The following is a 53,335-nucleotide window of genomic DNA, read 5'->3' on the forward strand; positions in this document are numbered from 1 at the left end:
AACCCTTATCCTGACTTGATTTCAGTTTTTTCCTTGTCAGTAAGGGTGTCAACAAGGAATATTACAGATTGTTAACCGAGTCTTGAAAGCCTTGTGCTACAAAGGTTTGAAATGTTAAGAAAGATGTGACTAAAGGACAGCTTATTAAGGGGGGACTAAGGGGGGATCGGCACCCCCCTTATCAAGGGGGGCAGGGGGGATCAAACCTAAAATCCATTTTTAATTTAATTATAACCAGCTACTTAAGTGGGAAGCGGGGCGCAGGTTTTCAAAGCTCGATCGGGAGTTAATCGTATTATTAAAAGTTGATTTGGGATGAATCCTATGTTAGACTGGCAAGCAAAACGAAAAAAGAGGTCATTGAAAATGAAACACCGACAGCCATGCCAAATTCTGGCGATGTTATTCTTAACTGGTGCTGCCACTTTTAGTTTACCAGAACCTAGCAAGTCCGCAGGAAAGGGACTGTTCTTCTGCGGCCAACTTCAGGGAAAGTGGAATACCTTTGTCAAACGCCCTAAAAGAAACATAGCGATAATTGAATGGACTTCCAACGACTTTGCCGATTCAGGATGGGACAACAGGAAACGCTGCATCACGGTTTCTGATCGCTTCAATCAATATGCTCCTCTGCTGACCAATGTTAAAACTTCAAATGTCAATGGCTATCCCGTTATCTGTGTTCCGAAAGTTAAGGGCGGAAGTTGCGCTAAAAACGAGGTTTTATTCACTCTAAAAGCAGGAGTAAACCCTGAAGAAGTTGCCCAAAAACTATTTAATATGAATCGCTATGGCAATCCTTCAAAATTTAGATTTACTGACCAGCCTTTTTCCTATGATTCAGAAGGAGAACTTAATATTAATGTCGAGACTTTTATTAACAATCTTGAAGAAATAATCGAAGCTTCAGAAAATGAGCCTCGCTAGGAGTAAGTTTGGCAGTGAACCAATCCCAATGTCAACTTTTACTAATAATGTTCCTCATCAGTAGTCCAGCCTTAAGGCTAGTGACTGATGCAGATAATGGCTACTTTGCTCCTCACATTATTCGGTCGGGATGCCCATCTTCTCGACCAATTTTGATCGATTCTTTATATAATACGATTAAAGTTATCACCGTAAAAATATTATATGAATCAGAATTTATCGGTTCTGGAGTAATAATTTACTCCCAAAACAACAATTATAAAGTGATTACTAACGCCCATGTTCTCAAGGATAATCACTTTTCCTACAGTATTCAAACTTTTGACGGAAAAATTCATATTTCAGAAGTGGTAAAAACTGCAAATTTTGCTCGGAATGACCTAGCTCTACTACAATTTAAATCCCCCTGCTTTTATGTGGCTTCTCGCCTAGGTTCCTCCGCTAACCTAAAGAGAGGGGAATATGTGTTAGCGGCGGGTTTCCCTTTTTATTTGCAACCACAATTTGCCTATCCAGCCAATGAGTCAATACAAAAAAAAGAAACAAAAGAAAGCACTCAGAGCCTAAACGACGAGTTTGATTTTACACCGGGTAAAATAGTTGCATTCTTAGAAAAACCGCTAGAAGGAGGATATCAAATCGGATATAATGGCGACTTTGAAAAGGGAATGAGCGGAGGTCCATTACTCAATCAAAAGGGAGAATTAGTCGGCATCAGCGGCAGACATCCCGTTTTGTGGGAAAACTCCGATAATTATGAAGATGGTTCTCAACCATCGCCGGATTTGCAGACTCTAATCAATAACTCAAGTTGGGCAATACCCAGCGAACAAATTATTAAAGTAATATCTGATAAATAGATGAAAATATTAGCTACAATAAACTGGCTTATAGTTGGATTAATAGCGGTTTCGTTAACTCAGCAAGGCTTATTAGCTCTCTCCCAAAGAGAAGTTGAGGAAATCGCCAAACAAACTACAGTCAAAATAATTGGTCATAAACCAGGTACTGGAGCAATTGTTCAGAAACAAAAAGATACATCTAAAGGACGGCAAGGGTATTTATATACTGTCCTGACTAACTGCCATGTACTTCTTCTTGATTCAAATGATCGAAAATTCTGCAATCAAGAAAATAAGCTAACCAGCCAAGGGATGCTCAACTCTACTGGTTATCGCGTTGAAACTTCTGACAGACAACAATATATAAGTGAAATTTCCTCGGTAAAAATTCATCCGAATGCTGATTTAGCAATTCTCAAGTTTTTTAGTACAATAGAATACGAAACTGTCAGAATAGGTAATGCAGAACAGCTATCTGGCTCAAGTAAAGTTTATGTATTTGGCTGGGCAGTTCCTAGCAAAACTAGCCGAGACCGACGTGCGCGATTTTTGGGTCCAGGTAATATACTTGGTATTGACAGAAAAGCCGCAGGGGGATATCAAATTGCCCATAAACTCGAACTTGTACAGGGAATGAGTGGCGGTCCACTATTACACGAAAACGGCTGTTTGGTGGGAATTAATGGGGGAGGTGACAGAGACCCTAACACACAAGTTATAGAATTTTTATCCGTTCCTATTAATCTTTATGCAAGCTGGCAAAATATCCAAGTAGTGGACGACTGTCGAGCCACTCCGCTGCCCGATAATAATCGCTTTCAGACACTTCGCAGTCTTCTCGAACAGGGAAATTGGCAGCGGGCCGAAGCCGAAACGAAAAAACTAATGCTTCGAGGTACAGATCAAACCTATTTTAACGGAAACATCATCAACAATCTGTCCTGTTCTGACCTGAAGATTATTAATCGACTTTGGGTGCAATATTCCAGTGGACATTTTGGCTTTAGCGTTCAGGGAGAAATCTGGAAAGGCGTAAAAAATGACTATAAGCAATTTGAAGAGAGGGTAGGGTGGCGGCGTGGCTATGAAGGACCATTGACCAATCCCCCCAACTACAGTCTTGAAGCCAAAAAAGGTCACTTGCCATCCTATAAACTTCTTGCCGCTTCCGACTTCGGAACATTCCTTAACCGATTGGAAAAATGCGATGCTTTAAGTTTCACAGACTCAGGTATTATAGAAAATATAATCTCAAGCGAATCTGAACCCTAATTATGATGAATAACGGTTTCATTTCACCTCTGAAATTTCTCAGCCTAAGTTTCTGCCTAACTTGTCTGCCGTCAAATACCCAAGCGATAAATATTTACCCGCCAATTATCACCAGCAACCAACAACAACAGAATAAGCAAACGGAATCGCCAGAAGTTGGTTTGGAAATAATAGGAAGTCCCTCTCTCAACAGATTGGTGATTCCCATGTACCGATACACCGGTGAATGCCCAGGGTTTTCTAAAGGTATAGTAAAAGCAAGCTTTACCTCCACCGCCTTCCCTCCGAGTCGGGACAGAAGGGTTATTGTTAGAAATGTTAGCCGGGGAGTGGCGAGCGATCCTTTTCCCTTCACTGACCGAGATTATAGCCGGGGCAGAGGCTCCCAAATTACCGAGATAACCATCGGTTCAGGACACGATGGACAATTTCTAATCGTCAGACAGGGAGAAAACGATTTCGATTATACGATTAAGGAAAAAAACACAATAGTTGACCAGGGAACCTTCACAGCATACGTCGAAACAACAACCATTGTTGAAGAAAAGAATAAAGTACCAACAACAAAGCGTGTTTGCCCTGGTAATCGTATCGATGATCCCTTGGGAATCATCAATCTCTTGGGAAGCATAATCTGTGACAAGGAGGAAGTAACAGTCTATGAATGTCCATCTTATCCCGATGTTACAAGATAGGGTTCGCTCAATATAGGTAAAAGCCCTACTAAAAAAGGCTTTTATTTGATATGATATGACTCAAAACCTTTGCGATTTACCTAGGAATGAAAATCGCAAAGGTACTTTCGTTGGAATTAATAGGGTTAGTGGAGGATAAACTGCCCTCAGAAAATGCACTGAGGGATAGCATCCTTTTTGTCCGCATCAGGGAAATACTATGTTATAATTACTTCTTAATTTGTTTGAAAAAAAATTGAGGTAAAATAGCTATGAAACTTACTGTCATCTTTTCAATAATCGTTATATCTTCTGTGAGTTTAGTAAGTTCTATCGGTGCTGAAAATCTCGATCATGTAAAGAAATTTAAGCAAACAAAACAATGCCCCGGATGCGATTTAAGCGGTGCAGATTTGAGTGGATTAAATCTAAGACAGGCTAACCTACAAGGTGCTGATTTAAGTGGTGCTAGTCTTGGTGGTTCTGATTTAACCAAAGCCAATTTAAGTGGCGCAATTTTGACGGGAGCTAACTTGGATAGCACCAAATTAATAGGAGCCAATTTATCAAATGCTAGACTTAATAGTGCTTATATGGGCTATGCAAAATTAATGGATGCTAATTTAAAAAGAGCAAGCCTGATAAATGCTGACATAGGCCGGTCTAATTTTACAGGGGCGGATGTGACAGACGCTAATTTTAATGGTGTGAGATGTGATACGTATACAGGGTTGGATGGAAGCGCAAGTGCAGCATGGTGTAAATAAATAAAAATGAACCACTCTACGCTGCTACACGATCAAGTGGAGTAGTTCATTTAAGGGTTAATGATTTGGCATGACCTTAACTTGTTTTCAGAAGCTTGTGATGAAAAACTCCAGACTTAAGGAAGCCGTTTGAAGTGTTCAACAAGCTCTGAAGTATTTTCAGCAGTTTTTAGTGAGGCCACAAATCCCTCTAAAACAATGCGAAAGCTAATCAGGAGTGATAGGAATAAAAGTGGAGACAAGAGAAAAGCCAGTAAACCTTGACCCGGACCTGCTTGAAATCCACCTATCAAAAATCCTAAAGAAAATAGGAAGATAAAAATTCCCCCTACTCCGTAAATTAAACCAATAATTCTAATTCCAATAAATTTGGAAAAGGAAAGGTCGAATAATAAACTGAAAAAATTACTCGGCATTTAACTTGCTCCTCTCTTAATAAACGGCAATTTTTTGAAGTATGAGTAACTATCTGTGGAAACTTTCGGCATATCAGCCTGTTTTGGTGCGATCGCAGAATTTTTCGTATATCACACCCAGAAGCTTGAAGTAGATTTATGACAATAGGCTGAAATAAAAGAAACTTTCTGGAAGTCTAGCGACGATTCTTTGATCTGACTGCATTTTTTGACAAAAGTTTACAATTATTCAACGTACTTAATTGTCGGGTACTTCTGTAAAGATTATCATTCATACTGCACTTGTCGCGTTTTGTTTCCATCTAAATCAACAAGAATCTAAGGGTAATATCAAGACTTATCGAACTGTTTAGTTAGTACATAGCCCAAAACAAGCTATGAGCCGGTGATAATTTTTGGAGATGTCTAATAACTAGCAGCAACAATCATCATATCCCCAAGGAGAACCTTCACCATAATTTCTATTATCCTCACTCAAACATTTAAAAACTCTAACATTTCCATCTTGAAGAAGACCGACTTCTGGTCCCCAATAATATGCTAGCCAAAACTTAATCAATACAACATCCGAACAAGAAAATATGATGTCTTGACTAATTGATTCCATAAATTTGGGGGAATTGCCAACATTGTTTAATCCTGGTTCACCGACTGTTATTTGTATTATCTTATTTCTGGTTGCTTTCCAAGGATTGTTTCGTCCATTATATTGAATCCACGTGGATTCATTTGATGAATTTAGAGTCTCTATACTAAATTCAGATGGTGCTTTCCCACCATTAACAGTTAGTTGCCAACTCCATGCCTTAGCTTTCTTCAATTTAGCTTGCGTTCTATCTAAAGAAGCTTGACACTTAGCAGAAACGGGCAATCTATTAGCCAAAGAAGGACTTGTAAAGATAGTCACATCCGTTAGAGCCAAACAGCTAAGAAAAGCGATAAGTTGCGAGTAAATTTTCATTGAATGCTTTCTCCTAATTAATATCAAAAAAGAGATAGGTTACTTAAGATACTCTAAAAATAGAGTTTTTTTGCTGGTATCAACGGTCTGATTAAGTCGAGGTACTACCAATTTAGCAAGTTTGGGATTATGGTGAGCAAATAATAGGATCATTTGTTTGTCCTTAAGCAATTCAACGAGAGATTGGTCGTCCTGTGCTGCGGATTGCGTTTTGTCAATACCTTGCCAACGGGAGGCAACCTGAATAAAATCGTACACCCTTTTTCCCTTACCAAGTCCTTTTGCTTCCCCAAACCAAGGAATCAATCCACCGTAACGTTCCCAATCCTCAAGGCGTTCTTCGAGACCGCAGCTCCTTCCAGTGGTAAACTCCCAAATATCAACTACCCAGCCCAAACCAACAACCCCTGTAGTTGTACATAATGCGAGTTTAGCTTTGATGGTTTCGCCAGACTGGTAAATTTCGGACTTAACCATTTTAATTTCTTGGTTTATTGAGAAAAGCCAGTTATTGGCGACTTTTGCAAAAGAATGGTTGGGATAATTCTGTCGTAAAGTCTGGAGAAATGACTTAGATTCAGGATAAGAAATTGTGTTGTAGTAAGCCTGTGAACAATTTATGTAAACTACAGGCATCAAGGCTGACAATTTCGCAATATTAGGAATATCTTGAAATGTTGAAGCCTGAGAACAAATGTTCGAGTTTTTGACCAGCGCTATCTGGACATTTCGAGATAAAGGATGCCTCGGTGCAACAGCAAGGAAACGGCGACGTTGGGCTAGTGCTTGTGGAGATTGACCTTGTTTATCGTAGAATTTTGCACAAGAATCATGAAAGTAAGGTAAATTTACCTGAATATTAGGTATTGCTCCACCATTTATTAATTTGTCCAAGCCGTCACAAGATTCGCTCCCAGCCAATTTGGCCACACCGTAGGTTGAAAATAACCCAGTGATTGAGCGACTCATTGCTTGCGTCAACTCATCTTTATCATGTTGCTCATTAAAAAGATACCGGCTAAACAAGGCTTTTGATAAATTTTTCTGTTGCTCTGCCTGTTTTGCTTGCTGATTGGCGGTCATAAACGAAGAACAAGTTGCCATCTTTCGTTGAGCGAGGTCTGTCAGACCATCAAAGTTATTGAAAGGAAACGAGGCTGTTTCCTCTAACCGAGTAAAATAAGCTGTTGCCTCTGGACAATTAACGGATTGATAAGCCATTTGTGCCTTTTCAAAAGATTCATGGCGATAGGCTAAGGTTTCTTGAGCTTTGTTGATGGCAAAAGTCGAAGCGATGACAGTAATCGCAACAACGCTACCACCAACGAGAAGAGTCTGTGTTGAACTACCCATTTTATCTCCTAAGCTACTGTTGTGCAAGACTTTATGGCTAGATTAAGGAATCTAATAAAACTTTAATATCTGCTGCTCTAAGTATTTGCCAACCAAGGTTGGAGATTTTAGAGAGAAAAGTTATGTTATATTTGATTCTGTGACGGCTTTTCTGACTTCAGTAGCGAAAATGTATAGCAGAATATGGTTCGTTAATGCTTAAAGCCTTGTTAAAAGACCTAAGTGTGTTTTTGACCATATATTCAGGAGAGCCTTTGCGATAAATTCTTAATTAGCTTATTAATCAAATGGAGATGCAAAAATGTGATCTTTGTCGAGGGGGGTTTTGTACTCTTTGTCCCCAGACTAAAAAAGATTGGGATTTAGATAGATTATTTGAGGATCTGAAATGTGTACTTATTCTTCAAGATGAGTATGAATCTATTGATAAGGTTCCTAAGGAAGCATGGAAGTCCGCTCAAAGAGGAAATAAAACACTAAAACCAAAGGAAAAATGTTGGTTATGTTTACTATTACAAGGCTATGATGTAAAACAGATAGAAAGCTATTTACATTTAACTAATATTAAAGGAGACCTGTCTAAAAGTATTTACAAATGGACAAGTTTTCTGGCTTCTGGCAAACAAATAGGTGATTGGGCGCGAGTTCCTATCTACCTTGAGCATCATGTTAACTCAGCCTACACTTGGAATTATAGAAAAAATACTTATCCCTCAGTTAAAAATGAAGAGATAGGGATTAATATTAAGCTGAGTAAGACAGATAAAAATTCAATCAATCATTCCATAATAGTTGAAGCATTCAGGCTTCTTAAAGTTGATATTAAGGAGGAAAATATACAAATAATAGGGTAAGATAATAATATCTTAGTTAAATTTATTGGGATTATTTTCTCAAGACTAAGTAATAAATAATTTCTGAAAATCATTAAATTCACAAATATTCAATAGGTAAAATTGAGGAGGAAATCATGACTGATCAGACTGACACACAAAATCAAAATACTATAATTCAACTGAAGGGTAATTATCAAATATTTGATCGGTTATGCGAATTATTTGAGTCTGGAGAATTAGAAAAAACACTCGGTATTTCTATTTTAGAATTAGAAGCCTTTAGTCTAAAAAAAATTATAGTGTTAGAAGAAGCTAAATCAAACGCTAAAATTTTAGATATATCTAAAAATACAATAACGATTCAAGAATCTGCTGTTAGAGAAACATCAACCACTATTGAATCTATAAAAAGTGAGATAGTTTCCCTATTGAGTTTCTGGCAAAATTGTCTTGAGAATCAAGGATTTAAAACGGCAACACTTGGGAAATCAATTAGTCGAAAAAAAGTAATTGAATTAGACCAACATCTACTCGAATTAATTTTAACGATTGACGAAATTAATAACAAAGAAATTCGCATCTATTTGAAAGTTAGACCTCAAAATGGTAAAGGTTATTTGCCTGAAAACCTAATTGTTTCTGTTTTCGATGAAGAAGGAGAATTTTTTCCCCCTCAAAGAACTAATGATCAAACTAATATTCTTGATCTTACGATAGGACATAGTTTTGTTTGTAAAAGCAATGATTCTTTTAAAATTAGTTTTACTCTCAATGAAATTACGATAGTAGAAAGCTTTCCAGGATAGAAAAGAGATTGCTATGTCAAAAAAAATTTATTTTAAAATTGGTTCCTGTCTTCAATTGCCAAACCGAATGGCAGTTCTACCCGTCACTTTGACTATCTCTGACTCTAAAGGACGTTTGGAAGAAAGAAGCTCCTATCTTTCAATTATGCCAGAGCAACTTAGTCAGACATTTAATATCTGGAAAAATTACATCATTCCAGACTCTCCCCGACGACCTAAAATAAAATCTCTTTCTGAGCAACTATTAAGTACCGATGGTAATATTAGTTTACAGAAACTGGCTGAAAATTTAAAAACAGAAATGAATCAATGGTTAACAGATACTCAAAGTTGGATTAACGAAAGGGGTGAAGTTGACTCAAAAATTCAAAATACCTTAGAAAAATACGCAAATTCACAAGAAGAAATTCAACTTTTTATACAAACTGAAGATCGAATATTAAGAGGATTTCCTTGGCAAGAATGGGAATTTTTGTATCCTTTATTTCGTCTGCACAAAAATACAGAGTTATCTGTGAGCGCAACGGATTTCGCACGTCCCGAACAAAAACAAACCATTAACCGCTTAGATACAAGAGTTCGGATTTTAGCTATTTTCGCAGATAACGAATTAGATGAAAATAATGAATATAAGCAAGAAAAAGAATCTCTTGATCGATTAAAAAAATATGGTGCTTTTATTCAGACACTTTACCAGCCGAATTACTCAAAATTAATTGAAGCACTAGAAGAACCAGCCGGTTGGCATATCTTCTTTTTTGCGGGTCATAGTCATAGTAATCCAGACGGTAGAATTGGCTGGCTACAAATTAGTTGGCTAGATGATAATCAAAAACTTCAAACAAAAGAAATTGAGATTAATGAATTAACCAAATGGATGCAAAAATTGATTAATGACAAACTACAACTGGCAATTTTTAACTCCTGTGACGGTTTAGGATTAGCCAATCAATTAACTTCTCTGAATCTTCCTTACTGTATCGTAATGCGGGAAAGAGTTGATTCTTTCTTTGCAGGTACATTACTTAATCATTTGCTAAAGGCTTTTGTTGAAAAGGAAAAATCTATATTTGCATCCATGCGTTATGCTCGTGAACAACTCTTATTGGAATATGATAAGGGAGCTAAACCATCAGGAAAAAGTTGGCTACCCGTTATTGTCGCTAATCCAGAAGCCTTTGATTTAACTTGGGATAGTTTGTTTATAGAACGTCGCTTTAGTTCCAAAATTGAATTAATTTTATTAGTTATTTTAATGGTTATAGTAGTTGGATTACCATTAAGTATTTTAGGAGAATTTGGCAGTCTTAATACTTTGCAGTTTTATGCACAGCTTTATCCTCATATCATTGTTTATCCCTCATTATTTTTGCCTTTGTCACTATTCTCTCTTTATAGAGCTTTTAGCTTAATACTAAAAAAAACAGGCATAATTTTGATAATTACTACTCTTATTGCATTTGCATCTGTAATCGCTATTTTTACGGAATTAAATTCTGATCCTTTATTCTTATTTGAAATTAAACCCGATAGCAGTATTATTCTTGAAATACAGGAATTAAATGCAATTCTAATCAGTAAAAATATTAATAAGTATCAACTTCCTCCTCAATGGTTAAATGAAATTAATTTAAAAGAGAAAGTTAATCTTGATAAACAATATATCGAAGCTTTTATTAAGAGAATTATTCAGCCTCCTGAAAAAAATAATCAAGCTAATGGAATTTTTTTGAGTATTGCCCATAGTCATCAACTTTGGTCAAAGCATTACTCTATAAGTCGCTTTTTTTATTTATTCAATTACTGGGCAATTTTTTTCTGTGCTTTTGAATTGACAGCTTTTTTGTCGGAAAATATTTTTAATGACAACTCTGTATTTAACATTGATAAGTATCTCAAATATATTTTGTTGTGTGATATCGGATTGCTTCTCTGGATACCTTTTGATAATTATTATACTAAACAAGTTAAAAATTTATTATTTCAAACAGATAACTTAGAAACCAATCTCAGAATTTTTGTTTATTTATTTATTGCTTTTCTTCTATTAATGACTATTGTTTTTATAATCAAAAATCCTAGAATTAAAATATGGAATCATCAAGCAAGTTTAGCTTTTCTTTTTATTTCCATTTTCGTTTTCTCAATTTCAATAAATCAATTTATTTTGTCAAAAATAAACCAATCCTTCGGTATTGCTAGTAAAAGTCTCTTTGTTACTTGGACAGGTGGGTTTTTCTTTTTGATGCTCGTCATATATCCTATTATCATTTTCTTGATTGAAGGGAAACAATTAGAAAAAAAACTTGTAGGCTTTAAAAAACTTATTAATTTCTTACGCTCATGAAACTCTTATCATCATCACAAATAACAACTTCTGTAGTGATCTCTTTTCTCTATATCCTACCTGTTGTTTTAATTCTAACAAAGGTTATTCCCTTTAGCGATCGCTTTTTAGTATTAACCATCACAGGAGTTTTGATTATCGGTCTAGCGATGCTCAACGAGATTGCTCTAGCAGATTTAGGGTTTAATCATCAAAATTTATTACCAGCGATTAAAGATATTTTACCCGTAACCATAATATCTTCCGTTTTAATGATTATCTTTTATCTTAATCATGGAATGCGAATTGATAACACTGATATTACTTGGTATTTCTATGTATTTTACATTTCACTTTCATCTCCACTACAAGAATTTTTATACCGTTCCTACCTTTTTAATCGACTTGCTCAAATTCAACTTAATCAAGGTTCTATCATTATCATTACTGCTATTCTTTATAGTTTTGCTCATAGCATTTATCAAGACCTACCAACAGTCTTATTAAGTTTAATTATCGGTTTATATTGGGCATATCACTATAATCGCTTTAAGAATTTTTATAGTATTACCCTTAGCCATACAATTCTTGGTATTATCGCAATTCTTACAGGCAGTGTATAACCGAATTACTCATGCAATATAAAAACACTAGCCAGACTATATGTTAAAAGATTGACCATAAATTTCCCTCATCTATTTGTTAAAAGGCAATTATAAAGACTAAATTTTGGGAATTACATAAGCTTTAATTTTATAGCTATTACGACTTCCTTTTGGACTAAACCAATTGCCAGTTGCACCAAATTGGAAGACTTCTCCCTTATCAAATTTATAAGTAAGAGATGTCCCCGAATCAGGTGAAATATCATAAGCACCAGCTAAACTCTGTTGTGGTCTGCCCGCAATAGGAATAACTGCATCCTCTGCAAATAAATCAAAAGAGGCTTGGCTTTGACCAGAGCCAACCTGAATATCTATTCTTAAAGTTCCCCCTGTAATAAAATTAGTTGTATCTATGCGAATAATTTTATAATTTAGATTACCATGTCCTGGTGCGACAAGTTGACCTTCATATTCTGCATATTTTTTGTTTCTAGTTAACACTAATTTAGGTTCTTCTAAGATTTGCTTATCATCACTATTCTTCAAAATAGGACTGACAATAAATAATTGTCCTAACATTGGTTTGTAAGCAATTAAATTTAATAAATTTAAACAAAGAAAACAGTTCAGTAAATTTACTATCTTTTTAAGAGAGGTCATAGCTTTTATAACGGTTCAGAAGGGTCAAGGGTATGATAGCATAAACGCCTGACAGGGGGACAAGCGAGCTAGAAAACTTGCTAACAAAGGCTTCTGGCTTCTCTCACTAGAAATAGATCTAGCGATTCTAGGCAAAAAGCTAACGAAAGAATTAGAGATAGGAGCGAGCTTACTAGGAATTATTATTAATAAGTGAGAGATGGTGCGGCGAACTTTTTCGAGCTAAAACCATGAAAAGCTTACGATATATGGATTTCAGCCTTCTTGTCCCCCTGTCAGCCACTTCCCACTTCCCAATTCATAATTCATAATTCATAATTCACAATTCCCACTCCCCCTCTCCTAACAATCGACTGCTAAGATCGAACAGAGCGATCGATCTCTCGCTCCCACGATACCTGATAAAACTATCTATGATCATTAAAAATAACCCCTATTATCGGGCTGTAATCGGCTTTTGGGTGGCTTTCCTTGTGTTTTGGGGTTTTGGGAGTTTCTCACCCCTTCTTGCCCAAGCGAAAGAGGAACCAGCCGATGTACAATCGATTACCCCCTACCTTAAGCAATTTCAACAAAAAATTACCGAATTTCGCCTCGACAACGGACTAAAATTTATTATCCTAGAAAATCGCGATGCCCCGGTTATTTCCTTTGTCACCTATGCGGATGTGGGAGGTGCCGATGAACCGGACGGTAAAACAGGAGTTGCCCACTTTTTGGAACATTTAGCCTTTAAAGGCACAAAAACCATCGGTACTACCGATTATCTTAGCGAGAAAAAAGTCCTCGATCGCCTTGAAGCTATAGACAAAGAACTGCAAGCGGCCAAAAAAGCAGGTAAAAGCGCAGAAGTGGCTAAATTAACGGAAGAATTTCAAAAAACTAAGGCAGAGTCCGAGAAATTCGTCCAACGCAACGAATACGGGCAAATCGTCGAAACTCAGGGAGGAGTCGGTTTAAATGCCACCACTTCCAGCGATGCAACTAGCTATTTTTACAGTTTCCCGTCGAATAAATTGGAATTGTGGATGTCTTTGGAATCGGAAAGATTTTTAGAACCGGTGTTCCAACGGGAATTTTACAAAGAAAAAGACGTAATTCTAGAAGAAAGACGGATGCGGACGGATAATAGCCCCTTGGGTCTATTAATCGAAGCTTTTCTCGATCAAGCTTATACTGTCCATCCCTACAAACGTCCCGTTATCGGCTACGATCGAGATATTCGCAATCTGGAACCCTCAGATATCCAAAACTTTTTCGATAAATTTTATGCTGCCAGTAATTTAACCATAGCTATCGCCGGGGATGTGGACCCAGAACAGGTCAAACAGTTAGCTAAGGTTTATTTTGGTCGTTTTCCCGCTAAACCGAAACCCCCCCAGGTGACGGTAGTGGAACCGAACCAAACCAAAACAAAGGAAATTACCCTAAAATTAGCCTCGCAGCCTTGGTATTTAGAAGGATACCATCGTCCCGCCCTCAATCATCCCGATCATGCGGTTTACGAGGTTATCGCCACTTTAATGAGTGAAGGAAGAACTTCGCGACTGTATAAAGCTTTAGTGGAGGACAAACAACTTGCCCTCGCTGCTCAGGGATTTAACGGCTTTCCGGGAGATAAATACCCGAATTTGCTGTTATTCTATGCTCTTACCGCTCCTAATGCCAGTGTGGAGGAAGTAGCGCAGAGTTTGAATTTGGAATTGGAAAGATTGAAAAATGAACCGGTTTCGGAACAGGAATTAGAACGGGTTAAAAATCAACTACGGGCAGCCCTATTAAGAGGTCTTGATTCTAACATGGGCATGGCGCGATCCTTGATTGAATACGAGGTAAAAACCGGCGATTGGCGTAATTTATTCGCCCAATTAGATGCTTATAATGCTGTCACGGCAGCTGATATTCAACGGGTGGCTAAAGAGACTTTTACCCCCGAAAATCGCACTATTGGCCGAATTTTACCGAAATAGATAGATGGGGAGATAGGGAATTTTTCAGTGAGCAGTATTAGGTGAGCATTCACTGAAAAAAAGCTACCTTCTCTCCTTCCCAGTGCCGTCTTAAGTAGCTGGTTATAATTAAATTAAAAATGGATTTTAGCTTCGATCCCCCCTGCCCCCCTTGATAAGGGGGGTGCCGATCCCCCCTTAATCCCCCCTTGATAAGGGGGGTGTCTGATAATTTTTAACGCCTACCTACTTAACAAGTAATTTATACTAAATCCTAAGACTTTTAGACTTTTTTTCCCTCAAAAAGTGCCTACCCTTGGAGTGATCGGGGGTAAAATTCAGGTACTTTTTTCCTGAAAATTAGGTACTTTTTACCTGAAAATCGGTAAAACCCCACACCCCACACCCCACTTCCGGTGCAGTTAATCACCCAGTGCAGGATCGCAGAATCCAACCCAGTAAAATTCCAATACCACCAAAGCGGACAATTTGCCAAAAAACTTCCCCCAGCAGTCCGCGACGGATTCCTTCCCAGAATAAGCGCTTTAATTCCCCTTCTTTAAGTAAATTGCTTTCTAAAATTACCTCTAATTCTTGAATCTGTTCGCGAATTTGTACTAATTCCTTTTCTAGTTCAGGTAGGGGATTTTCCCGCCATTGGGGTTCTATTTCGCTAAATTGTGCTTCTATGTCTTTTTTTTGCTGTTCTGCTTCGTTGATCTGTCGATAACGGTCTTTTAGTGATGCGATCGCCGCTTCGACTTCTTCAATCGCTTCGGTAAATTCTGCCGATTCATCGTTAGGGTATGGGTTTTCTTCTAAGGACATGGACTCGATCCGATTGCCTGCGTCTAAACTATAGTTATAGACGATTTTACGGTTTTACGAAACCTTTTGATTATGATTCCATCCCCTGTCTCTTCCTCATCTCAGACTATTGATGATCTATCTACCTTGGAATTGGCGCGGATTTTGGCGGAACGTTTGGCGATCGCACCAATTGACTGGCATCGTCTGAAGGCCAACCGTAATGCTCGGGCTGCTGAACAATTGGGGACGGCTTTGGTGTTTTTATTAGATAATCAGCCAAAAGAAGCACTTCCTCGGCTACAACAGGCTACAGGCTGGCTCGATCGCTCGATTTCTGCTCCTCCCTGTCCTTCTCACGGTCATGGTCATTAATTCAACCAGCGTTCCTGTTTAATTTGTTTACAAAGTTTCAGTTGGGTTCCTTGTTGATTCCAGTGAACTTGGTCGAAGATTTGATATAACATACACAGTCCTCGGCCATTTTCCGCTTCTTCGGGGGGAAAATTGGGGCAATCGCAACTACAGCCATGATGGTGACAACCTGGCGTAAATCCACAACCTTCGTCGGTAATTACCCAAGAATACTCGTCTTTACTGCTAGAAAATTGAACGACCACGGTTTTGCTGGGATCGAGATGATTGCCGTGTTTAGCGGCATTAACTAAAGCTTCTTGCAATCCTAATCTAATTTCTGGTTCTAATTCTTCGGGAATACTAGCGGTCAATAAATCTAAAATCGGACAAAGATACAAGGTGGAAGCGAAACTCATGGTGTTCCAGCTTCGTTTTCCTGTGGGCAGTGAAATAGCAATCACGCGCTTTACCTCTAGCTTATATTCAATGACTGTTCTCTTACAGAAAGATTAAGGTCTCTCAACCGTCGATCTAGTTGATTGCCATACCTAATGAGTCATATTTTGTCCCTTTTCTGTCTCTGAGATGGATTAGATATTTTTATGATTGATCTACAAACCAATCGAAAATCAAGGCAACTTTGAGCGGGTGATTAATTAAAAAAGCGGCTGATTGGAACGGTTCCTAATATGCTATTATCCCTAACCGTTGACTTTTCAGGTATAAACGGCTAAAGTGTCAGGTTTTTCCTCATCTCTCATCCTACCATATTTGTGTTTTTTTGTCTAAGAAAAGCAGCGCATTCGACGTGGGGAGTTTGAGGAAAGAAATCGGCGGTTTGCACTTCTAGCAGTTGATAATCGCCTGTTTGACAGAGATATTGCAAGTCTCTGGCTAAAGTTGCACTTTGACAACTTATATAAACAATGCGTTGACTTTGCAGCTGTAACAAACTATCAAGGACAGAGCGATCGCAACCTTTGCGGGGCGGATCGAGTAGAATAATGTCGGGTTTAACTGTCAGTTGCGGTAAAGTTTTTTCTACTGCCCCCAAAATAAAGGTTGTGTTGGTAATATTATTTAATTGGGCGTTAATCTTGGCTCGATCGAGGGAAAAGCTATAGGATTCTAGTCCAATCACCTCTTTAACCCGTTTAGCAAGGGGTAAAGTAAAAGTACCGATACCACAGTAGGCATCAATAAGAATTTCTTCACCTTTAAGCTCTAATTTCTGGCAAATAAGCGTAAATAAGGCTTCAGCAGCCTCTGTATTAACCTGAAAAAAGGTATCGGCAGCCAATTGATAGGTTAATCCGGCGAACTTTTCGTTAATATAGTCCCTTCCGGCGATAGTTGTGGTCTGAGCGCCAAAAATAGCATTACCTCGATCGGGGTTATAATTGACGGTTACACCGACTAAATTGCCGTATTTTGCCAGCCATTGCCGCGCTTGGGTCTCAATTCCCTGTAAATTATTATCGGTACTAATCAGGGTTAATAAAATTTCTCCCGTGTGGCGGCCAATTCTTAGGGATAAATGGCGTAATTGTCCTTGATGGGTCTTTTCATCGTAAATTGACCAGCCTTGCTCCTGAATATCCTGTTTTATCTCTGCTAGAAACGGATTTAAAGCCTGATCTTGAATTGGACATTGATTGAGATTAATCAGATGATGGCTGCCGCGACGATAATAACCCGCTTGCACATTGCCGGTGGGGGAAAATCCGAGGGGATAGGTAGCTTTATTGCGATAAGCGAGGGGAGAATTACCGGTGAGGGGAGGATAAACCAAAGGATCGGTAAAACCACCAATTCTGGTTAATACCTCTTGTACTTGCTCTTTTTTGACCTGAAGCTGAAATTGATCCTCGATGTGTTGCCATTGACAGCCACCACATTTATCGGCAACGATGCAGCGGGGACGGATACGATGGGGAGATGCTTGTAGAATAGTTTGTAGTTTGCCGATCGCATGACTTTTTTTGATATAGGTGATGCGAGTTTGAATGTGATCGCCAATAACCGTATCTGGCACAAAAATCACCTGTCCTCGGTATTTTCCCACACCTTCGCCCGTATGGTTGAGGTCGGTAATCTCGATCTCGATTAAATCACCTTGTTGCATAGTTAGGGAAACCAGTTTTCAGCCAGGGTTTCTGCTGGGGTAATAATGACTTCTATGGGAATTTCTTGCCTGCTCAATTTCGAGACTATTTGCCTAGCTTTTCCATAACAAGAATCGAAAATTTCGAGGAGATAAGGTTTTAAGCTAGGACTGTCTTCCAGCAGATCGGCAATTTGAACTCGAAAATTAATAATTTCCGCTTCCCATTTATTAGCATTATACTCTCTTTCCGTCTGCCAATAAATTAACTTGAGCAGATGAGCTAATAATTGAATTAACAAACTTTTGAGAGCGTGTCGATTATTTTTTCCCATACTTGCTAATTCCTCGATCAGATTAGTCCAGTCAACCGAAGCAAAATCCTCCTGTCGTAATTGGTTAACGGTTGTCTCGATCCATAGCTGAAAATCTCGATCGTATAAGCTGATCTTCGAGATCGGTATTTGAGCGGTCATGGGAGGTAAACAGTAAAAACAATCCAACTCTATTCTACAATCAAAAATTAATTTTTCTAAAATCCTAGATCGGCTTTGGCAATTTTGGCCGCCGCTAATACTTCCTCATCGGGTAATTCTCGCCAGTCGGTCGCACCTATTTCAGTATAGAATTTTTGATCGTAGGCGCGAGTACGAATTACTACCGGCATAGGGACCGCATGACCTAAAACTAAAGCTTGTTGTTTTGAGTCTAATTTCGCTAAAACTGATCGCAAACTTCCCCCTCCAGAAACTCCAGTAAATATGGCTTCGATGTCCTTTTCATCGTTTAATAAACAGGTGATTCTTGTCCCTACCTGAGACATAACTTCGTTATCAATTCCTGAAGGTCTTTGATCGACAATTAAGAGAGTAACAAAGTATTTTCGCATCTCCCTGGCGATAGTTCCAAAAATAGTTTGATGTACCACAGCAGAATCAAGAAATCGATGAGCTTCTTCAATGGTAATCACTAACTGTTGCGGCCGATCAACGGGGTTTTTAGTTTGTAAAAAATATTCAGCTTTTTTAACATAATTAGCATGAATCCGACGGGTGATCATATTGGTGGCTAACATATAGGAAAGCATATTACTTTGGGAGCCAAATTCAATAACAACGTGCTTACCCGCATCTAAAGCTTGCAACACCTGATCGATATAATTGTGGGGACAAGAACTTCTTAAATATTTCAAACTATCTAGACGCATTAATTTTCTCTGGAGGGACATGATTGATCCCGCATGGCCCTGTTTTTCCGTACAGAAGATTTTAATATCCTCGTTACTCATATTTAATAACTGAGTAATCCAAGATTCTCCATACTCGTTATAGAGAATATTGGCATTATCTAAACTAGCTTCCGAGATGCCTAATTCCCGACCGATTAAACGAATATCTTCGATTTCAATTTGATTATAACTTAAGAATAATTCCTGCGCTCCTCTTACTCCCCGGCGTTTGGTAGAATCGGGATCGAGGGTATAAATTTCTACCTGTCCGGGGAATAATTGACATAATCCTTTCACCGTAGAAACCTCCTTCCCTTCTTTCATCGCTTCCCAACCGTATTCCGAGTGCATATCAAACATGAGGTTAACCCCTGCTTGTTTGCGAATAATACCCGAAATTAAGAGCCTGGTTAAAAAGGATTTTCCCGTCCCGGATTTGCCAAAAACGCCGTTACTACGTTCCACAAAGCGATCGAGATTAATACATATTGGCACGTCCATGTCAAGGGGTTGACCAATAGCAAAATTCTTTCTGGTGGGATCATCTTCCCAACCGAAAACCATGCGAAAATCCTGCTCACAAGCTTCATAAACTTGGCTAAAATGCGCGGGAATAGTTTTAACTGGCAGTAATTCTAAATCGGCACTGGTTTGGGGTTGAAAAGAGCCTAAGGAAGTGTCGGAAACTGCCGGGGAATTACCTCCAGTCGGCGTAAACATGAGCATAGGTGATAGTTCAATAGTACCATAAGTACCGCTACCCGCTAAAACATCGCGCATAAAACTATCATCGGGATGGGGAGGATTCGCGATAATCCGGGGACTAGAGTTACCCAGGGAGACATCGGTGAGGAGACAGAAAAAACGCGAGCGAGTGCCTTGCACCACTAAAAATTTACCGACGCGCATATCTTCCACGGAAATATCCGGATAAAGACGGATTTCTAAACCTTCACTCAGGGAACCTTGAATAACCGATCCGAGGGGTTGTTCACTCATGCTAACCTTTATTTGTGGCGATCTATCTCCCTATTCTGTCACTTTTCCGTTAATCGGTGCAAACTCGATCGGGTACAGTCATCAGTGATCAGTGATCAGTAAACAGTAATCAGTGAACTTAAAACTCAAAACTAATAACTGATAACTGATAAAGGGGTTTAAGAAAAAAAATCGGGTTGATCAACGGGAAACAAGGAAATAACCAAGGGAGAAGAGAATGCCACTAAAAAAGTGGAGATTAACCGCTATAAACTTGCAGTTACTGACTAGCTGAGGTTGGTCGTGATTTTGGTTAACGTGGTTGACTAATTGCCAAGCGAAAGGGAGACTAAGGAAGATTAAGAGGGTGAGAGGGGGATAAACCTGCAGCAGGACAAAAACTACCGTTAAAACGTAAACGAGAACCGTCACTGCGGTTAAAACTCTAGAACCTTTTAAAGTACCTAAACGAGCAATAGGTGATTTTTTACCCGCTTTGAGATCATCGGCAACTTGATGGAAATGGGAACAAAAAAGGATGATAGAAGTGGTAATCCCGATAATAATTGAAGCCGCTAGACTAGGGACAGAAAAAGCACCAACTTGGGAATAGTAGGCAGCGGCAATCGCCAAGGGTCCAAAAGTAAAAAAACAGATAATTTCCCCTAATCCTTGATAACCGAGACGGAAGGGAGGACCTTGATAGGTATAGCCCAAAAAACAGCAGAGGGCGATTAATTCTAGGATCATCCAATCGCCTCGCCAATAACTAATAGCAAAAATACCAGCAATACCCACTAATAGAAAAAGATTACTGAGCCAGAAAATTAAAGATTTATTGCCAGTTAAATTAACGATCGAATGTGCCTTATTAACATCGATCCCAGTATCGGCATCAAAAACATCATTACTGAGATTTAACCAAGCGAGAATTAAAATAGCTGAGAGGATAAAAGTGGCAAAAATCGGCAGGGAAAATTGACCTGTTTCCTGATAAGCGATCGCTGTTCCCAAAATAATCGGTATAATCGCCACACTATACATTGGTGGTTTCAGGGCTGCTAACCAGAGTTTTTTGGGTGAGGGAGTGGTGATAGTATCGGTGGTCATAGCTGAATAATAATCAGGAAAACTCGATCGCTCTAGGGATAAAAAACGAGGGTTTAAGGTAGAATTATAGCTTTTTGTGCCTCAACTAGAAAGGCGGCATTTCCTATTTGTGGTGATCAACAGAAGTTATTAAAAATGGCAGGGGTGCAGGGGATGCGCCCAAAATTTAACATAGGGTGTTATTCTCTAGACGGTAAGCTGAAAATTCCTATAACTTTCCTAGCCACCGATGAGAGCGATCGCTAAAGATGATATTCTTTATATTCACCATGAGGATGTACCTGTTTATAAAAAAGGCGGTTCGGTGGTGAGAAATAGTTATTTTTGGGCGCTAAAATCGATCGCCTGTGGAGCGCGTCGGGGACAGGATTGGGAGTTCGATGCAGAGGTGTGGGTGGCGCTGGTGCGGATGTTGCTCTGTTTTGCCAATTCTGGTTATTTGGGGGATGGTGAGACAATTTTAGAGTTTACTGTCGATTGTCCCATTCCCGAACCTTTGCGGGGGATATCTACTTACTTATAGCCTCGCTGAGATAGTTAGCGGTGGATTCCACTAGGGGAATAGTATTTTCGTATAACATTCGCGTCGGTCCGATAATGCCGACACTACCGACGGGAGTGTCTCCCTGTTTATAAAAAGCGGAGATAAGAGTACAAGGGCGCATGGATTCCAGAGGATTTTCGGAACCAATGGTGATTTTGACTTTTTTAGCTGATTTTTCTAGTTCTGGTCTTTGTAAAATCAGGGGTAAAAGGCGATCCTGTTCTGCTTCCAAGAGATGCAGTAACATTTGTACTTGTTGCCATTGGGCGAATTCTGGCTGTCGAATGACTTCAGCAACACCATGGACGATAATCTCTGGGATGGCAGTGGATTGGAGACTAGCGCTGATTTCTTGGCTTAATTGTTGGAGAAAATGAGTATAACGGGTAAATTCTCGCTCGATTTGCTGCCAATCGAGGTTAATTAAATCTGCCAAGCAATAACCTTTTAATTTTTCCCCGAGAAAATTAGAGAGGATTTGTAATTCTTCTGCTAATCCATCCTCCTTGTCCGTTGCCATAGACTCAGGAATCTCTATCATAACCGAGCGTGTTTGTAAACTATCTGTAACAATAATTAACATGATCTGCCGGTTCGAGACAGGGATTAATTGCAGATGACGCAGGGTATTAGTGAGGGTGTGGGGAAGGGTAACGATAGCGATATAACCGCTTAAACCGGCTAAAAATTGGGTGGCCCGTTGTAGCAGACTTTCGAGACTCCAAGCGGGAGATTTAGCGTTTTGATGCAGATAATAGCCGATTTTTTCGCCGATACGGTCATCGGGAGTCATTAACTCATCGACGTAGAGACGATAACCCCAATCGGAGGGAATGCGTCCGGAGGAAGTGTGGGGTTGATAGAGTAAACCTTCTTTTTCCAGTTTACCGAGAGCATTGCGAATAGTGGCGGAACTAATAGTAAATTTGTACTCTTCGAGTAGAGTTTTCGAGCCAACTGGTTCGGCCGTGGCAATATAATGTTGGATTGTGGCCTTAAGGATATGTTGATAGCGATCGCTGAGATGGTTTCTAGCGGACATAGGGGAATAATCTTAACAAAAGATTTATAACATTTTTTTAGACAGTATAACGCTTAATCAGTTATCAGTTATCAGTTATCAGTAGTCAGTTATCAGTTATCAGTTATCAGTTATCAAGGTTCTTCGTTACTTGGTATGGTTCGATCGGGTGGCATAAATCGACTATATCCTTATCTGGCAAGAGATTTAATTGATTAGTTCGCTCTAGATCAAAAACAATTGACAAAAATCGCAGCAATGTCTGTCTCTATAAGGGTTTCATTCCTTATAACCCCGTCCATTGCAGAAGACAAACCGAAGAACCGTAATCAATGGGGAGAAAGGGGATAGTGTACCCCTCTCTTTTCCCGATGGGGGCGATCAAAATTAGTAACGGGGAATATTAGGATCGACGAGGAGGGAATAAGCATCGATGCCACCGTTAATATTTTTAACATTAGTAAAACCCTGACTTTGTAGCCATTGGCACATCTGTAGGGATCTCATGCCATGGTGACAGATAACGAGGGTTTCCGCTTGGGGGTTGAATTGGGTGGCAATAGTGGGCGACCATTCTTGGTATTGACTCAAGGGTAAAATGGTAAAATTTGCTACAGATGCCATGGCAACTTCCTCCGGTTCGCGCACATCAATAAGTTGTAAATTAGGATCATGATCGGCTAAACGGAGAGCGAGTTCATGGACGCTAATTTCGGGAATGCTCATAGATTTGGTTTTAAGAATCGGTTATCTTTCCTTTAGAGTAGCAAATCGAGGGACCCTGAGCGGTTATCTGTGAACAGTGCCTAGGTTGTGATGATGGTGAGGAGAATTCTGAGGAACAAAAAAAGCGCATTTGCCCCCGGCTGGATTTCAGTTAAGCTTTGATTAGAGGTTATTGTAGGAGAGAGTTATTGATACCGAATAGATTCACCCAGATGTATTGCGCTGAAGCTATCTTTTCCCCAGTTTTTTATCCTCTGATTAATTTCTAATCTGTACTGCATTCTCCCCATCTCCCCACCTCCCCACTTCCCCACTCCCATCCCCCCACCTCCCCACTTTATAATTCATAATTCATAATTCATAATTCCTCCCAGCTTATGATTCCCCTACAATTAACCCTGAAAAATTTTCTCAGTTATCGCGAGGCAGTGCTAGATTTTCGCGGATTACATACTGCCTGTATTTGTGGTGCCAATGGTGCGGGAAAATCCTCTTTACTCGAAGCAATTACTTGGGCAATTTGGGGAGAAAGTCGCGTCTCGATTGCTGATGATGTCATTCATGCGGGCAGCGATTATGCGCGGGTAGATTTCGAGTTTAGTTATGGGGGAGAAATTTATAAAATTATCCGTAGTCGTCACCGGGGGGGAAAAGCTTCTGGTTTAGATTTTCAGGTGATTAATGATCAAAGTTTTCGTCCTTTGTCGGGCAAAAGTATTAAAGATACCCAAGCACAGATTAATACTTATCTAAAAATAGATCATAAAACTTTCATTAATTCTGCTTATTTACGACAGGGACAAGCGGACGAGTTTATGAAACAGCCTCCCAGTGGTCGTAAACAGATTTTAGCAGAATTATTACAACTCGATCGCTATGAAATTTTAGCAAATAAAGCTAAGGATATATCGAAACAATTTGATGGACAGTCCCTCCAGATTGAGCAGCAAGTAGAAACGATAAAACTCCGTCTTCAGGAGAAAAATTCCTATCGGGAACACCTGCAAGAGTTAAGCACCCAAATTAACCAAATTAATCAAGAACAAGAGGTAAATAATCGGCGTTTACAGCAACTGCAAGGGGAAGAAAATCAGCGTCAGAATTGGGAAAAACAGCTGCAGTGGCAAAGAGAACAGGAGCGAGCTTTATTAGCAGAAATCGAGAGATTAGACCGGGAAAAAGTTAGTCTAGACAATCAATTAAATCAAATAAGGACTATTCTTCATCGCAAAAATGAGATTATTACCGCACACGAGCGCCTAATCAATTTAGACCAGAAAGAGGCCAGTTTGTCAAGTCAATTGCAAGCTTGGCAACAGGCCCAGTATGATAAACAACAATTAGAACAGAAATTACAGCAAAAAATTAACGAATTTACCCTTCCCATCCAACAAACGAGCGCTCGTTTAGAAGAATTGGGAAGACAGGAACAAGAAACTCAAAAAATTATCGAGCAAGCGGGAGATATTCAAGCAGGATTAGAGAAGTTAAATTATCATCGTCAACGTCTTCAGGAATTGGATAGATTAGCTTTAAAATATGCTCCTTTAAATAGCCGAAAAGCTGATCTAAATATGCAGTTGGAACGGGAAAAAGCCAGGATTAATGCTCGTCGGGAACAACTGCAAAGAAATCGGCAACAATTAGAGACAGAAATCGCTCGTATTCCTCTACTAAGAGAGGAGGCTCTCAATTTAGCCAAACGGATTAAGGAACTAGACAAAAAACAAACCTATTGTGAACGAGTGGAAGAAAAGGAAACCGTTAAACAAGTGGATAAAAAAAGTTTATTGGAGCAACAGAAAAGATATGAAGAACAACTTTTAGAGTTAACTGATAAATTGGAAAAATTGAATATTCCCGATTCGGTTTGTCCTTTGTGTGAACAGAATTTAGACAGTCATCACCGTCATCAGGTAATCAGGAAAACCCATCAACATCAAGAACAAATTCAAGAGCAAATTTGGTCCCTACAGGAACAGATGGCAGACTGCGATCGAGATTTAAAACGTTTACGCGAGGAATTAGCCCAAATTAAACAAGAATTGCCAGCACGATCGAATCTACAACAAAAATATGTGCAGTTGGAAGTCAAGTTAGAAACTATTGAAGAAAAGGAAATAGAACTAGAGAAAACCGAGGAGATACTTGTCGAGTTAGAAGCACTTTTAAGCAGTGGCAATTATGCCTTAGAACTACAGCAAGAATTGCAAATTGTCAATCAAGAAATCGCCCTATTAAACTATGATGAACAAAGTCATGCTTTAGTCAGAGGAGAAGAAAAAAGATGGCGTTGGGCAGAAATTCAAGAATCAGAACTTAAGCAAGCAAACCGTCGTTTAGCTAATATCAAGGCTGAGAAACCTAATTTAATTAATCAATTAGCTAGACTAGAACAAGAGAAGCAAGAACTAGGTCAAAATTCCCCAATTAAACAGGAAATTGAACGCTTAGAAAAGCTTATTCAAAACTTAAATTATGATCGCAGTGAACATCAGAATATTCAAAATCTGATCCGACAATTACAGGGGGTAAGATTACAGTATCAAGACTGGCAACAAGCAGAAAAAAATTATCCAGAAATAGCCGCTAAAATCGCTGACATTGAGCAAAGATTACAACTGCGAAATGAGGATCGCCAGAAGATAAATCAGGAGTTAGTAAATATTAGTCAAAAGATTGGTACTTTGACTGACTATCGCCAAGAAATAGCCGCATTATCGACTAATATTCAACAGCGAAGACAGATAATTGATGGATTGCTCTCCCAAAAAGGTCGGGTTGAGGAGAAATTACATCAACTAGAAACTTTAGGTAAACAACTGACAGAAAAAGAAAGCGATTTAGCTAAAGTTAAAAAACAATATAGAGTTCATAAAGAGTTAGCCCTAGCTTTCGGCAAAAATGGTTTACAAACTCTGATGATTGAGAATGTTTTACCAGAGTTAGAAGCCCAAACTAATCATATTTTAGCTCGCTTAACTGGTAATCAATTTCATGTGCATTTTTTAACCCAAAAAAGTGGTAAAGGTACTAAGAAACAGCAACAAAAGTCAATCGATACTTTAGATATTATTATTGGTGATACCCGGGGATCCCGTCCCTACGAAACCTATTCAGGAGGAGAAGCTTTTCGGATTAATTTCTCGATTCGATTAGCTTTAGCGAGATTATTGGCACAAAGAGCCGGAACAGCCCTACAAATGCTCATTGTTGACGAAGGATTCGGAACTCAGGATGCGGAAGGATGCGAGCGCTTAATCGCGGCAATTAACGCTATATCCGCCGATTTTGCCTGTATTTTGACTGTAACCCATATGCCCCAATTTAAAGAAGCTTTTCAACATCGCATCGAAGTCCACAAAACCGAACAGGGTTCTCAATTAATGTTATTATCCTAGGAAAAATATTGATGTAAAGATGGAAAAAATTACGGTCACAGTAAAACTATTTGCTATTTATCAAGAAGTCTATCAAACTTCACAATTAAACCTTGAATTTCCTGCCTACACTTCCGTTACAGAAGTGTTAAACTATATTATAGCCCCCTATCCTCAATTAGAAAGATGGCGGGATGTTACTCGTTTTGGAGTCAATCTCCAGTTTGTTTCGGGAGAGAAAATCCTCAAAAATGGCGATGAGATAGTTTTAATTCCCCCCGTTAGTGGTGGCTAAATGGAGATAGGGAAAATCACAAAAGTTGACTGTCACCTTTCTTCCTTATTACTTTTTCCTTGATATCCCGTGTCTAACTGGCAAATTCCCCCATCGGTGTCTCTTCCCCAAGAGTTTTTAAAAATAGTCCAAGACTACACCCCAGAGTCGGATGGCAGCGTCGTAGCACAAATATTATGGCATCGCGGTGTCCGGGATGGGGCGACTCTGGGGACGTTTCTGGATGAGAAAGCTTATCAGTCAAAAACTCCCTTTGATTTTGGGCAAGAAATGAACTTCGCCGTCAAAAGACTGGAAAAAGCCCTAAATAAAGGCGAAAAAGTGACTATTTGGGGTGATTTTGATGCCGATGGTGTCACCGCTACCAGTGTCCTCTGGGAAGGATTGGGGCAGTTTTTCCCACCCTATCAACAGTTAGATTATTACATACCTGATCGCCAAAAAGAATCCCACGGCCTCAATTGTCCTGGTATCGAGAAACTAGCGCATCAAGGAACCCGTTTAATCGTCACCTGTGACACGGGAAGCACGAATATCGCTGAAATTGACTATGCAAAAAGTTTAGGCATCGATATTATCATCACCGATCATCATACCCTACCCGACGAGCGCCCCGAGGTGATTGCCCTGATTAATCCCCGCTACTTTGTGGAAACCCATCCTTTCTATCATCTTTCTGGGGTTGCTGTTGCTTATAAATTAGTGGAAGCGATGTATTTAACCATGGCAGATATTCCCAGAAAACCCCTAGAAAATTTACTGGATTTAGTTGCGATTGGTTTAATTGCTGATTTAGTCAAATTGACGGGAGAATGTCGTTATTTAGCCCAAAAAGGTATGCAAAAACTGCAAAATACTCAGCGCTTGGGAGTTAAAAAATTACTGGATTTATGTAACAAAACCGGAGATAGACCGATGGATATATCCTTCGGTATTGGACCGCGAATTAATGCCGTCAGTCGCATTTATGGCGATGCTAGATTTTGTGTGGAATTACTTACCAGTGAAGATGAAAAACGTTGTCACGAATTAGCTGAACAAGCGGAATTAGCCAACATTCGTCGCCAAGAAATCCAACGGGATATTATTAAACAAGTTCAGAAAAAACTAGAGAGAATTGATCTTTCTACCACTAATGTAATTATTTTAGATGATCCCCAATGGCCGGCGGGAATTTTAGGATTAGTTGCGGGACAAATTGCCCAAGAATACCAGCGACCAACAATTTTATTAAGTACCAGTGAACCACCTTTTGCTAAGGGTTCCGCTCGGTCAATTCGTGAGATCGATCTCTATCAATTAGTATCTTCTCAATCCCATCTTTTACATCGTTTTGGTGGTCATCCTTTGGCCGCAGGTTTAAGTTTAACCATAGAAAATTTACCCCTATTTATTGAGGGAATTAATCAACAGTTGCGACGCACAGGAATTGATTTAACTTCCCTTTCTTCCGAGATAGAAGTGGCTGCGGTGGTGACGGTTTCCCAATTGGGAAAAAGTCTATTTCGAGAATTAAAATTACTAGAACCCTGCGGGATGGGTAATCCGACACCGAAGCTATTAATTCAAAATTGTTATTTTCACAATCTTTGGCATAAAAATCTTGAGGATTTCAAAGGCAGAAAAATTGCTTATCCCCGGACAACTTTTGAGATCTGGGATAGTTCAATCGAGCAGGGATTCCCCGGTATGTGGTGGGGTCATCAGAGAGACGAAATTGCTGCCGATACCCGTTATGATGCCGTAGTTGAATTAGATTTTAATACCTCCAAAAATCGCTATGAAGTGCGATTAATTGCTCTGCAACCCTATCAACAAGAATTCCTAAGCTATGGCAATAAAAAAGATTTTTTAATCGACAATCGTAATCGAGAAATTAATCAAGAAGTTAACCAATTAAATCCCCTTTTTCTCCGGGAATGTCCCCGGGATTGGACAAAACTTTCTAGGGAATATCAACAGGCAATTTTACGGGATAAAAAGTTAGTTCTTGCCTATGCTAGTCCTTTAAAAAAATCCGCTCACACCTCATGGATAAACCTTGTGGGGATTGGGAAATATTTAGCTAGAACTAAAACCAGTATTTCCCGTCAACAATTACAAAACCGATTAAACCTCAGTTATCATACCCTAGAATTAGGATTAGTTTCCCTAGCAGAAAATGGCTTTAAAGTCAAGAAAAATCAAGAAAATTTATCCTTTGAATTAGTCAATCATGAGGCGAAAATTAATAAGATTGAGCAATTTCTAGAAGCGGTAGCCCTAGAAAACTTTCTCCAGCAATACTTTGCTACTGTTCCCCTAGAAATACTGCAAACAATTCTCAATCATGAAGACTCGATCGATTTCTAGTTATAACCCTTATTTACTGACCACTGATAACTGATAACTGATAACTGATTACTGATTACTGATAACTCCTTGACCGAAGAATTTCGGGGGTTTTGCTAGGGTATAAACTTCCGTATTTTGTGCGATTGCTTGACGAATATAGAGAGGAGTTTGTAACATTCCTAGTAAACTCATGCCATCAATTAAACGTAATCCTCCCGTAGTTGTATCGGTGATTAATTCATCCACCACATCGGGATCGGGACGAGTATTTAAAGGATGATTAGCACAGAGAGTAAAACCCCAAGGGGAACCATAACTAGGAGTAGGAGCGCAATAGGAATGAACGTAGGGAAAAACTGCTTTTAAAGTATTCACCAAACGCGCATGATACATCACCGAAGGGGGAGAAACCGGGCCAGATTGGACAACCACAATGCCATTGGCTGCCAAAACTCTTTGTAGTTTTTCAAAGTATTCTTTCGTAAATAGGGGGAAAGAGGGACCCTCTTCGATGGGATCAACCAGATCAGAAATAATAATATCCCATTTATCATTAGTGGTGTCTAAAACTTCTAAAGCATCGGCCACAACTAACTCAAAACGAGGATCATCAAAAGTGCCTTGGTGCATTTCGGGAAGATGTTCCTTACAAGCTGCCACCACATCCCCATCGATATCGATCATCATCACTTTTTCGATTGTTTTCCAACGCAATAACTCCCGCGTTGTCGCACCTTCACCACCTCCCAGAATTAAAGCAGTTTTTGGTTCTTGGTGGGCAATCATTGCCGGTTGCACTAATGCTTCATGATAAATAAATTCATCCCCCGTACAAGATTGCCATTTCCCATCCAGTACCAAGGCTTTTCCATAGGCCCCCGACTCTACAATATACATCTCCTGAAAAGCGGTTTTTTTGTAGGCTAAAATCCGCGAAACCCCATGACTATAAATGTCCCAGGGGGTAATATATTCGTTAACCCATAGATCCGCTTTTAGTTCACTTCCTGCCATAACTAATCCTCCTTGGGGTGAAAAAGGCACGATCTATCATTATACAACAATTGACAAAATTCGATCGATAACCTGGAATTATCTCCCAGTCATCCCGAAGCTGTCGATAATCGATCGCTGAAAAACGGTAAGCTAGAAAGGATTAGCGAACAGTAAACTTCTAGCCACTAACCTATGACCAAAAACGAGACTACCGAGAAAAAGATTTTTCTCCTAGATTTTGAAAAACCCCTCTACGAATTAGAATCCCGCATCGAACAGATTAAAGAATTAGCCCAAGAAAATGGCGTAGATGTCTCGGAACAAATTAGTCAACTAGACGAACGAGCTAATCAATTACGTCGCGAAATTTTTAGCAATCTCACCCCTTCCCAAAGGCTACAATTAGCCCGTCATCCCCGGCGCCCCAGTACCCTAGACTATATTCAAGCCATCACCGATGAATGGTTCGAGTTACACGGTGATCGCGGTGGTTACGACGATCCTGCCCTTGTGGGTGGTGTTGCCCGTTTTAACGGTCGTCCCGTGGTGATTATCGGGCATCAAAAAGGCCGGGATACTAAGGATAATGTGGCTAGAAATTTCGGCATGGCTGCCCCCGGCGGTTATCGTAAAGCCATGCGTTTAATGGAACACGCCCATCAGTTTAATCAGCCGATTTTAACCTTTATTGACACCCCCGGCGCCTGGGCGGGGGTGGAAGCGGAAAAATTAGGTCAAGGAGAAGCGATCGCCTATAATCTTCGGGAAATGTTCCGTTTAGATGTGCCGATCATTTGTACTGTTATTGGCGAAGGTGGTTCCGGCGGCGCTTTGGGGATTGGTGTCGGCGATCGCCTGTTAATGTTAGAGCATTCTGTCTATACCGTGGCGACTCCCGAAGCTTGTGCCGCCATTCTCTGGAAAGATGCCAAAAAATCCGATAAAGCAGCAGTTGCCCTCAAAATTACCTCAAAAGATTTAAAAGATTTAAATATTATCGATCAGATCGTGCCTGAACCCTCCAGAGGGGCCCATGCTGATCCGATTAAAGCGGCAGCCAATTTAAAAGCCGCTATTAGTGAAAATTTAGAGACTTTATCTTTGTTAACTCCCCAACAACGGCGCGAATCTCGTTATCAAAAATTCCGCAATTTAGGCGTATTTTTAGAGGCTACAGCTTAATCAGTGATCAGTGATCAGATGTGAGTTTTCAGTGATTAGTTTGTTTTGTAGATTTGGAAGATTTCAGCTTCAGTTTAAGGGTTGCACCGACAAAGCTATAATATTGATGGCAGGTTCAAAGACACACCAAATGAAACGGGACGAGGTGCTGGCAATTCTAGAGGCACACCGAGAACAGTTACAAAAACTAGGGGTGAAATCTTTGTCTTTATTTGGTTCAGTGGCCAGGGATGAAGCTGATGCCGATAGTGATGTAGATTTGTTAGTAGAATTCGATCGACAAGGTGGTTTTTTTCAACTTCTGCAAGTACAGTATTATTTAGAAGATATTCTGGGATGCTCTGTGGATTTAGGAACTCAGGATGCCTTAAGAGAACATTTACGGGAACCTGTGCTTGAGGATCTGATCAATGCCTTCTAGAGATTGGCGACTTCGCCTTCAAGACATTTTAGAATCTATCAGTGAAATTGAACAGCGAACAAAGGCAATGACGTTTGAGGAATTTGCCAAGAATCAAACAAATATCAAAGCGGTTCTCTATGATTTTATTATTATCGGAGAAGCAACTAGAAATGTACCGAAGGAAATTCAGTCTCGCTATCCTCTTATTCCTTGGCGTTTAATGGCAGGAATGAGAAATGTTGCAACTCACGAATATTTTCAAGTTAATTTAAGTAGAATTTGGGCAACAATTCGAGAAGATTTGCCGACCTTAGTACCACAAATACAAGAAGTATTGTCAAGGGAAAAAAAAACAGAATAGTTGCGGGGCATTTGTCATATTTAGGGTTTGCTGAATGATGGTAAAACCCTTTGAAAATAAGACTTTTGACCTGTTAAAATCCGATGTTATACTAAATTTAGTTATTAAAGACGGATTATCTATTACCCCTATTGCCTCTCCTCATAAGTAGCCTATACTAAACGGATTTAGTATTAGTCCGATTATTTCCGAGTTATTAGTGGTAGATTAATCTTACCAATTAAAAGGTCCCAAAGCCCGATCGTTGTAATCGCCACCCTCGGCAATAAAATGAATTACCATCGATTTACGGGTTAGCAGGGTATTATTAATCTTCCCACCACCATGAATTAACATTCCGTGCCAGAGAAGAATCTCTCCTTTTTTAGCAGTAAATGATTGACAGTCATAATTCTGAGCGCGATGGTTAACATAATCTTGGTATTGGGGAATTTGAGCGGCAGTAATATTTTTAAGATTGACGGCGGGATAGTCTGGAAAAAATTCAGTTACTTTGATATTTTTATGAGATTTAGGATAAAAAATTAGCGGGCCAGCATCGGCGGAAATATCTTCCAAGGCAATCCAAACACCAACTAAATGATTAGCAGGATGAACATAAAAAACTGCCATATCCTCGTGCAGTCCTTGCTCTGTACCGTGCAGGAAGTTGATGGAATATCTCGGTTCGCAGGATTTGCCGATAATTAAATTAACTAAATCTCTCAGATTTTGATTGTCAAAAATTGCTCGAGCAGCGGGGGAAATCTCATGAAAGGCATGGAGTCGCCAAATAGAATTAACCAAGGCTTTTCTTTGCTCCATATCTAGGGCTAAAACTTGCTCGTGACTTAAACTCGCCGGTAGATTTTCTGCTTGAATGCCTTCAATTCTTAATCCAGGGATAGCCGATTCTAGGAAAAATAAATCGGCTAATTCTGCTACTAAATTATCGATCGCCGTTGCGGGAATTAAATCTTTGACAATACAATAACCCAATTCTCGCCAATGGTCAAGGAGTTGATATTCTCGTTCGGAAATTCGCCGTTGTTGACGAGCTTTTTGCAGGGATTTTTCCGCTCGCGAGCGATCTAACCAGGGTAATTCGGCAGTAGAATTGAAAGACCAGGGCAAATTTTTTAAGATATCGGCAATTTTAAAAATCATGGTGAGTCCATCTTTTCCGAGCTACTTTCGGACTATTTTAATCTATGAGCGATCGATCTACCCTGTCAACAGATATAAATTATTTGAAAAACCCCCTAGGATGAGTTAGGAGGTTACAGGGAAAAAATTAATCAGGGTTGATGGGATTAACTGGCGCTAACTTCAGCAGGATAAACGCTAACTTGACGGCGACTTTTATCCTTGTATTCAAATTTGACCACACCATCAATTAAGGCGAATAAAGTATCATCGCCACCACGACCAACATTTTTACCCGGGTGAACTTTAGTACCCCGTTGACGGATGAGAATATTTCCCGCTTTTACCACTTGACCACCGTAGCGCTTAACGCCTAGTCTCTGGGAACGAGAATCGCGTCCGTTGCGGGTACTACCCGTACCTTTCTTATGAGCCATAATTTCTCTCCAAATGCTTTTTTGATTCTAAAAGTTATTCTTCTTCGTCGCTACTATCTTCCACAACTTCAGCACCGGAGGTAGCAGCAGTGGCGACTAGGGTTTTACCGTTATAATTGATTGAATCAATCATAAAACGGGTAATTTCTTGACGATGACCGCGTTTTTTACGGGTTTTCTTTTTCGGGCGCATTTTATAGACAATCACTTTTTTGCCCCGACGATGTTGCATGACAGTCCCTTCCACGGTGGCCCCTTCGATAAAGGGTTGACCGATGCTAATATCATCCTCATCATGGATTAATAGCACTTTGTCGATGGTATGGGTACTTTGTTCATCGACGGGAAGAAGTTCTATATCGTAATAGCGACCGGGTTCTACCCGAATCTGTTTGCCACCGGTCTCAATAATTGCGTAACTCATGAATTTTCTGCGCTCGTTTTGCCGTACAGGTAGCTGAAAAAAATTCCAGCTTTTGTGCTAATGTCTTCACCTGATCCGAGCAGGAATTGACACAATTTACTATCATCTAATATTCGGGGGGCAATTGTCAAGCTTTTTACCCACCGATTGGCTATATACTGAAAATAATCTTACGAAAAGCTCAATTAAACCGTTATGGAACAGTGGGAAAGCAGAGGACACCTGTTAACCGAACAAATTAACCCAAACAGCCTAAATTTAGACCAATTAAACCCGCTCGAATTGGTGTATCTCTTCAATCGCGAGGATGCCCAAACCCTAAAAGCGATCGCCATGGCCCGGCAAGAATTGGCCCTAGCAATCTCCCTGACCAGTCAAGCTCTGGCTAAAGGTGGCAGACTCTTTTACATTGGGGCGGGAACCAGTGGCCGGCTGGGGGTTTTGGACGCGGCCGAATGTCCCCCCACCTTCTGCACTCCCCCGGAATTGGTACAGGGAATTATCGCCGGTGGAGCGGCGGCGCTGGTGCGTAGTTCCGAAGATTTGGAGGATAAAGCGGAAGATGGGGCGGCGATTATTGCCCAGCGAGAAATTCACGAATTAGACGTGGTAGTGGGGATTACCGCCGGGGGGACAACCCCCTACGTTCACGGGGCTTTACAGGCGGCAAAACAGCGAGGTGCGACGACGATTGCCATTAGTTGTGTCCCCGCCGAACAGGTGGAGATCGCGGTGGATGTGGATATCCGCTTATTGACCGGACCAGAACTTCTGGCCGGCTCCACCCGTCTGAAAGCGGGAACGGTGACGAAAATGGCTTTAAATATCCTTTCCACAGGGACAATGGTAATGTTAGGCAAGGTGTACGGCAACCAGATGGTCGATGTGGCTGTTACTAATCATAAACTCCATGACCGCGCCCTGCGGATTATCTGTAACCTTAGCGATATTAGTCGTGAGGAAGCGGCTATTTTACTGGAAAAAAGTGGCCGCCGGGTTAAATTGGCTTTGTTAATGCAGAAAACGGGACTTTCGGCGGCCCCAGGACAAGAATTGTTACAAAAGCATCGGGGTCAATTACGGGCCGCCCTGCAAGCTTATAATCAAATTGATTGATAAAAACCTATTGATTTTGACTTTCCTATGGTTAATATTTCTTCGGAAATTGCTGCGGTCGCTGTTATTTTCCTCGTCGCTGGTGCTATCTTGACTTGGAGTTTTTATCGAGCTAAACCCTACGGCCAACTGGGAATTTTACCTTGGTTACAATCCTTGGTACTCATAGCTCCTTGGTTAATTTTTTTCGGGCTATTTGCGGCGGGAATTTATCTCAATCTAGCGGTAATTCTCTTTTTACTGGTTGCTTCCACCATTATCTATATTTATTTGGGCAACCGTTTACGCTTACTGAAAACCAATCAGATAATTGAACCGAAAGTTAACCCGGCAGTTAGCCAGTCCGTTACTCCTCTAGAAACCCCGGCAGCGGTGACAGCAATTGTACCCGATGTGATGCCAATTTCCGAAGAGGATTTAAAAGTTATTCAGAGTATTTTTGGGATAGATACTTTTTTTGCTACCGAAACTATCTCTTTTCAGGAAGGGGCAATTTTTAAAGGCAATTTACGGGGAGAACCAGACATCGTTCACTCTCGCTTAACCCAGAAATTAAGTAATCATTTTGGCGATAAATATCGTTTATTTCTGGTGGAAGGAACCGAGGAAAAACCTGTGGTAATTATCCTTCCCAAAACTAACGATCCTAGTCCTGCCACTCTTGCTCAAAAAAATCTCTCTTTAGTTTTGTTAGTAGCCACCATTGTCACCAGCTTAGAAGCGGCGGGAATTTTATTGGGTTTTGATTTGTTTAGTAATTGGCAGAGATATCGAGAAGCAATTCCCCTGAGTTTGGGTTTATGGTCGGTATTAATTGCCCACGAAATCGGTCATCTAATTATCGCTAAACGCCATAATATTCGTCTCAGTTTACCCTATTTTCTTCCCACTTGGCAGATTGGTTCTTTTGGGGCGATTACTCGTTTTGAATCTTTATTACCTAACCGCAGTGTCCTATTTGATATAGCTTTCGCTGGTCCTGCTTTGGGAGGTTTGGTTTCTTTAATCTTGTTAATCGTTGGACTGACTTTATCTAATTCGGCCAGCCTTTTTCAAATCCCTAGTACCTTTTTCCAAAGTTCAATTTTAGTGGGTTCTTTAGCGCGGATAGTTTTGGGCGACGAGTTACAAAATGCCGTTATCTCCGTGCATCCTTTAACTGTTATCGGTTGGTTAGGATTGGTGATTACCGCCCTTAATTTACTGCCTGCTGGACAGTTAGATGGTGGCAGAATTGTTCAGGCTATTTATGGTCGCAAAATTGCCCGCCGCACCACTGTGGCTACTTTGGTTATTTTGGGCATTATTTCCTTAGTTAATCCCAGTAATCCGATTCCTCTCTATTGGACAATTTTAGTCGCTTTTTTACAAAGAGAGTTGGAAAGACCGAGTTTAAACGAGTTAACCGAACCCGATGACACCCGCGCCGGTTGGGGTTTATTACTACTCTTTTTAATGTTGGCGACTCTGATTCCTTTAAGCCCTAGTTTAGCGGGACGGTTAGGAATCGGTGGCTAAATACTTCCCCGAAGTTCTTGCCATTGATTGCCGTCAAAAAAAAGCTTGACAAAAACTCAAGTCTTGACTTATAATTTTCTTACAATGGGAATCCGTGTCCGCCGATAGACCCCTGATTTTTCCTTAAAATATAGCCTCCAGCATCTACCCCTGAAGATTTGACTTTTGGAGTTGCTCAAAATGTCTAACGAAACTGTCACTTATTCCCTAGAAGCTGTCCTGACAAGGATTGAGGGGAAAATCGATACCTTGCAACAGGATGTTAATCAGAAAATTGATACCTTGCAACAGAATGTCAATCAAAAAATCGACACCCTACAGAGAGAAGTTAATGAACGGCTAACCAAGCTAGAAATAGGACAGACAGAAATAAAGGGGGATATTAAGACTTTAGACGAAAAAATCGAGGGATTAACTGCAAGGGTTGCCTATCAGGAATTCACCAATCGAGGAATTCTAATAGCATTGGTAGTCGCCATTTTAGGAGGTGCCGCTAAACTTTTTTGTTTTTTCCCTAATCCTTAGAAGTTGCCGGTAGCCGTACCTAGTAGATAGGCTCTTACCCAAAATTTTTCGCTCATTACCCCGATCATCCGTTAGAATAGATTCAGAATTCAAGGATAAAATCTCATCTATGAATCCCGTTGTTTTGGTGCATGGTTTTCTGGACACTACTGCTGTTTTTAAATAGTCTAGTCAAGAGTTATTTAGAAAAACATCCAGCTATTGTACCTATTCAATCCGTTGGGAGTTGCTCAAAATGTCTAACGAAACTGTCACTTATTCCCTAGAAGCTGTCCTGACAAGGATTGAGGGGAAAATCGACTCTCTGGAAAAACGTATTGATGAGAAAATCGACTCTCTGGAAAAACGTATTGATGAGAGATTTGACAAGATAGAAGACCGGTTAACTAAAGTAGAAATAGGACAGGCCGAACTCAAGGGAGATATTAAGGCTTTAGACGAAAAAATCAATGGATTAACTGCAAGGGTTGCCTATCAGGAATTCACCAATCGAGGAATTCTAATAGCATTGGTAGTCGCCATTTTAGGAGGTGCCGCTAAACTTTTTGGTTTTTTCCCTAATCCTTAGAAGTTGCCAGTAGCCGTACCTAGTAGATAGGCTCTTCCCAAAAATTTTTCGCTCATTACCCCGATCATCCGTTAGAATAGATTCAGAATTTAAGGATAAAACCTCATCTATGAATCCCGTTGTTTTGGTGCATGGTTTTTTGGACACTACTGCTGTTTTTAAACCGATGAGCGAGTATTTAAACCATCATGGTTGGCAGGTGCATAGTTTTAACCTAATTCCCAATCATGGTTACGAAAAGTTAGAAGTTTTAGCGGGTCAGGTGGACAATTATATCGAGAAAAACTTTGCTAAAGAGCAGAAAGTAGATCTGATTGGGTTTAGTATGGGAGGACTAATTACCCGCTACTACCTGCAAAGATTGGGAGGAGTGGCAAGAGTGCAACGTTACCTAAATATTTCTGCTCCGAATCGAGGCACGTTAACCGCGTATAGTTTACCCTTAGATGGGATTAGACAAATGCAGCCGGGGAGTCAATTTCTAGAGGATTTAAATCAAGATTGTCAACAAATTTTAAATAAAATTAAAACCACAATTATCTGGACTCCCTACGATTTAATGATATTTCCTGCCCATAGTTCCCGTTTATCGGTGGGCAAAGAAATTTCCATTCCCGTATTGCTTCATGCTTGGATGGTCAAAGATAGCAAAGTCTTAAAAACAATTAAAGAGACCTTATTAGAATAGAAATACTGGTTGTCTCCAACACTGGAACAAGGTCAAAATATGACCAATAAAAACGTTAATTATCATCAAAAAAGCTTGACTTAGGGTTATAATTGTGCTAGGCGATCAAATTCCCCTAGGTGTCACCATGTCCACTCAAGAACCCACCCTAACCGATGTTCTCAACGAATTGAAAAGCTTCCAAACAGCAGTAAATCAACGTTTTGAAGCGATAGACCAACGTTTTGAGGCGATAGACCAACGTTTTGAAGCGATAGACCAAAGTTTTGAGGCAATAGACCAACGTTTTCAGGAAATAGACCAAAGATTAGACAAGCTCGACTATAAATTTGACACTTACGAAAAAGCCTCCGAGAAAGTGCTGAGATTAGCCACGACAATTATTATCGCAGCCGCCACCGTAGCGGTTTTACCCTCGGCCTTTCAGGCAATCGGCCCCCTATTAACCCAAATCATCGCCGCCGGCAATAACTAACTTGTGATCGAGACTTGACGATTGCATGGTATGATAAAGGTTTTGGAACTATTGTTTTAGGTCAAGATCATGGCGAAACGAATGCAGGTTATCCTCAATCAAAAAGTCAGCAAATTAGGTGAAAATGGCGATGTGGTGGAAGTAGCCCCCGGTTATGCCCGCAATTACCTTATCCCCCAAGGTGTGGCCGTTTTAGCCACCAAGGGCGCGATTAAACAGGCAGAATTTAGGAAAGAAAAAGAGCGTCAACGTCTTCTTGCCGAAAAACAAGAAGCGGAAACCAGAAAAACTGCGATCGAAAAACTCAGTCCCTACACCATCCCTAAACAGGTGGGTGAAAACGAGGCGATTTTCGGTACTGTCACCAGTCAAGATGTGGCTACGGTTATTCTAGAAAATGCTAAATTAGAAATCGATCGCCGTGGTATTACCGTCCCCGATATCGGTCAATTGGGAGTCTATAAAGTACAAGTCAAACTCCATCCCGAAGTTAGTGCCGATATCGAAATTAAAGTAATTGCACAATAACAATTGTCGGGACATAGTTATCAGTAATCAGTGAAAATTTATCAGAGCGATTAACTAGCTGATGGCTGATAGCTAATAGCCATTCACATCTCAAAAACTATGACTCATCCCACGGATATAAAAACCCTAGCACGCTGGATGGCGGCGGATTTTAGTAATCAAGAACAAGCTTTTGCTAATCCGCCTTTTTTTGCCCATATTCGCGTGTGTATGCGTCCTTTACCCGATGAATTACTCAAGGGAACCAGTTTGTTTTTAGAGCAGGCCTACGATTTTATGCTCAATACTCCCTATCGTTTGCGAGTATTGAAATTATCGGTAGTCGATGATCATATTGAACTAGAAAACTTTAAAGTTAAAGAGGAAGCTAACTTTTTTGGTGCTTCTAGAGAACCCCAGCGTCTCAAAAATCTCAGCTTAGAACTATTAGAACCGATGGCGGGTTGTGATATGAATGTCACTTGGACAGGTAACAGTTTTAAAGGGATGGTGAAACCGGGTAAACAATGTTTAGTCTTTCGCAAAGATAGAATGACTTATTTAGATAATAGTTTTGAAATTAGTGAACGGGGATTAATTAGCGTTGATCGCGGTTTAGATCCCGAAACCGATCAATTAGTCTGGGGTTCGATCGCCGGTCCCTTTGAGTTTGTGCGTCGCAGTAGTTTTGCTGAGGAAGTGTGAGAAAAATTCTCGGTTTTTAGCTATGAAAATCGCCACATGGAATGTCAACTCGATTCGCAGCCGACAAGAGCAGGTAATTAACTGGTTACAACTCAATCCCGTTGAGGTTTTATGCTTGCAAGAAACCAAGGTAATCGATCAAGATTTTCCCAGAGAAGCTTTTGAATCTTTGGGTTATCATCTCTATATTTCTGGACAAAAAGCCTATAATGGTGTAGCGATTTTTAGCCAGAAACCCATGGACGATATCACTGTGGGATTTAGTCCCATTATCGGAGAAAATTTAACGGGAGAACTCGACGAACAGAAACGGCTAATTACTGGAGTAATCGGCGATATTCGGATTATTAATCTCTACGTTCCTAACGGTTCTTCTCTAGATAGTGACAAATATATTTATAAGCTTAAATGGTTAGAAACTCTCAGGAAATATCTAGATAAAATAATTAATTCTCAACCCCAAGAATTATGTATCTGTGGTGATTTTAATATTGCCTTAGAAGATAAAGATATTTATGATCCCAAAGGCAAAGAAAATCATATTATGTCTTCAGCTAAAGAAAGAGAAGCTTTAGAAAAAGTCTTAGAAATTGGTTTACAAGATGCCTTTAGAAAATTCACCTCGGCACCGGGACATTATAGTTGGTGGGATTATCGCAGCGGTGGTTTTGCTCGTAACCGAGGTTGGCGAATTGATCATCTTTATTTAACTCCTCAGCTATACGAAAAAGCCGTTAATTGTCTGATTGATCGAGAACCCAGGAAACAAGAAAAACCTAGCGATCATACCCCTGTTATTCTGGAAATATCAAGCAAAAATAGCTAAAGGATCAACCTAGACTTTGCACAGCCAGAATTTTGCTCTCTTAGCTTCCCTAACCAGGGACTTTCACCTTGAGGATTTATTCGGTAACGAGAAAATGCTATGATTCGGGTTGAATTTACCAAGTTTATTAAATTATGCGTTCTCCCCAATTAATTGTTCTATTGCTCGGTTTATCCCTTCTCCCCAGCATCTCCCCCCCTTTTGTCCACGCTAATCCCTCGATAGTGCCGGTGAAACAATCGAGTAATCGCGATGGGGGACAAACAATCAAGGAAGCGGAAATTAAAGCAATGATTCAAGACATTGAAACCGCTATTAAAGATAAAAATATCGCCCTAATCCTCAAACACTATGCCCCGTTTATTTCCTCGCAATTGACCATTAAAACCGATGCTAGTACCGAAATTTTTGAGTTAGATGGCATCACGGAACATAAAATATTTTTAGAGGAATCCTACAAAAATATTAAAAGTATAGAGGTTCTTTCTGAGAATTGGGACGTGGATATTCTTGCTAATAACGAGATGGCGATTATCACTCGCGAGCGGGTAGTCAATATTACCAACACCGAGGGTGATAACTATATAGTGGCATCGGCAGCGGTGGCTAAAGTCGCTCCCATCGACGGCAAATTGAGGATATTTTCCATTCAAGAAACCGCCGAAGTGGGACGCAGACCAAAATAATAATCAACCTCTCCGGTTGGGACTGGACCAACCCGACTCCCGCCGTCTTCTTCCCTCGATAAAACCGTCATCGTAGTCTCTGGAATTGCGCGGATTATCATAGCGGGCAAAGTTAAACCCGTCCTCTAGTCCGCGCTGAAATTCTTGCTCTGGTGGCACAAATCGATAACGTTGTCTATTATCCTGTACCGCCCGGTTGATTAACAAGGCCCCCGCCCCAATACCAACGGCCTCACCAAAGGTTAAAGACCTAGCATAATCGATGTTAATTGTCAAGAAAGTTGTTGTTAAAATTAAGGCTTTTCCCCAATGCTGACCCATAAAATCCTCCTTAAAAAAATCAAGTTGACAACAAAACCAGTACAGATACAGAGTTTCTCATAAGATCGACCACCGACTTCCCAAAATGAAAAGTTTGTACCTCACCATTACGATAAGTGAGATCAAGAAGTTTTAGAAGAATGGGAGTGAAAGCGAATCCCCAAAAAGACATCGTAGAGGAAACTCCAGAAATTCTTACCTTGCAGTAAACCTAAAGACTGTTCACACTCTTTTGCGTCTAAAAGCGGTTTAGTGGCATAGTATGCCGGTTGGTATTTGTACCAGGGAATCGACGGCCAGAGATGATGCACGAGATGATAATTCTGCCCTAAAATCAGCAGATTTAACAGGGGACTGGGGTAAACGCGGGCATTTTTCCAACGATTACGCTCTTGGAAAGGACGATGGGGTAGATAATCGAAAAATAAACCGAGGGCAATTCCCACCACTAAAGCGGGAACAAACCAAAAATTCATCACATAGCTGATAAAACCGTATTGACAGGCGACGATGACTATGGTAGCCACAAAAAGACGACTGAGGAACCATTCCAGCAGTTCGTATTTCCGCCAGAGTTGCCGCTTAAAAAAGAAAATCTCGTGATAAAAAAATCTGGCCGCAATCATCCACAAAGGGCCACCAGTGGAGACAAAATGATCTGGATCATTTTCGGGATCGTTAACGTGAGCATGGTGCTGTAAATGGACTCTAGTGAAGACCGGAAAGGCAAAACCGAGCATTAAAGCACTACCATGACCTAAAATAGCATTAAATGTCCGATTGCTATGGGCAGAATTATGAGAGGCATCGTGGATAACTGTCCCCGATAAATGTAAAGCGAGGACATTAGCACTAAAACAAATCCAGTCAGGCCAGGACCATAGCCAATAGCCACAGGTAGATAGGGTTATTAGGCTCAAGGCACTAAAAAACATGGTAACGTTTGGGTTGAAGCCCCCCGGTGCTTTTAAATACTCTTTGGGGACTGTCAGCAACATCTCGGCCGACTGCATTATGGGTGTTGCTCCTTATTGTGTTCGCTTTACTGGCGTAAATTATCATACTACGGCTTTTTCATAAAGTTTTGTAACATTATCTTAATTAATCTAAAGTTATGAAGAAAGTAAGGATTTGTTATATGGTCTTCCCCCCTCAGTCCCCGAGGGAAAGCGAGGCTACAAGAGAAAATCACGGGCGCTTAACGCCAGTTTCGCACTTAAACGATTAAAAAATTCGGCTAGAGACTCGGCTTGAGAGGGAGCGATCGCCTGTTTTCCCCCTATCACAGATTCTACCCTATCCCGATCGCCGAAAATATCGACAAGACACTCCCTATCGATATCGAATTCATCAAGTAAAGATTCTAACGTAGCGGCAGGATTTGTTCGGGCGATCGGATAATGTTTCCGCTCGTATTCTTCCACTAATAACACCAATAAATCGAATAATAGTCCTTCGTCATTGCTTAACTCCCGTGACATCATCCCTTCAATTATGCTTAAAAATCGCTCGTATTCTTGGGAGTTATTAATCGGTTTCGGTTGATACTGCAAGAGTAAATCACCATAGGTTAATGGATTAGAAGTAGGGATCATTTTTCCAGTTCTCCTTATTGTATTCAGCGTGACTTAGAATATATTTAACGAAAATGGTTTGACGAGAATAATTGATGTCAGCGATTAAACGGTATTTGTTTCCCTTGATATTAAAAACTGTAAAATTTCCCACCGCCTCCGCTTTCGGGTAGCGACCTTGAACCTCTACTAAATTTTTCCAGTTAGCCTTACTAGCGAAGTTATACCAATCCCTAAGAGCGTCTTCTGCGTCCGAGTGGCGCTCCCAAAACTCTCGTAATTTGACTTTACTGATCACGCCCATCGATCGCTAGTTTTATTGTTGTTTTTAACTTAGATAAGTAGCTGGTTATAATTAAATTAAAAATGGATTTTAGGTTCGATCCCCCCTGCCCCCCTTGATAAGGGGGGTGCCGATAGGCGGGGGGATCCCCCTTAATAAGGGGGGCATCTGATAATTTTTAACGCCTACCTACTTAAACATCGATCGCTCTGATAATTATAGTGTATGTCAATTTTACCGATCGCCCCCCGCACCCCAGAAAAGCGCACCACTTCGCCGCTCTCTTGGGAGATCGCCCTCAATCCCCAATCGAGTAATCAATAGCTAGATAAAGCATAATAAATATAAATTACAAAAACCTTGACAAAATCGGGGGGGGGGTGGGTAACATTTGGCTAGATTTTAAACAAATTCAAGTCAGAATATGTCCCTGAAAAAATCCTTCAACAAACCCCTAACCGTCGCCCTCGCCACGGTAGCCACCGCCACCCTCGCACCGGTTGCCAGTGCCGCCACTTTTAACTTCTCCTTCAGTAACGTAACCGGTCTAGTCTCCGGAACCGTACAGGGGACGCTCACCCTACCAGACGGAGACGGGACAAATGCCGCCACTTCGCTGATCGTGACTTCCGCTCCCGCCGCTCTGGGCTACACACTCCCCTTTGATGTTCTGGCGAATTTTATTGGTGTAGCGGCTAATAGTTTTACGGTCAGTGGCGGGGTGATTACCGCGAGTTCATTTGCCGCTCAGGATCTGACCGCAGCTTTGACTCTGAATTTTTTACCTGGCTCCGTCGGGAATTTATTCTCTGTCGCGGGAGCAGGAGATGGATTCAGTGGTGTCGTCGATGTCAATAGTACAACCCTAACCTACTCTCCCGCCGCTCCTACCACCGTTCCCGAACCAGCGACGGTTCTCGGTTTACTCTCCGTTGCCGGGGTGGGTTTATTGTGCAAAGGCCGGAAACTAGAAGGGTAATTTTGACCGACTAAAAATTAAATTGATTGGGAACGGGTTGTGCGATTGTGGCAGCCCGTTTTAGTCTTTTATTAGCATCGAGAGATCGATCGCACGATTAACTAAAGGGAGTAAATTAGATGGTAGATAAAATCACTGCCAACGAGATATTGGAACATTTACGAACCCTGAAACCCGAACTGGAGGAACGATACGCGATCAATCGAATCGGCATTTTCGGCTCGGTAGCCAGAGAGGAAGCCCGACCGACGAGCGATATAGATATAGTGGTATATATGCCCCCCAATCTGCTTAAAAGAGTCAGACTAAAAGCCGAACTAGAGAACCTATTCGGACGGGAAGTGGACGTGATCCGCTATCGGGATTCTCTGAATCCTTACCTCAAGGCACGGATCGATCGAGAGGCCATCTATGTGTGATCGATCGCTTCTATTCGAGTTATTACTAGAGCTTGAAGAGGCGATCCGCCGGATCGAGCGGCGATTTACCCGGATTCAAAAAGCCGATGATTTCATCGCCGATGATGATGGACTCGATCGATTGGATGGCATTAGTATGATGTTGATTGCGATTAGTGAAAATATTAGAAGACTCGATCGGCTAATGGCAGAGAGTTTAGCGAATCGCTATCCGGAAATTCCCTGGTCGGAGATTAAGGGAATCAGAAATATTCTCGCCCACGATTATTTTGACATCGATCCAGAGGAAATTTATCGGATTTGTAGGGAGGATCTGGCGATTTTGAAGCGGGTACTCGGGAAAATACGTCACGACTTCTTGTAATTATCGAAATTTCCCAATCAAACTGCTCCGCTCGGTCTTCACCCCGACATTTTTGATCAGGTTAAAAATCGCTTGGAGGGCTTACGGTGATGGAAGAAAAAGAAACAGGACTAAATGAACGGGAACTAGAGGAAATTCTGGAAATGGCACGGGATGCGGCGGAAAAAGCCCGATCGATGTGCGAGGTAATTACAGAAAATTCAAAAAAATGGCGAGAAAGAGCAGAAAGAATCAATCGAACGGGATCGAGATAGCGATCGAGTATTTCTTCGATTATAGGAGCGATCGAACTTGTATCGGAAAAGCGATCTCGATCAGGGGGTAAAGCAGCGAGAGGAACCCTTGTCACATCGAAACATTTCCTTAAGATATAAGACCGAAGGTCCAGTCTGGATACAGAATTGATATACCTAGAATCGCTACTCTGGCTCACCCTCTAGGCCATTCCCTTCCAGACTGCTAGGCTATTAGACAAAATGAATAACAATCAAACTCCACGGAAACAAGGACTATACGATCCCCGATTTGAACATGATGCTTGTGGTGTCGGTTTTATCGTTCATAAAACGGGGAAAAAGTCCCACGATATTGTTGAACAGGCCTTAACAATTTTACTAAACCTCGATCACCGTGGCGCGTGCGGTGCGGAAAAAAATACCGGAGATGGGGCGGGTATTTTATGCCAAATCCCCGACCTATTTTTCCGGAAAGTGACCAGTAATCTAGGTTTTACCTTGCCGGCAGCGGGACAATACGGGGTAGGAATGCTCTACACGGCCCCTGATGCCGAAATTCGCGGGAAAAGTCGCCAGGAATTCGAGAAAATCGCCGCCGAAGAGGGGTTAAAAGTTCTCGGTTGGCGTGATGTTCCCACGGATAACTCTAGTTTGGGCAATTCGGCCAAATCTACCGAACCTTTTATCGAACAGGTTTTCATCGAACGCGATGCCCATTTAAGCGATGATCTGGCTTTTGAACGCAAATTATACGTTATTCGCAAGCGTTCCCACCTCAGTCGTCAATCCTTTAATCGTTACTGGTATCCTTGCAGTATTTCTAGTCGTACCATTGTCTATAAAGGGCAATTAATGCCGGTACAGGTGGGTGACTATTTTCCCGATTTACACGACCCCGACTTTCAAAGTGCTTTAGGATTAGTCCATTCTCGTTTTAGTACCAATACCTTCCCCAGTTGGGAACGCGCCCACCCTTACCGTTATATTGCCCACAATGGCGAAATTAATACCCTGCGAGGTAATATTAACTGGATGCACGCCCGTCAGTCGATGTTTGCCTCACCCTTATTCGGGGAAGACATCAAAAGAATCCAGCCGGTTATTAATATCGAGGGTAGTGACTCCTTAATTTTTGATAATGCCCTAGAATTAATGGTTTTATCGGGGCGTTCTCTTCCTCACGCTGTCATGATGATGATTCCTGAACCCTGGGCGGCCCACGAATCGATGAGTGATGAGAAAAAAGCTTTTTATGAATACCATTCCTGTTTGATGGAACCCTGGGATGGTCCGGCCTCGATCGCTTTTACCGATGGTACGATGATGGGAGCAGTGTTAGACCGCAATGGTTTACGTCCTTCCCGTTACTACGTCACCAAAGATGACCTAGTAATCATGGCATCGGAAGCGGGAGTTTTACCCATTGAACCGGAACGCGTCGCTTTTAAAGGTCGTCTGCAACCCGGCCGGATGTTCCTTGTGGATATGAAAGAAGGTCGCATCGTGGCCGATGAGGAGATAAAAGAAGCTATTGCCAAAGCTCATCCCTATCGTCAGTGGTTAAACGAAAATTTAGTCAATTTAGACGATTTACCTGCGGTGGAAACTGCCCCACCGGAAACTGCTGTTTCCCTAATTCAACAGCAAACCGCTTTCGGTTACACTTTTGAGGAATTACGTCTTTTATTAGCCCCCATGGGCCGGGATGGAGTGGAAGCAGTGGGTTCCATGGGTTCCGATACACCCCTAGCCGTCCTGTCCGATCGGCCAAAACTGCTTTATGATTACTTTCAGCAGTTATTCGCCCAAGTCACTAACCCCCCGATTGACTCGATTCGCGAAGAAATTATCACCTCTCCCATCACCACTATCGGCGCGGAGAGAAATCTCTTGGATCCGCAGCCGGAAAGCTGTCACCTGATTAAACTTAACTCTCCCATCCTCACCAACGCCCAATTAGCGCGTTTACAGGGCAATAGCGAATTTAAAACCGTGACTATTCCCATTCTCTTCGATCCCACTTCGGGAGTCGAGGGGATGCGTAGCACAATTGAGGCAATTTGTCAAGAGGTGGACGAGGCAATTTTAGCGGGCGCAAGCATTATTATTTTAAGCGATCGAGGTATCGATAAAAATCACGCCCCGATTCCCTCACTGCTGGCGGTTGCCGGTTTACACCACCACCTCATCCGGCAGGGAACCCGTACCAGAGTCGGTCTTGTCTTGGAATCCGGCGAACCCCGGGAAGTGCATCACTACGCCCTTCTCCTCGGTTATGGTTGCGGTGCGATTAATCCCTATCTAGCCTTTGCCACCCTCGGCAGTATGATCGAGGAAGGTTTATTGGTAGGAGTTGACCACCAGAGTGCCTGTAAAAACTACATAAAAGCCGCCACCAAGGGCGTAATTAAAGTGGCCTCTAAAATTGGCATTTCTACCCTGCAAAGCTACCGTGGGGCGCAAATATTCGAGGCTATCGGCTTAAATCGATCGGTAGTCGATCGCTATTTTACTTGGACAGCTTCCCGCATTGAAGGGGCCGATTTAGCAATTATTGCCAAAGAATCCCTACTCAGACATGGCCACGCTTTCCCCGACCGGGACGTGAATGTGCATACCCTCGATATTGGCGGTGAATATCAATGGCGTAAGGACGGGGAAGCCCATCTTTTTAGCCCAGAAACCATTCATACCCTGCAACAAGCGGTAAAATTGGGCAAATACGACCTCTTTAAGAAATATTCCCAACTGGTCAACCAACAAAATCAAAAATTCTTCACCCTGCGGGGACTATTAACCTTTAAAAACCGGGAAAGTATCCCCATCGAAGAAGTGGAACCGATTGAAGCGATTATGAAACGCTTTAAAACCGGGGCCATGAGTTACGGTTCCATTTCCAAAGAGGCCCACGAATCCCTCGCTATTGCCATGAATCGTATCGGTGGCAAGTCGAACACCGGGGAAGGGGGGGAAGATTCCGAGCGCTACACTTGGACAAATGAACGGGGAGACTCGAAAAATAGTGCCATTAAACAGGTGGCTTCCGGCCGTTTTGGTGTCACCAGTCTTTACCTCTCCCAAGCGCGAGAATTGCAGATAAAAATGGCCCAGGGGGCAAAACCGGGGGAAGGCGGTCAATTACCGGGTAAAAAAGTCTATCCTTGGATTGCCAAAGTCCGTCACTCCACCCCCGGAGTTGGTTTAATTTCTCCCCCACCCCACCACGATATCTACTCGATTGAAGACCTCGCGGAGTTGATTCATGACCTAAAAAATGCCAATCGTGCGGCCAGAGTGAGCGTAAAACTGGTTTCTGAGGTGGGAGTTGGCACAATCGCCGCCGGAGTCGCTAAAGCTCACGCTGACGTGGTTTTAATCTCTGGTTTCGATGGTGGGACCGGTGCCTCACCCCAAACCTCGATTAAACACGCGGGTTTACCCTGGGAGTTGGGACTAGCAGAAACCCATCAAACATTGGTGTTAAATAATCTTCGCAGTCGCATTGCGGTGGAAACCGATGGCCAGATGAAAACTGGGCGCGATGTGGTGGTGGCAACCCTATTGGGGGCCGAAGAATTCGGTTTTTCCACCGCGCCACTGGTAACGTTAGGATGTATTATGATGCGGGTTTGTCATCTTAATACCTGTCCGGCGGGGGTAGCGACCCAGGATCCGTTATTACGGAAGAATTTCATCGGAGATCCCGAATATACGGTGAATTTCATGAAATTTATCGCCCAGGAAGTGCGGGAAATTATGGCCGAATTGGGATTCCGCACCTTAAATGAAATGGTGGGGCGAACTGATGTATTAGAGCCGAAACAGGCTGTAGAACATTGGAAAGCGAAAGGAATTGACCTAACTCCAATTCTCTATCAACCGGAGGTAGATGCAGAGGTAGGACGCTATTGCCAGATTCCCCAGGACCACGGTTTAGATAAGTGCTTGGATATAACCGTTTTACTGGATTTATGCAAGGATGCCATTGAAAAAGGCGAAAAAGTCAAGGCGACACTACCGATTAAAAATATTAACCGCGTGGTGGGGACGATTTTAGGCAACGAAATCACTAAACGTCACTGGGAGGGTTTACCGGAAGATACCGTACATCTCCATTTTCAGGGCAGCGCGGGGCAGAGTTTCGGTGCTTTTGTTCCCAAAGGGGTGACACTGGAGTTAGAAGGGGATGCCAATGATTATGTGGGTAAGGGTTTAAGCGGTGGCAAAATCATCGTTTATCCGCCCAAAGGTTCCACTTTTGTGGCCGAGGAGAATATTATCATCGGTAATGTGGCTTTATACGGCGCGACCAGTGGTGAGGTGTATATTTCTGGGGTTGCTGGGGAACGTTTTGGGGTGCGTAACTCTGGGGTGACTACGGTGGTTGAGGCTGTTGGCGACCATGCTTGCGAGTATATGACTGGGGGTAAAGTCGTTGTTTTAGGGCCCACCGGTCGCAATTTCGCCGCCGGGATGAGTGGTGGTGTCGCCTACGTCCTCGATGAGTCGGGGGATTTCGCCACTCGTTGCAATACCCAAATGGTGGCTTTAGAGGCGCTAGAAGCGGAAGAAATCGACGATTTACGCGAGTTAATTCAACGCCATGCTGATTACACCCAAAGTCAAAAAGCGGCACTGGTTTTAGCAAATTGGTCGGAAATGTTGCCCAAGTTTGTTAAGGTAATGCCCAAGGATTATAAGCGGATGTTGCAGTGTATTAAAGAGGCGTTAGATTCTGGTTTAACCGGCGATTCTGCTCTCGATGCGGCTTTTGAAGCCAACGCCCGCGATGTGGCAAGGATTGGCGGTAGTTAGAGTTTAATGGGGGCTGAATAAGCCCCCTTGTTTATTCCTGTGGTTATTCTGATAAATTGTTAGTATTCAACCTTCCTTTTCGCTTTGGTATTGAAAAGGTAAAGCAATTCTGCCATGAAAATTATAAAATCTTTTAGAAAAATGTTCTAGATAAGGACTACTTAATATCGTTCTTCGTTTCGCTATTCCCAGTTCTATCTGACGATAAATTGTTTCAGAGTCTAAGCCAAAGACTATCTTAAAATCGGCGGTTAACTCTGGTAAACCTTCAGCCTGTAAATCACAGTCCTTAGGAATTGTCTCAAAAAAATAATATCTTTCATGACGGTGATCTTCAATCAATTTCCATTCCTTTGAGTTCATGCCACTTTTTGCATCTATAGTTCTTGTTTCTTGTGCCGTGGAAACCCGACAAAAAATTATGGAATTTAGTAACTTATGCGATTGATAACTACCAGGTTGCCTAGCTTTGTAATCCCAATCTAAATCGCAATCTTGAGAAACGACGATGACAAAAGGATGTGGTAGCACATCGAAAGAAAAATCTGGAGAATTTAAAGATATTTCGCTCGCAATCGGTTTATACTGAATGACATTGGTGAGTATTTCTCCCTGCCTCAACGCTGTTTCTCCACTAGCTTTTTTATAAATGATACGTTCTGCCATAAAATACCCGTACAAATAAATTAAGGTTCTAAAACAATAGGTGGTACAGGCTGTATCGCTCTCAATTTACCTCTAATACTACTGGCTGGAATTACAGGTACAATTTTCTCAGGACTAAGATTAGAATAAAAACTCGCAATGTCTTCCAGTTGTGTTACCGATTCATCTAACGCATCTTCAGGAAGAGACTGTAATATTAACAGACATTTAATAAGTGCAATTAATTTGTCTTGAGGAAATTCTCTCCAATGAGTTGTTAAAGATAAGGAAGAGTCAGACATCGTGAGATCGAAACTAGGATAGTTTCCAGTTATCGTTCTACCAGCTTTTCTATCAATTAACAAATGTACTAGAAAATCACCAGTTGAGGTTTGACTTTTGTTAGGACGGATCGACATTGGTCGGTCGTAATGCGTCGTGGAGAGTTTCGCTAATACTGCACCGGAAGAGCTTTCTGGCGGATTTGTTGAAGCTATCGAGTATGTTCCAGACATTTTCATCCCTCGCTATTTTTCTTTCTGTGTAAAAATCTGCATCTAATAGATAGGCTTCCTCTTCATCATTTGCTTTAGTATTTTCAACATATACTAATCCATGATTAAAATTCACCTGTCCATTATCTACTTTCAAAACCAAACTCTTGTTTATCGATTGAATAGATGCAGAAAAATCAGAATCGTAAAGTTCTGAAGCAATTCTTCTTGTGATTAGCTCTGACCACTTTTTACTCTCTAATTGTAGTTCGGAACGTACAATTAAATTTCGATATCTCAATCCAACTCTTGTGTAAAAAGATGGTTTATATATTCTTTCAAAAATTGTAACTGCGAACTCCAGTTTTTCCCTGAAATATTCGTATCTTTCGTATGCAGATGTCGTGAGCGCAATCAAATCTTTATCAACAGCTAACTTCCATTTTTGATCTTCTGATTTAAAAATATAGGCACTATTGTTAGGTAGCGGCAAATTAAATTGTTGAACGACCTTGGCAATTTCAGGAGGTATCTGTGGTTGAGTACGTTCAACAAGTGGATATTGAAATCTGATCTCATCTTGAAATTCAACAGGTTCTTGATGAGATATTTTTAATATAGGTGGAAAGGTCAATTGACAAACCACCTCGAATAATGGATTGTACTCGTAAATGACACGATCAAACTCTGGTAGTTTCATTGACTCATGCTAATCTATGTAATGCTTGCATGGCAATTATACCATAAAACGACAACGATTGACAATATTTATTAATATTTTAATAAAATGGCAGCGGTTTCGCCTGTATTATATCTATAGCGGTTCTCACACCTGTGTGGCACAGTTAAACCTTTGCTAATTAAGCTTTTCAACATCGATAATGTACCTCTTGCGAACAGGAAACGCTATATCTTTACACAAATAAACCCAAATAATTTTTTACATCTAATTGTCTGAATATTTAAAAATCAATATTTAAAATATATTAAAAAAGTCGAATAAAAATTGAAAAGACGACTTGTGCTATAAAAACTCAAAAGGGATGATAGTGTCGGATTTTTCGATAGGTTGGGAAAAACGATTACTGTTGTCACCATGGCCGAAAATTCCCTCCGTTTCCCCACCCACGAGGATCTACCTTGACTCTACAGGACTGATATTTTCCCATCTTTAGCAGAATATCGGCATCTAGAAGAGGGTGCGATCGCACGGCAGTTATAGTTGAGAGGGTGTGTTACACTAGCCTTAAGGCACTGTGTAGGCCGTAATCGAATTACTTCTCAACAATCCATTATGATAAAAAATCTACGAGTTAGTTATGATGGAATGGTTTTCCGTCCCGAAGAAAAGATTGAATTAGAACCCAATACCCATTACATCATCC

At 41.0% G+C, this 53,335-nt stretch carries 56 protein-coding genes; 33 read left to right on the forward strand and 23 right to left on the reverse strand.

Annotated elements, in window-relative coordinates; translation table 11 throughout:
• Nucleotides 1-324 precede the first annotated feature (324 nt).
• The 5 genes from ACOCD9_RS16530 to ACOCD9_RS16550 all read left to right on the forward strand — a co-directional run bounded on the left by ACOCD9_RS16530 (nucleotide 325) and on the right by ACOCD9_RS16550 (nucleotide 4,482).
• Entirely contained in the window at nucleotides 325-927 is a 603-nt protein-coding gene (locus tag ACOCD9_RS16530) for a COP23 domain-containing protein (RefSeq protein WP_419547985.1), read from the forward strand.
• Between the two features lie 152 nt (nucleotides 928-1,079).
• Nucleotides 1,080-1,787 carry a S1 family peptidase gene (locus ACOCD9_RS16535; protein ID WP_419547986.1) on the forward strand — a complete coding sequence of 236 codons (708 nt, stop codon included), beginning with the start codon at nucleotides 1,080-1,082 and terminating at the stop codon, nucleotides 1,785-1,787.
• Nucleotides 1,788-3,041 (forward strand): GUN4 domain-containing protein, encoded by a 1,254-nt coding sequence (locus tag ACOCD9_RS16540; RefSeq protein ID WP_419547987.1) that lies wholly within the window; start codon nucleotides 1,788-1,790, stop codon nucleotides 3,039-3,041. It abuts the gene before it with no gap.
• A gap of 2 nt (nucleotides 3,042-3,043) precedes the next feature.
• Nucleotides 3,044-3,736 carry a hypothetical protein gene (locus tag ACOCD9_RS16545; RefSeq protein WP_130758240.1) on the forward strand — a complete coding sequence of 231 codons (693 nt, stop codon included), beginning with the start codon at nucleotides 3,044-3,046 and terminating at the stop codon, nucleotides 3,734-3,736.
• A gap of 251 nt (nucleotides 3,737-3,987) precedes the next feature.
• Nucleotides 3,988-4,482 carry a pentapeptide repeat-containing protein gene (locus ACOCD9_RS16550; RefSeq protein WP_419547988.1) on the forward strand — a complete coding sequence of 165 codons (495 nt, stop codon included), beginning with the start codon at nucleotides 3,988-3,990 and terminating at the stop codon, nucleotides 4,480-4,482.
• Between the two features lie 116 nt (nucleotides 4,483-4,598).
• Here ACOCD9_RS16550 and ACOCD9_RS16555 read toward each other — a convergent pair whose 3' ends face one another.
• The 3 genes from ACOCD9_RS16555 to ACOCD9_RS16565 all read right to left on the reverse strand — a co-directional run bounded on the left by ACOCD9_RS16555 (nucleotide 4,599) and on the right by ACOCD9_RS16565 (nucleotide 7,212).
• The gene (locus ACOCD9_RS16555) at nucleotides 4,599-4,898 is read right to left on the reverse strand and encodes a DUF4282 domain-containing protein (RefSeq protein WP_419547989.1); all 300 of its coding nucleotides are present in this window, start codon (nucleotides 4,896-4,898) and stop codon (nucleotides 4,599-4,601) included.
• 412 nt (nucleotides 4,899-5,310) lie between these two features.
• Complete coding sequence (locus ACOCD9_RS16560) at nucleotides 5,311-5,859, reverse strand: hypothetical protein (RefSeq protein WP_419547990.1); 549 nt, start codon at nucleotides 5,857-5,859, stop codon at nucleotides 5,311-5,313.
• Between the two features lie 39 nt (nucleotides 5,860-5,898).
• Nucleotides 5,899-7,212, reverse strand: coding sequence for a tetratricopeptide repeat protein (locus ACOCD9_RS16565; protein ID WP_419547991.1), 1,314 nt, complete (start codon nucleotides 7,210-7,212; stop codon nucleotides 5,899-5,901).
• A gap of 287 nt (nucleotides 7,213-7,499) precedes the next feature.
• Between ACOCD9_RS16565 and ACOCD9_RS16570 the strand changes: the two genes are divergently transcribed.
• The 4 genes from ACOCD9_RS16570 (at nucleotide 7,500) to ACOCD9_RS16585 (ending at nucleotide 11,803) form a co-directional block, all read left to right on the forward strand.
• Nucleotides 7,500-8,066 (forward strand): hypothetical protein, encoded by a 567-nt coding sequence (locus ACOCD9_RS16570; protein ID WP_419547992.1) that lies wholly within the window; start codon nucleotides 7,500-7,502, stop codon nucleotides 8,064-8,066.
• Nucleotides 8,067-8,182: 116 nt separating this feature from the next.
• The gene (locus ACOCD9_RS16575) at nucleotides 8,183-8,854 is read left to right on the forward strand and encodes a DUF1822 family protein (protein WP_419547993.1); all 672 of its coding nucleotides are present in this window, start codon (nucleotides 8,183-8,185) and stop codon (nucleotides 8,852-8,854) included.
• Between the two features lie 13 nt (nucleotides 8,855-8,867).
• A complete protein-coding gene (locus ACOCD9_RS16580; RefSeq protein WP_419547994.1) occupies nucleotides 8,868-11,201 on the forward strand; it encodes a hypothetical protein in 2,334 nt (777 codons plus the stop codon).
• Between the two features lie 35 nt (nucleotides 11,202-11,236).
• Nucleotides 11,237-11,803 (forward strand): type II CAAX prenyl endopeptidase Rce1 family protein, encoded by a 567-nt coding sequence (locus ACOCD9_RS16585; RefSeq protein WP_419547995.1) that lies wholly within the window; start codon nucleotides 11,237-11,239, stop codon nucleotides 11,801-11,803.
• Between the two features lie 99 nt (nucleotides 11,804-11,902).
• Here ACOCD9_RS16585 and ACOCD9_RS16590 read toward each other — a convergent pair whose 3' ends face one another.
• Nucleotides 11,903-12,445: a hypothetical protein gene (locus ACOCD9_RS16590; protein ID WP_123230660.1), complete on the reverse strand. Its 543-nt coding sequence runs from the start codon at nucleotides 12,443-12,445 to the stop codon at nucleotides 11,903-11,905.
• Between the two features lie 413 nt (nucleotides 12,446-12,858).
• Here ACOCD9_RS16590 and ACOCD9_RS16595 point away from each other — a divergent pair, with 413 nt between their 5' ends.
• Nucleotides 12,859-14,415 (forward strand): M16 family metallopeptidase, encoded by a 1,557-nt coding sequence (locus ACOCD9_RS16595; RefSeq protein ID WP_419547996.1) that lies wholly within the window; start codon nucleotides 12,859-12,861, stop codon nucleotides 14,413-14,415.
• 405 nt (nucleotides 14,416-14,820) lie between these two features.
• On the opposite strand, the gene ACOCD9_RS16600 is transcribed toward ACOCD9_RS16595, so the two are convergent.
• Nucleotides 14,821-15,222, reverse strand: coding sequence for a DUF2203 domain-containing protein (locus tag ACOCD9_RS16600; protein ID WP_287701965.1), 402 nt, complete (start codon nucleotides 15,220-15,222; stop codon nucleotides 14,821-14,823).
• A 72-nt stretch (nucleotides 15,223-15,294) separates the two neighbouring features.
• On the opposite strand from ACOCD9_RS16600, the gene ACOCD9_RS16605 reads away from it, so the two are divergent.
• Nucleotides 15,295-15,576 carry a DUF6439 family protein gene (locus ACOCD9_RS16605; protein WP_419547997.1) on the forward strand — a complete coding sequence of 94 codons (282 nt, stop codon included), beginning with the start codon at nucleotides 15,295-15,297 and terminating at the stop codon, nucleotides 15,574-15,576.
• Here ACOCD9_RS16605 and ACOCD9_RS16610 read toward each other — a convergent pair.
• From ACOCD9_RS16610 to menA, 5 genes are all read right to left on the reverse strand, one after another.
• Entirely contained in the window at nucleotides 15,573-15,974 is a 402-nt protein-coding gene (locus tag ACOCD9_RS16610) for an ATP-binding protein (RefSeq protein ID WP_149973853.1), read from the reverse strand. The two genes, ACOCD9_RS16605 and ACOCD9_RS16610, sit on opposite strands and share 4 nt — an antisense overlap.
• A gap of 341 nt (nucleotides 15,975-16,315) precedes the next feature.
• Nucleotides 16,316-17,683 (reverse strand): 23S rRNA (uracil(1939)-C(5))-methyltransferase RlmD, encoded by a 1,368-nt coding sequence (gene rlmD / locus ACOCD9_RS16615; RefSeq protein ID WP_419547998.1) that lies wholly within the window; start codon nucleotides 17,681-17,683, stop codon nucleotides 16,316-16,318.
• A gap of 2 nt (nucleotides 17,684-17,685) precedes the next feature.
• Nucleotides 17,686-18,138 (reverse strand): DUF29 domain-containing protein, encoded by a 453-nt coding sequence (locus ACOCD9_RS16620; protein ID WP_419547999.1) that lies wholly within the window; start codon nucleotides 18,136-18,138, stop codon nucleotides 17,686-17,688.
• 56 nt (nucleotides 18,139-18,194) lie between these two features.
• Complete coding sequence (locus tag ACOCD9_RS16625; protein ID WP_002737662.1) at nucleotides 18,195-19,889, reverse strand: helicase HerA domain-containing protein; 1,695 nt, start codon at nucleotides 19,887-19,889, stop codon at nucleotides 18,195-18,197.
• A 180-nt stretch (nucleotides 19,890-20,069) separates the two neighbouring features.
• The gene (gene menA, locus ACOCD9_RS16630) at nucleotides 20,070-20,978 is read right to left on the reverse strand and encodes a 2-carboxy-1,4-naphthoquinone phytyltransferase (protein ID WP_419548000.1); all 909 of its coding nucleotides are present in this window, start codon (nucleotides 20,976-20,978) and stop codon (nucleotides 20,070-20,072) included.
• 229 nt (nucleotides 20,979-21,207) lie between these two features.
• Here menA and ACOCD9_RS16635 point away from each other — a divergent pair, with 229 nt between their 5' ends.
• Nucleotides 21,208-21,501, forward strand: a complete 294-nt coding sequence (locus ACOCD9_RS16635; RefSeq protein ID WP_002760270.1) for a hypothetical protein — start codon at nucleotides 21,208-21,210, stop codon at nucleotides 21,499-21,501.
• Here the strand turns inward: ACOCD9_RS16635 and hrcA are convergent.
• On the reverse strand, nucleotides 21,488-22,564 hold the full coding sequence (gene hrcA / locus ACOCD9_RS16640) for a heat-inducible transcriptional repressor HrcA (protein WP_419548001.1): 1,077 nt from the start codon (nucleotides 22,562-22,564) through the stop codon (nucleotides 21,488-21,490). The genes ACOCD9_RS16635 and hrcA overlap by 14 nt on opposite strands.
• A gap of 366 nt (nucleotides 22,565-22,930) precedes the next feature.
• Complete coding sequence (locus ACOCD9_RS16645) at nucleotides 22,931-23,269, reverse strand: rhodanese-like domain-containing protein (protein WP_002744103.1); 339 nt, start codon at nucleotides 23,267-23,269, stop codon at nucleotides 22,931-22,933.
• Between the two features lie 377 nt (nucleotides 23,270-23,646).
• Here ACOCD9_RS16645 and sbcC point away from each other — a divergent pair, with 377 nt between their 5' ends.
• From sbcC to recJ, 3 genes are all read left to right on the forward strand, one after another.
• Nucleotides 23,647-26,670, forward strand: a complete 3,024-nt coding sequence (sbcC, locus tag ACOCD9_RS16650) for an exonuclease subunit SbcC (RefSeq protein WP_419548002.1) — start codon at nucleotides 23,647-23,649, stop codon at nucleotides 26,668-26,670.
• 19 nt (nucleotides 26,671-26,689) lie between these two features.
• Entirely contained in the window at nucleotides 26,690-26,944 is a 255-nt protein-coding gene (locus ACOCD9_RS16655) for a MoaD/ThiS family protein (protein ID WP_287701979.1), read from the forward strand.
• A 69-nt stretch (nucleotides 26,945-27,013) separates the two neighbouring features.
• Nucleotides 27,014-29,296, forward strand: coding sequence for a single-stranded-DNA-specific exonuclease RecJ (gene recJ, locus ACOCD9_RS16660; protein ID WP_419548003.1), 2,283 nt, complete (start codon nucleotides 27,014-27,016; stop codon nucleotides 29,294-29,296).
• 48 nt (nucleotides 29,297-29,344) lie between these two features.
• Here recJ and ACOCD9_RS16665 read toward each other — a convergent pair whose 3' ends face one another.
• Entirely contained in the window at nucleotides 29,345-30,292 is a 948-nt protein-coding gene (locus tag ACOCD9_RS16665) for a spermidine synthase (RefSeq protein ID WP_419548004.1), read from the reverse strand.
• A 174-nt stretch (nucleotides 30,293-30,466) separates the two neighbouring features.
• Here ACOCD9_RS16665 and accA point away from each other — a divergent pair, with 174 nt between their 5' ends.
• From accA to ACOCD9_RS16680, 3 genes are all read left to right on the forward strand, one after another.
• Complete coding sequence (gene accA / locus ACOCD9_RS16670) at nucleotides 30,467-31,456, forward strand: acetyl-CoA carboxylase carboxyl transferase subunit alpha (protein ID WP_069475688.1); 990 nt, start codon at nucleotides 30,467-30,469, stop codon at nucleotides 31,454-31,456.
• A gap of 130 nt (nucleotides 31,457-31,586) precedes the next feature.
• Nucleotides 31,587-31,877 carry a nucleotidyltransferase family protein gene (locus ACOCD9_RS16675; RefSeq protein WP_002736589.1) on the forward strand — a complete coding sequence of 97 codons (291 nt, stop codon included), beginning with the start codon at nucleotides 31,587-31,589 and terminating at the stop codon, nucleotides 31,875-31,877.
• Nucleotides 31,867-32,220, forward strand: a complete 354-nt coding sequence (locus tag ACOCD9_RS16680) for a DUF86 domain-containing protein (RefSeq protein WP_002790805.1) — start codon at nucleotides 31,867-31,869, stop codon at nucleotides 32,218-32,220. The genes ACOCD9_RS16675 and ACOCD9_RS16680 overlap by 11 nt, the downstream gene beginning before the upstream one ends.
• A 213-nt stretch (nucleotides 32,221-32,433) precedes the next feature.
• On the opposite strand, the gene ACOCD9_RS16685 is transcribed toward ACOCD9_RS16680, so the two are convergent.
• From ACOCD9_RS16685 to rplU, 3 genes are all read right to left on the reverse strand, one after another.
• The gene (locus ACOCD9_RS16685) at nucleotides 32,434-33,366 is read right to left on the reverse strand and encodes a phytanoyl-CoA dioxygenase family protein (protein ID WP_419548005.1); all 933 of its coding nucleotides are present in this window, start codon (nucleotides 33,364-33,366) and stop codon (nucleotides 32,434-32,436) included.
• 146 nt (nucleotides 33,367-33,512) lie between these two features.
• Nucleotides 33,513-33,782 (reverse strand): 50S ribosomal protein L27, encoded by a 270-nt coding sequence (gene rpmA, locus ACOCD9_RS16690; RefSeq protein ID WP_002744094.1) that lies wholly within the window; start codon nucleotides 33,780-33,782, stop codon nucleotides 33,513-33,515.
• 34 nt (nucleotides 33,783-33,816) lie between these two features.
• The gene (rplU, locus tag ACOCD9_RS16695) at nucleotides 33,817-34,206 is read right to left on the reverse strand and encodes a 50S ribosomal protein L21 (protein WP_002785944.1); all 390 of its coding nucleotides are present in this window, start codon (nucleotides 34,204-34,206) and stop codon (nucleotides 33,817-33,819) included.
• Between the two features lie 195 nt (nucleotides 34,207-34,401).
• Between rplU and murQ the strand changes: the two genes are divergently transcribed.
• From murQ to ACOCD9_RS16745, 10 genes are all read left to right on the forward strand, one after another.
• A complete protein-coding gene (gene murQ / locus ACOCD9_RS16700; protein WP_419548006.1) occupies nucleotides 34,402-35,322 on the forward strand; it encodes an N-acetylmuramic acid 6-phosphate etherase in 921 nt (306 codons plus the stop codon).
• A 27-nt stretch (nucleotides 35,323-35,349) separates the two neighbouring features.
• Entirely contained in the window at nucleotides 35,350-36,840 is a 1,491-nt protein-coding gene (locus ACOCD9_RS16705) for a site-2 protease family protein (protein WP_287701991.1), read from the forward strand.
• A gap of 180 nt (nucleotides 36,841-37,020) precedes the next feature.
• Entirely contained in the window at nucleotides 37,021-37,365 is a 345-nt protein-coding gene (locus ACOCD9_RS16710; RefSeq protein WP_287701993.1) for a DUF4164 family protein, read from the forward strand.
• Nucleotides 37,366-37,600: 235 nt separating this feature from the next.
• Nucleotides 37,601-37,933 carry a DUF4164 domain-containing protein gene (locus ACOCD9_RS16715; protein WP_104396881.1) on the forward strand — a complete coding sequence of 111 codons (333 nt, stop codon included), beginning with the start codon at nucleotides 37,601-37,603 and terminating at the stop codon, nucleotides 37,931-37,933.
• Between the two features lie 109 nt (nucleotides 37,934-38,042).
• Nucleotides 38,043-38,621 (forward strand): esterase/lipase family protein, encoded by a 579-nt coding sequence (locus ACOCD9_RS16720; RefSeq protein WP_287701995.1) that lies wholly within the window; start codon nucleotides 38,043-38,045, stop codon nucleotides 38,619-38,621.
• Nucleotides 38,622-38,715: 94 nt separating this feature from the next.
• Nucleotides 38,716-39,096 carry a hypothetical protein gene (locus ACOCD9_RS16725; protein ID WP_287701997.1) on the forward strand — a complete coding sequence of 127 codons (381 nt, stop codon included), beginning with the start codon at nucleotides 38,716-38,718 and terminating at the stop codon, nucleotides 39,094-39,096.
• 69 nt (nucleotides 39,097-39,165) lie between these two features.
• Complete coding sequence (rplI, locus tag ACOCD9_RS16730; protein ID WP_002737358.1) at nucleotides 39,166-39,624, forward strand: 50S ribosomal protein L9; 459 nt, start codon at nucleotides 39,166-39,168, stop codon at nucleotides 39,622-39,624.
• Between the two features lie 99 nt (nucleotides 39,625-39,723).
• Nucleotides 39,724-40,308 carry a chromophore lyase CpcT/CpeT gene (locus ACOCD9_RS16735; protein WP_287701999.1) on the forward strand — a complete coding sequence of 195 codons (585 nt, stop codon included), beginning with the start codon at nucleotides 39,724-39,726 and terminating at the stop codon, nucleotides 40,306-40,308.
• A 22-nt stretch (nucleotides 40,309-40,330) separates the two neighbouring features.
• Nucleotides 40,331-41,134 (forward strand): exodeoxyribonuclease III, encoded by an 804-nt coding sequence (xth, locus tag ACOCD9_RS16740; RefSeq protein ID WP_287702001.1) that lies wholly within the window; start codon nucleotides 40,331-40,333, stop codon nucleotides 41,132-41,134.
• Nucleotides 41,135-41,268: 134 nt separating this feature from the next.
• Complete coding sequence (locus ACOCD9_RS16745; protein WP_287702003.1) at nucleotides 41,269-41,820, forward strand: hypothetical protein; 552 nt, start codon at nucleotides 41,269-41,271, stop codon at nucleotides 41,818-41,820.
• 3 nt (nucleotides 41,821-41,823) lie between these two features.
• Here ACOCD9_RS16745 and ACOCD9_RS16750 read toward each other — a convergent pair whose 3' ends face one another.
• The 4 genes from ACOCD9_RS16750 to ACOCD9_RS16765 form a co-directional block, all read right to left on the reverse strand.
• A complete protein-coding gene (locus ACOCD9_RS16750; RefSeq protein WP_002782546.1) occupies nucleotides 41,824-42,141 on the reverse strand; it encodes a hypothetical protein in 318 nt (105 codons plus the stop codon).
• A gap of 122 nt (nucleotides 42,142-42,263) precedes the next feature.
• Nucleotides 42,264-43,154, reverse strand: a complete 891-nt coding sequence (gene crtR / locus ACOCD9_RS16755) for a beta-carotene hydroxylase (protein ID WP_287662728.1) — start codon at nucleotides 43,152-43,154, stop codon at nucleotides 42,264-42,266.
• 162 nt (nucleotides 43,155-43,316) lie between these two features.
• Complete coding sequence (locus tag ACOCD9_RS16760; RefSeq protein ID WP_287170686.1) at nucleotides 43,317-43,736, reverse strand: helix-turn-helix domain-containing protein; 420 nt, start codon at nucleotides 43,734-43,736, stop codon at nucleotides 43,317-43,319.
• Nucleotides 43,720-44,019, reverse strand: a complete 300-nt coding sequence (locus tag ACOCD9_RS16765) for a type II toxin-antitoxin system HigB family toxin (RefSeq protein WP_004163263.1) — start codon at nucleotides 44,017-44,019, stop codon at nucleotides 43,720-43,722. The genes ACOCD9_RS16760 and ACOCD9_RS16765 overlap by 17 nt, the downstream gene beginning before the upstream one ends.
• Nucleotides 44,020-44,422: 403 nt before the next feature.
• Between ACOCD9_RS16765 and ACOCD9_RS16770 the strand changes: the two genes are divergently transcribed.
• The 5 genes from ACOCD9_RS16770 to gltB all read left to right on the forward strand — a co-directional run bounded on the left by ACOCD9_RS16770 (nucleotide 44,423) and on the right by gltB (nucleotide 50,811).
• Nucleotides 44,423-44,977: a PEP-CTERM sorting domain-containing protein gene (locus tag ACOCD9_RS16770; protein WP_419548007.1), complete on the forward strand. Its 555-nt coding sequence runs from the start codon at nucleotides 44,423-44,425 to the stop codon at nucleotides 44,975-44,977.
• A gap of 119 nt (nucleotides 44,978-45,096) precedes the next feature.
• Nucleotides 45,097-45,396, forward strand: a complete 300-nt coding sequence (locus ACOCD9_RS16775) for a nucleotidyltransferase family protein (RefSeq protein ID WP_149989274.1) — start codon at nucleotides 45,097-45,099, stop codon at nucleotides 45,394-45,396.
• Nucleotides 45,389-45,760 carry a DUF86 domain-containing protein gene (locus ACOCD9_RS16780; protein ID WP_419548008.1) on the forward strand — a complete coding sequence of 124 codons (372 nt, stop codon included), beginning with the start codon at nucleotides 45,389-45,391 and terminating at the stop codon, nucleotides 45,758-45,760. The genes ACOCD9_RS16775 and ACOCD9_RS16780 overlap by 8 nt, the downstream gene beginning before the upstream one ends.
• Before the next feature lie 89 nt (nucleotides 45,761-45,849).
• A complete protein-coding gene (locus ACOCD9_RS16785; RefSeq protein WP_172968171.1) occupies nucleotides 45,850-46,014 on the forward strand; it encodes a hypothetical protein in 165 nt (54 codons plus the stop codon).
• Nucleotides 46,015-46,236: 222 nt separating this feature from the next.
• Nucleotides 46,237-50,811 carry a glutamate synthase large subunit gene (gene gltB, locus ACOCD9_RS16790; RefSeq protein ID WP_419548009.1) on the forward strand — a complete coding sequence of 1,525 codons (4,575 nt, stop codon included), beginning with the start codon at nucleotides 46,237-46,239 and terminating at the stop codon, nucleotides 50,809-50,811.
• A gap of 66 nt (nucleotides 50,812-50,877) precedes the next feature.
• Here the strand turns inward: gltB and ACOCD9_RS16795 are convergent, their stop codons facing one another.
• Genes ACOCD9_RS16795 through ACOCD9_RS16805 form a run of 3 tightly spaced genes read right to left on the reverse strand, consistent with a single transcriptional unit; the run spans nucleotide 50,878 to nucleotide 52,650 of the window.
• Nucleotides 50,878-51,477, reverse strand: a complete 600-nt coding sequence (locus ACOCD9_RS16795) for a hypothetical protein (protein WP_287742604.1) — start codon at nucleotides 51,475-51,477, stop codon at nucleotides 50,878-50,880.
• 20 nt (nucleotides 51,478-51,497) lie between these two features.
• Entirely contained in the window at nucleotides 51,498-51,875 is a 378-nt protein-coding gene (locus ACOCD9_RS16800; protein WP_287742607.1) for a hypothetical protein, read from the reverse strand.
• Nucleotides 51,859-52,650, reverse strand: a complete 792-nt coding sequence (locus ACOCD9_RS16805) for a TIGR04255 family protein (protein ID WP_106909646.1) — start codon at nucleotides 52,648-52,650, stop codon at nucleotides 51,859-51,861. The genes ACOCD9_RS16800 and ACOCD9_RS16805 overlap by 17 nt, the downstream gene beginning before the upstream one ends.
• Between the last annotated feature and the right edge of the window lie 685 nt (nucleotides 52,651-53,335).

Origin of the sequence: Microcystis sp. (assembly GCF_048564745.1) — a bacterium.
GTDB classification, from domain to species: Bacteria; Cyanobacteriota; Cyanobacteriia; order Cyanobacteriales; family Microcystaceae; genus Microcystis; species Microcystis ichthyoblabe_A.

Bases quoted from the DNA above. Each gene is read 5' to 3' on its own strand.
- ACOCD9_RS16530 (WP_419547985.1), top strand. From the start codon at position 325: ATGTTAGACTGGCAAGCAAAACGAAAAAAGAGGTCATTGAAAATGAAA.
- ACOCD9_RS16540 (WP_419547987.1), top strand. From the start codon at position 1,788: ATGAAAATATTAGCTACAATAAACTGGCTTATAGTTGGATTAATAGCG.
- ACOCD9_RS16545 (WP_130758240.1), top strand. From the start codon at position 3,044: ATGATGAATAACGGTTTCATTTCACCTCTGAAATTTCTCAGCCTAAGT.
- ACOCD9_RS16550 (WP_419547988.1), top strand. From the start codon at position 3,988: ATGAAACTTACTGTCATCTTTTCAATAATCGTTATATCTTCTGTGAGT.
- ACOCD9_RS16555 (WP_419547989.1), bottom strand. From the start codon at position 4,898: ATGCCGAGTAATTTTTTCAGTTTATTATTCGACCTTTCCTTTTCCAAA.
- ACOCD9_RS16560 (WP_419547990.1), bottom strand. From the start codon at position 5,859: ATGAAAATTTACTCGCAACTTATCGCTTTTCTTAGCTGTTTGGCTCTA.
- ACOCD9_RS16565 (WP_419547991.1), bottom strand. From the start codon at position 7,212: ATGGGTAGTTCAACACAGACTCTTCTCGTTGGTGGTAGCGTTGTTGCG.
- ACOCD9_RS16570 (WP_419547992.1), top strand. From the start codon at position 7,500: ATGGAGATGCAAAAATGTGATCTTTGTCGAGGGGGGTTTTGTACTCTT.
- ACOCD9_RS16575 (WP_419547993.1), top strand. From the start codon at position 8,183: ATGACTGATCAGACTGACACACAAAATCAAAATACTATAATTCAACTG.
- ACOCD9_RS16580 (WP_419547994.1), top strand. From the start codon at position 8,868: ATGTCAAAAAAAATTTATTTTAAAATTGGTTCCTGTCTTCAATTGCCA.
- ACOCD9_RS16590 (WP_123230660.1), bottom strand. From the start codon at position 12,445: ATGACCTCTCTTAAAAAGATAGTAAATTTACTGAACTGTTTTCTTTGT.
- ACOCD9_RS16595 (WP_419547996.1), top strand. From the start codon at position 12,859: ATGATCATTAAAAATAACCCCTATTATCGGGCTGTAATCGGCTTTTGG.
- ACOCD9_RS16600 (WP_287701965.1), bottom strand. From the start codon at position 15,222: ATGTCCTTAGAAGAAAACCCATACCCTAACGATGAATCGGCAGAATTT.
- ACOCD9_RS16605 (WP_419547997.1), top strand. From the start codon at position 15,295: ATGATTCCATCCCCTGTCTCTTCCTCATCTCAGACTATTGATGATCTA.
- ACOCD9_RS16610 (WP_149973853.1), bottom strand. From the start codon at position 15,974: ATGAGTTTCGCTTCCACCTTGTATCTTTGTCCGATTTTAGATTTATTG.
- rlmD (WP_419547998.1), bottom strand. From the start codon at position 17,683: ATGCAACAAGGTGATTTAATCGAGATCGAGATTACCGACCTCAACCAT.
- ACOCD9_RS16620 (WP_419547999.1), bottom strand. From the start codon at position 18,138: ATGACCGCTCAAATACCGATCTCGAAGATCAGCTTATACGATCGAGAT.
- ACOCD9_RS16625 (WP_002737662.1), bottom strand. From the start codon at position 19,889: ATGAGTGAACAACCCCTCGGATCGGTTATTCAAGGTTCCCTGAGTGAA.
- menA (WP_419548000.1), bottom strand. From the start codon at position 20,978: ATGACCACCGATACTATCACCACTCCCTCACCCAAAAAACTCTGGTTA.
- ACOCD9_RS16635 (WP_002760270.1), top strand. From the start codon at position 21,208: ATGAGAGCGATCGCTAAAGATGATATTCTTTATATTCACCATGAGGAT.
- hrcA (WP_419548001.1), bottom strand. From the start codon at position 22,564: ATGTCCGCTAGAAACCATCTCAGCGATCGCTATCAACATATCCTTAAG.
- ACOCD9_RS16645 (WP_002744103.1), bottom strand. From the start codon at position 23,269: ATGAGCATTCCCGAAATTAGCGTCCATGAACTCGCTCTCCGTTTAGCC.
- sbcC (WP_419548002.1), top strand. From the start codon at position 23,647: ATGATTCCCCTACAATTAACCCTGAAAAATTTTCTCAGTTATCGCGAG.
- ACOCD9_RS16655 (WP_287701979.1), top strand. From the start codon at position 26,690: ATGGAAAAAATTACGGTCACAGTAAAACTATTTGCTATTTATCAAGAA.
- ACOCD9_RS16665 (WP_419548004.1), bottom strand. From the start codon at position 30,292: ATGGCAGGAAGTGAACTAAAAGCGGATCTATGGGTTAACGAATATATT.
- accA (WP_069475688.1), top strand. From the start codon at position 30,467: ATGACCAAAAACGAGACTACCGAGAAAAAGATTTTTCTCCTAGATTTT.
- ACOCD9_RS16675 (WP_002736589.1), top strand. From the start codon at position 31,587: ATGAAACGGGACGAGGTGCTGGCAATTCTAGAGGCACACCGAGAACAG.
- ACOCD9_RS16680 (WP_002790805.1), top strand. From the start codon at position 31,867: ATGCCTTCTAGAGATTGGCGACTTCGCCTTCAAGACATTTTAGAATCT.
- ACOCD9_RS16685 (WP_419548005.1), bottom strand. From the start codon at position 33,366: ATGATTTTTAAAATTGCCGATATCTTAAAAAATTTGCCCTGGTCTTTC.
- rpmA (WP_002744094.1), bottom strand. From the start codon at position 33,782: ATGGCTCATAAGAAAGGTACGGGTAGTACCCGCAACGGACGCGATTCT.
- rplU (WP_002785944.1), bottom strand. From the start codon at position 34,206: ATGAGTTACGCAATTATTGAGACCGGTGGCAAACAGATTCGGGTAGAA.
- murQ (WP_419548006.1), top strand. From the start codon at position 34,402: ATGGAACAGTGGGAAAGCAGAGGACACCTGTTAACCGAACAAATTAAC.
- ACOCD9_RS16705 (WP_287701991.1), top strand. From the start codon at position 35,350: ATGGTTAATATTTCTTCGGAAATTGCTGCGGTCGCTGTTATTTTCCTC.
- ACOCD9_RS16710 (WP_287701993.1), top strand. From the start codon at position 37,021: ATGTCTAACGAAACTGTCACTTATTCCCTAGAAGCTGTCCTGACAAGG.
- ACOCD9_RS16715 (WP_104396881.1), top strand. From the start codon at position 37,601: ATGTCTAACGAAACTGTCACTTATTCCCTAGAAGCTGTCCTGACAAGG.
- ACOCD9_RS16720 (WP_287701995.1), top strand. From the start codon at position 38,043: ATGAATCCCGTTGTTTTGGTGCATGGTTTTTTGGACACTACTGCTGTT.
- rplI (WP_002737358.1), top strand. From the start codon at position 39,166: ATGGCGAAACGAATGCAGGTTATCCTCAATCAAAAAGTCAGCAAATTA.
- ACOCD9_RS16735 (WP_287701999.1), top strand. From the start codon at position 39,724: ATGACTCATCCCACGGATATAAAAACCCTAGCACGCTGGATGGCGGCG.
- xth (WP_287702001.1), top strand. From the start codon at position 40,331: ATGAAAATCGCCACATGGAATGTCAACTCGATTCGCAGCCGACAAGAG.
- ACOCD9_RS16745 (WP_287702003.1), top strand. From the start codon at position 41,269: ATGCGTTCTCCCCAATTAATTGTTCTATTGCTCGGTTTATCCCTTCTC.
- ACOCD9_RS16750 (WP_002782546.1), bottom strand. From the start codon at position 42,141: ATGGGTCAGCATTGGGGAAAAGCCTTAATTTTAACAACAACTTTCTTG.
- crtR (WP_287662728.1), bottom strand. From the start codon at position 43,154: ATGCAGTCGGCCGAGATGTTGCTGACAGTCCCCAAAGAGTATTTAAAA.
- ACOCD9_RS16760 (WP_287170686.1), bottom strand. From the start codon at position 43,736: ATGATCCCTACTTCTAATCCATTAACCTATGGTGATTTACTCTTGCAG.
- ACOCD9_RS16765 (WP_004163263.1), bottom strand. From the start codon at position 44,019: ATGGGCGTGATCAGTAAAGTCAAATTACGAGAGTTTTGGGAGCGCCAC.
- ACOCD9_RS16770 (WP_419548007.1), top strand. From the start codon at position 44,423: ATGTCCCTGAAAAAATCCTTCAACAAACCCCTAACCGTCGCCCTCGCC.
- ACOCD9_RS16775 (WP_149989274.1), top strand. From the start codon at position 45,097: ATGGTAGATAAAATCACTGCCAACGAGATATTGGAACATTTACGAACC.
- ACOCD9_RS16780 (WP_419548008.1), top strand. From the start codon at position 45,389: ATGTGTGATCGATCGCTTCTATTCGAGTTATTACTAGAGCTTGAAGAG.
- ACOCD9_RS16785 (WP_172968171.1), top strand. From the start codon at position 45,850: ATGGAAGAAAAAGAAACAGGACTAAATGAACGGGAACTAGAGGAAATT.
- gltB (WP_419548009.1), top strand. From the start codon at position 46,237: ATGAATAACAATCAAACTCCACGGAAACAAGGACTATACGATCCCCGA.
- ACOCD9_RS16795 (WP_287742604.1), bottom strand. From the start codon at position 51,477: ATGGCAGAACGTATCATTTATAAAAAAGCTAGTGGAGAAACAGCGTTG.
- ACOCD9_RS16800 (WP_287742607.1), bottom strand. From the start codon at position 51,875: ATGTCGATCCGTCCTAACAAAAGTCAAACCTCAACTGGTGATTTTCTA.
- ACOCD9_RS16805 (WP_106909646.1), bottom strand. From the start codon at position 52,650: ATGAAACTACCAGAGTTTGATCGTGTCATTTACGAGTACAATCCATTA.